Here is a 44,994-nt window from a genome sequence, read left to right on the forward strand (position 1 = left end):
AATGCCTGTAGCGCCTGTTCCCAGATTTTGGCAGGGGATGGCATGTGACACCGCCTTTTATTTAAGGAAGAAGAGCCCCATCATGGCACAATAGGGATTACGGCTGTAGTATTAGGAACTGGAATCAACGTGGCATCAATGAGTTGACCACCTCTAGGAATGAATCCCTGTGTCGAAAGCTGATGCTTCGCCTCTTCAAACAACGCTCTGGCACCTTCCTAGCCAATCCGTTTTTCGAAACACCAAATCGTGTTACGGTCTGGAATATTAATGACATCGGTCAAGCGACAAAAACGTTGCCAGCTCATTCGGTCAAGTAATTGATATTCCATCTTTTCATCGGAAAGATTATGGAAATGTTTCAGGATAATGATGCGAACCATCACCTCAGTCGGGAATGGCGGGCGTCCACCTTTGGGAGAAATAATACGTGGCGCGACACGGTCTATGGTGTCAGCCAGTGCCGAGAAATCAACATACTTATCAAGAACAAGTAGCGGATCACCTAATTCATCGATTTTTCGACGGTGATATTCGGATGCCAGCTTGTCTTTTTTTAAAGCAGAACGAGGCGGTATCATGACAGCGCTACCTTGCAGAGATGTACTGTGTCTGCATTTTACTCAATTTTGTGGCTGTGAAAAGTTTTTAGAGGTTCCCTTATATTTGTATATAAGTATGAGAACGATGTTTCAAGTTAAGCCGTGTGGATGGATATATCCCACGGTTTTTCTGTTCGTATTTCGGTTCGATTTTATGAAAGGTGATTATATCTGATTTAATTATTTTGGATAGTGAAAATATAGGAGAGATGAAATAAATTCATCAGATATTTTTATGTTATCATCTGATAACTATTTTTCATTATACATTTAATTGGGAAATGTGTTTAATATTTAAAAATCAATAGGTGATATAAATATTATTTATTCAGGAAATGTTTTGAGCTGTCAGTGATATATTATTAATAATCATATGGATAACAAAAGTTACATTATAATTCTGTGAGGTATACTATGTCAGTAGAAAGGCAAACTTTAGGAGGTGGTGGGACTCCCTCCACCATTAATCCGACATTATCAGTACCTAACAATACTAACTTGGTCTATGGCCAAGAATTTTATTTTGATGTGATTTTAACGGAAACAGTAGGCAAATTGCCACCAGGAAAAAACCTTACTGTTACTCCAAAAGGAACTGGTCTAACAATAGATATAATTTATGCTGATCTTACAACAACTGGTGCTGAAAAAGTGATTAGAGGACAATATTATTTAAAGATTAGCAACGATGAGAGTAAAATAACAGGAGGTAAAGTATCTCTTAATATAAGTTTAGGCACTGATTTCAATATGGATATTATTTACAATATAAAAAAAATACAGTTTTATACTTTACAGTTAATTCCTGATAAACAGGTCATTGTTATCCCTAAAACATTCTCTGAACCAAAACCAAGCGATATTGGTGATCATTATATTCGTTACACTACGCAGTTATTAGAAGATACTGGAAATCCTTTAGAAAAAAAAACACTGAAAAATGCTCTGGTTTATCTTTCTTCTACACCTAAAGATAGTATTAATACAAATATTATTGTTACGACTGATCCAAATCCGACGGCTCAACATGCAACGATAAAAACTTATACGCCTACAAATATCGTTGCCGATGATAGAACATTTATTAGTCTTATAAGTGATGATCACGGAAAGGTGAGTTTCCGTGTATATTCAAATAATAAGATAGCTGGAGGTACGACTACTGAGAAACCTATAATTCTTGTTTTAGAAAATATGATTTTGGGCCAAGAAAGTCATGCTTATACATCAGAAAATGTATATATTATCACTCCTAGACCGCAGGATTCCAGACATGTGCTAGAGTCAGTAATGATCCCCTCTGCTGACGGAGGTTTATTAAACGGTGGGCCAGACGAACCAACGTTTGAAGTTATGATTGAACCTTATGATAGCCCTAATCCTAGTGATCATATATTATTTTTTACAAAAGAAAGTGATGATGGGGTTCCTGATATTAGTAAATTAGTATTACCAATCTATGATATGCAAAGTACCCATAATGCTAATTATTCTTTTCCTATTCCTTATAATGTGCTTCCACATAATCAGTGGACAGAGTTTTTTTATGTGGTTGCTAGAAATGGGAACGCTCGTTATTCAGTTGGAATGCAACTTAAATATTTAGGAGGTGGTTCAGATCTTGTTCCATCAGATGGAGTTACACGAATTTATAATAAAGTTGAAGTTTACTCTAGTTTTGCAGATTATAAAAGTGATAGCACACTTAGCAAGCCAGAAGAAAAAAATGCTCTACTTTGGGAACAAGCTTATACAAGCAGGGCGGAACTTTCAAATTATATCAATAATGGTGGTTACGATGTATTTTTAAAAATAACCGCAACCAATGATACAACTGATATAACAAAAAAATATCCCCAAGTTGGAGATGATGTATATATAAATATGTATGTTAGATCGGGAAATAAAAACCTTTTCAGACAATTACCAAAAACAAAACTTTTATCAATTCTAGACTCTGTTCCAGCTGGTAATACAACTTTATGTTCTACCGTGGTCCCGATCATTCATCCAAAATATTCTGGAATCAGTTCTTATAGTGAAGGCTCTCCTGCATGGGTTTATTTTGAATATTATACGATGGATAAAACAAATACACTAACTTATAGTCATTACTGGCGAGGAATGACTGACACATCACTTCCTGGGGTAGATGATGATAGTTAATTTTTTATATTTTATCCCGTTATTTATTATTAGACTTAATTTAATATATACCTAATAGATTTAAAATTGAATTGAGGCGATAAGTAAATGAATCCCTAATCATATAGATAACTATGTGGCTGAGGTGAATGAATGTAGACAACAAATAGGCAACGTGAAAGATGACTAATATAGAAATATGATGCTCTAGAATATATTTTTTTCCTATAAAAAAATAGTGTTTTAGATTATGTTTTTAATTTTTTAAAAATTTATAAATTACATTATATTCAATAAATATCAAGACGTATCGCAGCAGCAAGGGAACGAATTTCAGGAATATAAATAACTATGTGTCTGAAACTAATTAATGCGAATATAAAACATATAACTTGGAAGCTAAATAATATTAAAAATTAAATGAGATTTATTATGATTAATAAAGAAGATACATTATATAATTCAGATCTATCATCGGTAACTCTATCTGTGCCTAAAGATTCTGATGTGGTAATTGGGCAAAGTTTTTATCTTTATATTACCATTATACTTAATGGAAAATTACCTTCAGAATTAGATGTTAATTTAGATGTTAAAACAGGTTTGGCAGTTGATAGTATTACTAAAGCTGTTCCACTCCCGTCAAAACAAAATGCTATGCAAGCAATAGCTTATTTAACTATTGATGATAAAGATTCTCTAAAACCAGGGGATCAAGTATCATATAAATTAAGTATACCTAATATTTATTCAAAGGAAATTAATTATACAGCAAATTTGATTGATTTAGATTCATTGCAGTTATCAGTAGATAAGTATTACTGTATATTACCACAAGGAAATACTAATATTGGTGTTGGAAATAATAATTTCATCCGTTATTCTGCGAATTTGAATAATAATAATGGTAAAGGGATGAAAAACACACCTATTCAGATTTCCGCATCAATTAAAGATGACCTAAATGAAGATGTTATAATAACCACTGATCCGGATGATGGGCTTCATTCTCCTGTACAGATTATTCCTATTGATGAATATGATCAAGTTGTGGTTCCTATTGTTAGTAATAACAGTGGAAAAATAAGTTTTCGAGTTTATCCTATGAAGGATAAACCAGTTGTACTTCAGTTAGGAAGTGAAATACCAGGGGGTGACGAATATTTCTTAGCTCCTACTGTATATATGCTTAGCCCTAGACCTAAAGATCCTCGCGAGTATCTTCCGGTTCCAACTATAAGTAATTTTAGTGATGGTCAACTAAAAGCGTATGGATCAGATTATACGTTTGATGTGAAAATTGAACCTTATCATAATGCATATGAGAGCGATAGTTTGATATTTTTTATCGATGACAAGATAGTATTACCAATTAGTACGATAGGCCACGCAAATCCTCCTAATTATAGTTTTAAATTATATTATGATATATTCACTGAAAATAAAGAATCTAAACTTTATTATGTGATAGCACCAAGGTCAGGTAATAATGAATATTCAAAGGTATTACCTATCACATACATTGGCGGTGGAGATAATATACCATCGGATAAAATTTCACGTGTTTATGAGAAGCCTGTAGTATATTCAAGTTGGGCTAATCCTAAGAGCCATCCTCCGTTAAATAATGATGATGATATTATTGATGAAACATATTACATTAATAGCTTTGATATAAAAAATGGTCGTAAGGAGTATTCCAATAATCATAATAATGGCGGCTATGGTTTATTTGTAAAAATAACAGGAACAAAAGATACACAAGATAAATATAAACCAAAATTTGGCGATACGGTTCACTTCACTATGTATCTTAATGGTGGTTTTTACAAAAACGAACGTGTGCATGAAAAAGATGTTAAACATAGGAAAGATATTTCTTGTGTTATTAATGATGTTCCTGATCATAGTGGCGGTAGTACCTCTACTACTGTTGTTTATATAGAATATGAGCAGCTTGTTGGATTTTCACATGATTCTAATAACGGTCAAGCAATGATTTATTTCGAATATTATTTTTATAATGAAGGCAATAGAATATACAGTGATTTCTGGAGTAGTAAGATTGAAACTTCAGGGAACTAACGTGAAAATATAATTATTTAATAGCAAATATGTTAAAAATCAAGACAAAGAATATAACAAATTACACTCGGACTATCAGTTCGCATTGTTTTAAGATACCCCGCTGCTTGCGGCGGGGTTCTTCATGGAGATAATATGAGTAAACATATCACTACTTCTGTCATATCAGGATCTGATATAGTAATAGGGCAAACTTTATATCTTGATATTATTCTAACTTCTGATGATCCTATTTCAAATGACGCTAGTATTAATTTAACAAGATTTAATAATGCTGAACCTGAGGACGATATTCCCCAAATTAAACTATATGATAATGGTAAAAAAGGAATTTTCACTGTTGAATTAAGTGTTTTTGATGATCTTCCTGATAGAGATTCAGTTTCTTTTTATATTGAACCAAACGCAAATGCAGCGGGTTTTCCTGAGACTAAAATTGAGTATACTGCACGAACCGTCAATATGTCTTCACTTCAATTGAAGATTGGAGCTGATCATTTAAAAGTTCCTCAGCATCCTAATATTCCTCCTAGTGGCAGATTTTTTGTGTCAGTTCATGCTACCGTTACTGCTCAGGATGGAAAAGATAAACTATCTGGTACTCCTATTAATATACTCGATATTGATGGAGTATTTGATAGAGTGGATTTCTATACTGCCGATAAAAACAGCAAATTAGAAGTTAGGGATATCGGAGATTACAGGGGATTGACCATAAATACAGACTCTAATGGTAATTTAGCATTTTATATTTTTGCGAAACAAGATAAGACTGTGGTACTTAATCTATTCTCTGCAATAATGGGTGTTGAAGGCACGGTTGAAGCTGAAAGAATTTTATATATTATTGATGTGGGGCCAGTGAACCCTGGACATACTTTGAATCCTCCCGTCATTAATGGTGAAGTTGGTGGTGTTTTACATAAAAGTATAGGCTCAAAACACTTCTCTGTTAATATTCCGATGTACAATGATATTTCAGTTGGTGATTCGATATTTTTCCTTGTTAATAAATTAATGGTTGACCCACCTGTTAATTTGACAGATCCATCCACGCAATTAAATAATATATTAGTGTCTTATGCTGTTTTATCAGATAATAATGAAGTCGAGTTTTCTTATGTGGTTATTAAAGAGTCAGCAGAAAGATACATGTCAATGCCAACGGTTTTCACATATGTAAAAGATGAACTTCCTGCAGATAATGTTTATGAAAAATGTAAGGTTTATGCTAGCTTTGGAACAGGTGAAAATGATCTTATTACTGAAGGTAAAGTTGTAAATTGTAAGGTTATATCTGGTTATAATAAAAACCCAGACCAAGATGGATTATTTGTAAAAATTACTGGAACCAATGATCCTCATGATCAGACTAAAGTACCTTTAGGGAATAATGTTAATGTTACGTTGTGGTTGCATATTAGAGCTAAACAGAAAAAGTTAGATAAATCTATCGGCTCTATACCTATGCCTGATATAGCCGGTAGTGATGGGGTAACAAACAGTGTAATAATAGGTATACCTCAAACGTATCTTGCGGGTAGTGATACATTTGATGAATATCATCCTGCACAGATTTATTTTTATTATATAGTTAATATAGATGGTCAACATATAAAAAGTCAGACTTGGAAAGGGAAAATTGATACTGTTCCATCTTGGGGAACGCCCCATTGCTAGTGATATTAATGTTATCTTTGTAGAATGATTTTATTGACCTTTTGCATTTTATTTGCAAAAGGTCAATTTTTAGATCGTGTATTCGAGGTATTGAATGTTTTTGGGCATAGAACTCACGGTTTTATAAAAGTACGATTTGTTTACTCACCATATCCATCCCACCCAAAAACAAACTTTCAAGGTGATACACCTCACATTTATTTCACTCTCTAGCTATAACGTGTAAAATAGCAGCATATTTGTATTAGATGAATGCAGCGGCGTTCTGCTTCGCGGCATCCATATAATATTTTCTCAAATAGCTAAAACGGTAAAAATACTTGTCAATTAATAACTTAAGAAACATCGCCATCATCGCTCACGTCGACCACGGCAAAACCACACTGGTTGATAAACTCCTGCAACAGTCCGGAACTTTTGGTGAGCGTGCTGCAACTGCTGAGCGCGTGATGGATTCCAACGATCTGGAAAAAGAACGTGGTATCACCATTCTTGCGAAAAACACTGCCATTAAGTGGAATGATTACCGCATCAATATCGTAGATACCCCAGGTCACGCTGACTTTGGTGGTGAAGTTGAACGTGTCATGTCAATGGTAGACAGTGTTTTGCTGCTGGTTGATGCGATGGATGGCCCAATGCCACAGACTCGCTTTGTAACTCAGAAAGCCTTTGCCCACGGTCTGAAGCCTATCGTTGTTATCAACAAAGTTGACCGTCCTGGCGCGCGCCCTGACTGGGTTGTGGATCAGGTATTCGACCTGTTCGTAAACCTGGGCGCAACAGATGAACAGCTCGATTTCCCAATCATTTATGCTTCTGCATTGATGGGTATTGCGGGTAACGAGCATACTGAGATGGCTGAAGATATGACTCCGTTGTATCAGGCTATCGTTGAGCATGTTGAGCCACCTAAGGTTGACCTTGATGGCCCATTCCAGATGCAGATTTCACAGCTGGACTATAACAACTATGTTGGGGTTATCGGGATTGGTCGTATCAAGCGCGGTACGGTAAAACCAAACCAGAACATCACTCTGATTGATAGCGAAGGCAAGTCTCGCAATGGCAAAGTCGGTAAAGTCTTCAGCCATCTGGGACTGGATCGTATCGAGTCTGATAAGGCGGAAGCAGGCGATATCATCGCAATTACCGGTCTGGGCGATCTGAACATCTCCGATACCCTATGTGACGTCAGTGCAGTTGAAGCGCTGCCGGCGCTGGCGGTTGATGAGCCTACCGTAAGCATGTATTTCTGTGTAAATACTTCTCCATTCTGTGGGCGTGAAGGTAAATATGTTACTTCTCGCCAGATCCTCGACCGTCTGAGAAAAGAATTGGTTCATAACGTTGCACTGCGTGTTGAAGAAACGGAAGATCCAGATGCATTCCGCGTATCTGGTCGTGGTGAACTGCACCTGTCTGTTCTGATTGAGAACATGCGTCGCGAAGGCTTCGAGCTGGGGGTTTCCCGTCCAAAAGTTATTTTCCGTGAAATTGATGGCCGTAAACAGGAGCCATTCGAGCAGGTAACTCTGGATATCGAAGAGCAGCATCAGGGTGATGTGATGCAGGCACTGGGCGAGCGTAAAGGTGAAATGCGTGACATGCTGCCAGATGGCAAAGGCCGTGTTCGTCTTGATTACATTATTCCAAGCCGTGGTCTGATTGGTTTCCGTACTGAGTTTATGACCATGACTTCCGGTACTGGTCTGCTGTATGCAACATTCAGCCACTATGATGACGTCCGTCCGGGTGAGATTGGTCGTCGTCAGAATGGTGTACTGATTTCCAACGGACAAGGCAAAGCAGTTGCTTATGCGCTGTACAGTTTGCAGGAGCGTGGTAAATTGTTCCTCGGTCACGGTACTGAAGTGTATGAAGGCCAGATTATCGGTATTCACTCACGCTCTAATGACCTGACAGTTAACTGTCTGACCGGTAAAAAACTGACTAACGTACGTGCATCAGGTACGGATGAAGCGACAACATTGTCTCCGCACATCAAGAAAACCCTGGAGCAGGCTCTGGAGTTTATTGATGATGACGAATTGGTAGAAGTAACTCCACAGTCAATTCGTCTGCGTAAACGCCATCTGACTGAAAATGATCGTCGTCGCGCAAATCGTAGCAAGGAAGCTTAATTTCTGAGTTATGCATTGCGTGTGACAGATTAAATATGAATAGCTTAGGGCATTTCGGTGCCCTGAGTTTTTAATGATATCCCTTCCAGTAATTTTTGTTATCCATTTCTGATTATTGACCTGATTATTGATTAATACAGCGAATTAGAACTTCAACGACGCTTCATAAAAAGAGAAATTTGCTTATTTTTTATCTTCTTCTTATTTTTTCTTAATAAAATTATGATAAAAGTACTAAACAATGAGCATCAGTCAGGAGGAATTATGCTGTATATTTTCGATATGGGTAACGTGATTATTGATATTGATTTTAAAAGAGTACAGGCTGTTTGGAGTAATCTGAGTGGGACACCACTGGCAACATTGACTTCGAAATTTTCGTTGGGAGAGGTTTTTGAAAAGCATGAGTGTGGGCAAATCAGTGATATTGAATTTGCAGAAAGAATGTGTGATGAAATGGAAGTCGCACTCAGTTTTGAACAATTTAAGGAAGGCTGGCATGCAATATTTATTGATGTCAGGCAGGAAGTCATTGAGTTAATGAATAAATTGCGTGCTCAAGGGCATCGTGTGGTTGTTCTGTCAAATACAAACCGCCTGCATCTTGCTTATTGGCCGGTGCATTATCCTGAGATTAAAGCATCAACGGATCACTTTTATTTATCTCAAGATTTGGGGATACGTAAGCCGAATCTTGATATTTTTAAACATGTGCTTGCAGCAGAAGGTGTGACAGTGGATCAAGTTATATTCTTTGATGATCTTTTAGAACACGTTGAGGCAGCGAACAAATTAGGCATCAATGCAATTCATGTGGCTGACCGGAGTGTAATCCCTGATTATTTTAAGGCTCATGATTTTTCGCTTCCCTCAAAAAATTAACATCATTAGCTTATTGCAGATGATGTTTCCCGCTATTTTTCTTACCTGTATTCCATATCGGGCAATAGGGAGCAGTTCTGTTATTACCGCATAATTTGTTGCTATCTATACCCAATAGACTTTCAGTGGCAACTAACAAAAACAGCATCATATTTATGATTTCCTACCTATGATTTTCTATCCAATACGGATAACTAAATCTAATACATATAACTAAACGGATAACAGGCAAGAGAGATGATCGCATTAATTCAGCGTGTGACACAGGCAACGGTTGTTGTTGAGGGTGAAACTATTGGAGAAATTGGACAGGGGTTGCTGGTGTTGCTGGGGGTTGAAAAAGACGATACCCCACAAAAAGCGCAACGTTTATGCGACAAGGTAATGGGGTATCGGGTATTCAGCGATGAACAGGGAAAAATGAACCTGAATGTTCAACAGGCTCAGGGGAGCTTATTGGTTGTATCCCAATTTACATTGGCTGCGGACACGCAGAAAGGCTTAAGACCTAGCTTTTCTGGTGGTGCTGAACCACAAAAAGCAGATGAGCTTTATCGCTATTTTGTTGAACAGAGTCGTGTAACTGGTGTAAAAACAGAAATGGGGAAATTTGCTGCAGATATGACAGTCAGTTTGACAAATGACGGGCCAGTAACTTTCTGGTTGCAAGTATGAGGTGGGTGAAATATCGCAACGACGAATAAGGTTGCTGTTTAAAACAAGTTGCAGTTTAAAAAATAAAACAAACCACAGTATGCAGCATACATTCATTTCCCTGACGACACATGACCACACACAAGAGAAGGGGCTGTTTTTATGTACCATTTGAGAGTACCTCAAACAGAACAAGAGTTGGAAACCTATTACCAATTTCGTTGGGAAATGTTGCGTAAACCGCTTCACCAGCCTATCGGATCAGAGAAGGATGGTTACGATTCAATGGCTCATCATCAAATGGTGGTGGATGAACATGGTAAACCGCTTGCTGTTGGGCGTTTATATATCAATGCAGACAGTGAAGGTGCTATTCGTTTTCTGGCTGTTCACCCCAATGTTCAGCGGAAAGGATTGGGTACACTGATTGCGATGGCATTGGAATCTGTAGCTAGGCAGGAAGGTGTGAAACGAGTTGTTTGCAGTGCACGGGAAGATGCTGTTGATTTCTTCGACAAATTGGGTTTTCAAAATCGTGGGTTGATCAATGGGGCGAAAACGTTACCTATTAATCATTTTCTAATGATTAAACCTATCATGAGTCTTGATGATATTTTGCACCGCCCTGATTGGTGTGCAGAATTACAGCAGGCATGGCATAAGCACATTCCTTTAAGTGAAAAGATGGGGTTGCGGATCACTCAATATACCGGGCAACGTTTTATCACGACGATGCCCGAAGCCGGAAACCAGAATCCACACCATACTATTTTCGCGGGCAGCTTATTTTCTCAGGCCACATTAACGGCATGGGGATTGATTTGGTTGTTGCTACAGGAACGCCAATTGGGAGGTGACATCATTTTGGTGGATGCCAATATCCGTTATCGGCAACCTATAACGGGGCGTCCCTGTGCAACTGCGGATTTCAATAACATGAGCGGAGACCTTGCCCGTCTTGCCCGTGGCAACAAAGCACGTGTAAAAGTGGAAGTGCAGGTTAGCGGCGAACATGGCGTAGGTAGCGTGTTCACCGGTACTTATATCGTCCTGCCTCCCGAACGTTTTGCTACAGCTTGATTTTTGCGCAGGTTTGATTCTCCGTAATATGATTGCCCGTTGCTGAGTGAGCGGCTTCAGGGTTAGCTATAGAAGCAGAATTATCTACGGAAGAGTGCGCTGTTGGGGTACAGCGACTCGTTGAGATCAAACCTTGCTCAATAGATTGTGACTCTTTTTCTGATGATTTATCTTCAGCCACCAATGTCCCGTTTATTGTTCCCTTCATATCATGAGCGGAGAGATCACCCGTGATAGCAAGAAAGAAATTCCCTTCTCCCTGAATTTTGAGTGGTATCCAACCCCATTGTGGCAAGATTTTTAAATCCGCATTCATGCCTTTGAAGCTGAGATTAAAAGGTGTTTGGGCAGCGTGTTGTTCAACTGTGCCAGTAACTTGCAACAGCCCTTCACCTGTAAAGCCATTCAGCTTATCAATGGTGATTTTGTCATCTGTGGCATGTAGTTGCAGATAAGGGCGGCTTATTTCGATTGCATTGAATGTCCCTGCGGCAGCTTGCAGCGATGCCTGACCATTCCATAATCCCCACTTACCATTTTTCAGGATATCCATGCTGTCAATATGAGCCGCAAAGGTGGTGAGCTGGAACGGGAAGCCAGGATTGGTATCAATCAGCAGAGTATTATTGATGGCAATATCATGGAGTTTCAGGCCTGAAATCCATTCCGGCGCAGGCTGTTTGAAATAGTTGAGCCATGTGGGAGGCAGAACATAAAGCAGCCCTGTGACAGAACTATCTTTGAGAGTAAGGAGGCGGTTTTTGCGATCCCATTCTGATTGGATATTGAACAACCCTTTTTGATAATGAGTTGTCAGGCTTGCGATAGTAAAAGTATCATCAGAAAAACGGAATTTTCCAAGCGTGTCGTTGAACTGCGCATTATTCAGCGTCATGTTCATCACATTAAAATCAATCAACCCATCTTTAGTATCCCAACTGCCATTGACCAATCCCAAATTTTTAATAGTGCTATCCAGATAATCGACAGACCAGTTTTGCCCTTGCAGTTTGGCATTGGTGATATTGAGATCTTTGACATACATCGCTGGAAGGTGGCTGATTTTTTCCTTCAACTGATCCAGCGTCAGCGGTGTTTGCCAGCGAATGTTATTGATTAGGATATTGTTCCACCGCCAACTGCCGTCAGGCAATTGCTGACCATCGCCAGAAATGGAACCTTGCAGGAATGTTGCTCCAAAAGAGTCGATAGCCAAAGCCTGATTCTGGTAACTGCCTCGCATAACGACATTTTCAACAGGCAGGTCATTTAAACGGAGCGTACCAGCGCTGAATTGATATTTTCCATTACCAACCGGGTTGTCCACGACAGGAGCCCAAGGAGCAATTCCACCTGTGATATTTTTCCCCTGAATATGGATGTTGGGACTGTCTAGCTGAACATCCATCTGGTTCAGTTGCAGGATATCCGCTTGTAGAGAAAGGGGAAATTGGTTTCCAGACAGTATCAATGCCCCTTCTTGCAATGTCAGACGACGCAGGTTTTTGGGTGACAGTAAATGCCGCCACTTAAAATCGAGATTGATGGTATTGGCGGTGAGTGAGAAAGGACTTTGTTTGTCGCGAATATCAACATGATTAAATATTAAGGTAGTGGGCTGTAGCCAGCTATGGCTGATACTTTCAATGCTGACTTGATAATGTCCCTGCTTGTTGAGCCATCGGCTTAACTGTTTGGAGCCCCAATGCGTTTGGACAGCAACATAGATAACTATGATTGCCAAAACCAGCAATAATAGAAGAGCACCAAAAGATTTCCCTAACCACCTCATTACTTCACCTCAACATGACCTGCGAATAGAAACTCTTTTATGCCGCAAAATGGATAGGCACTCAATAGATGATTCAGATAAAAACATTATTTAGTGAATTTTTGGGAGAGTTAATATAGATATTGCGAATAGCTTTGCAAAATATGCAAAAAAGAATACTCCCGCTGGTAAGGCGGGAGAGAAAAATAATGTAAATCTACAGATTATTTTTCTTGAGGGAAAATCAGGTTAAGTAGAATGGCGGTTAACCCACCTGCGGCAATACCTGAAGAGAGTAAGTTTTTCATCCAATCAGGTGCAAACTGTAAAATCAGCGGTTGTTGAGATACGCCTAACCCTACAGCCAGAGACAGCGCGATAATCATGATGGCTCGACGGTTCAGGGGTTCACGGGAAACTATTCTGACACCAGATGCGGCGATAGTGCCAAACATCACAATCGTCGCCCCTCCCAGAACTGGTTCAGGAATGTGCTGTACAAAACCAGCCACGGCAGGAAACAGCCCCAATAGAATCAGCATCGAAGCAATAATGTAACCGACATAGCGACTGGCAACGCCAGTGAGTTGTATCACGCCATTGTTCTGACCAAAACAGGAGTTCGGAAACGTATTGAACACGGCTGAAACCATCGAATTGAGACCATTTGCCAGTACACCGCCCTTGATGCGCTTCATGTATAGTGGGCCGCTGACAGGCTGCTCGGAGACATCTGAGGTTGCTGTGATATCACCAATTGTTTCCAGAGACGTCACCATAAAAATCAGAATAAGTGGGATCAACAGGTGCCAATCAAAAGACAGTCCATAATAGAGAGGGGAAGGAACAGTGATAATTGGCGCATCTTCTTTTGATACTGAAATGGGTAACATATCCATGTACCAAGCCACCAGATAACCCACTGCCATGGCAATGACCAGCGAAGCAACGCGCAAATAAGGATTAGTTTGGCGATTCAGCAATACGATAACAGCAAGAACAACTCCCGCTAGCAGCAAGTTTTCAGGGGCACCAAATGTGCCGTTTTGCAATGCAGAATAACCGCCACCAATGGAAGTTAACCCGACTTGAATTAACGACAAGCCAATAATCATCACCACGATACCGGATACCAGAGGTGTAATGACCCGTCTTGCTAAATGCAGTACTCGTGAGAGCAACACTTCCGTCATTGAGGCGAGCATCAGCGTACCGAACAGAGCTGCCATCATAGTTGGAATATCTGCGCCTCCGTTTTTCAACGCCAGCCCTCCCATAATAAGTGGAGCAACAAAATTAAAACTGGTGCCCTGAATCGAAAGCAAACCAGAGCCGATGGGTCCCCAAGAGCGAATTTGAATAAGTGATGCTAAGCCTGAGGCAAACAGGGACATACTGATAATTCGTTGCGTATCTTGTTCCGGAAGCCCCAAAGCCTGACAAATCAACATCGCCGGAGTAATAACAGCCACAAACATTGCTAATAAATGTTGGCATGCAGCAAATAGGGCATGTGGGAGAGGAGGTTTATCTTCCAGGCGATAGATAAGTTCATTGTCTGATTTATTGGGTACTTCCGATGAATTGAGCACTTCCGATGAATTGGATTCACGGGATAACTTGACCATATTGCGAAATTCCAGATGGACAAAAAGATGCATTTTAATGATCTGCACCATTAAAGCAATCGTTTGCGCAGGGTTTTCATAACAAAATGCGACTTAATTTCGTCACATTTTTAAATGTTTTAGCTTGTATTTATTAAGAAATTTATTTCTAATCCACCCCTTACCTGCTCTTGGCGTTTTTATAGGATGATTATAACGTCACATTAATTTTACATAATATTAACAAATGGATGGGGTACATAAATGTATCATCTGGATATTTATGGCACGCTCGTTGCTGCCACACTTGTTTTGCTACTAGGAAGAAAACTCGTACAATCAGTCACATTTCTTGAGAAATATACGATCCCTGAGCCGGTCGCCGGTGGGTTATTGGTCGCTTTAGTTTTACTGGCGGTTAAACAATCCACGGGTTGGGAAGTAAGTTTTGATTTATCCCTCCAAGAGCCCCTGATGTTGACGTTCTTTGCCACAATTGGTTTGAACGCTAACCTTACCAGCCTGAAAGCAGGCGGAAAATTTCTGGTCATTTTTGTCTTCGTGGTTGTTGGCCTGTTATTGGTACAAAACACCGTGGGCATTGTATTGGCGAAAATGCTTGGTCTTGATCCATTAATGGGATTGTTGGCTGGCTCCATTACACTTTCTGGTGGACATGGAACAGGAGCCGCTTGGGGTAAAGTATTTACAGAGCGTTATGGCTTTGAAAATGCTACAGAAGTAGCAATGGCATGTGCAACATTCGGTTTGGTTTTGGGTGGTTTGATTGGTGGTCCGGTTGCTCGTTTTTTGGTGAGAAATACCAAAACGCCTGGATTGGGGGCGGACGATACTGAGATCCCGACGGCATTTGAGAAACCTTATACCGGACGGCTTATCACGCCATTAGTGATGGTGGAAACCATTGCCATGATTTCCATTTGCTTGTTGGCAGGAAGTTTTATTGAGAAGCAGCTGGAAGGTACGGCCTTTGAATTACCGACATTCGTATGTGTACTGTTTGTTGGTGTCATTCTCAGTAACGGCTTATCTTTACTTGGTTTTTATCGGGTATTTGACCGAGCGGTTTCGATCTTGGGTAACGTTAGTTTGTCGCTGTTCCTGGCAATGGCATTGATGAGCCTGAAACTGTGGCAGTTGGCTTCCCTTGCGTTGCCAATGCTGATCATTCTTGCCGTGCAGACAGTAGTTATGGCTTTGTATGCTATTTTCGTCACTTACCGAATAATGGGCAAGAATTTCGATGCCGCAGTATTGTCAGCAGGTCACTGTGGTTTTGGCTTAGGTGCAACCCCAACGGCTATCGCAAATATGCAGGCAATTACTGACCGTTTTGGGCCATCTCATGTGGCATTCTTACTCGTGCCAATGGTGGGAGCGTTCTTTATTGATATTGTTAACGCCGCTGTCATCAAATTATATCTGTTGTTACCCGTGTTCCCATCTGTAGCAGGTTAGATTAATTCACTTTTGACTTGCCTGATATCTTGGCGAAATATGCCGCTGAAATGTTCAGCGGCATTTTTTTGTTTTTTGCTGCTTATTTGTTTTCTGTTGGAACTTAAGCATGGCTATATTGAGAACGATCCGGCAACCAGCGCTCAATCAGCGCCTTGGCATGTTCAGGATAGTGCTGGTGGATATAGCGGGCGATACGCTGAACTTCAGGCAACATATTTTGATCCCGCAATAAATCCGCGATCCTGAATTCTGCATTACCCGTTTGACGTGTACCAAGTAATTCACCCGGCCCACGGATTTCCAAGTCTTTCTGGGCAATCACAAAACCATCATTACTATCCCGTAAAACTTGCAGGCGAATTCTGGCTGTATTGGTCAGTGGTGTTTTATAGAGCAGGACACAGTGTGAAGCAATGGCTCCACGCCCGACACGCCCACGAAGCTGGTGCAACTGGGCCAACCCCAGTCGTTCTGGGTTGTCGATAATCATCAGGCTGGCATTGGGCACATCAACCCCCACTTCGATTACCGTAGTAGCAACCAGCAATTGTAGTTCACCCTGCTTGAAAGCCTCCATGACGGCCTGTTTTTCTGCCGATTTCATCCGGCCATGCACTAAGCCGATTTTCAATTCAGGCAATGCCAGTGCCAGTTCTTCACTGGTTGCTTGTGCTGCTTGCGCTTCCAGTACCTCAGAATCTTCGATCAGAGTACATACCCAGTAAGCCTGACGGCCTTCATCCAGACAGGCGCTTTTGATACGTTGGATAATATCGTGCCGGCGGGTATCTGGGATAGCAACGGTTGTGACTGGCGTTCGGCCAGGTGGTAATTCGTCAATGATGGAAGTATCCAGATCGGCATAGGCGGTCATTGCCAATGTGCGTGGAATGGGGGTCGCTGTCATAATCAATTGATGGGGATGGAAGCCTTGTTCGCGCCCCTTTTCCCATAACGCCAGACGTTGATGTACACCGAATCGATGTTGTTCATCAATGATAACCAGTGCCAACCCCGCAAATTTTACCTGCTCCTGAAACATGGCATGAGTACCGACAACCATACTCACTTGACCGCTCGCTATCGCCTCTTGCTGTGCCTGACGTGCTTTACCTTTCTGTTTGCCTGCCAACCAACCGACTTGGATACCGAGTGGTTCAAGCCATTGACGGAAGGTATTGGCATGTTGTTCCGCCAGCAGTTCAGTTGGAGCCATCAATGCCACCTGCTTGCCGTGAACAATAGCGCGAACGGCAGCCAGTGCAGCCACCAGTGTTTTGCCCGAACCCACATCTCCTTGTATCAGGCGCATCATTGGGACATTTTTTTCTAAATCATGTTCTATTTCTGCAACGACACGGGCTTGTGCGCCTGTTGGTGAGAATGGCAATTGGCTCAGAAGTTGCTGTTTCAGTGAATTATCTGCCGTGAGGGGCTGTGCATGAAAGCGTTGGGTTCCGGCTCTGACTGCCAACATGCTTAAATGATGTGCCAGCATTTCTTCCAGAATTAACCTTCGCTGGGCTGGATGTCTGCCATTCTCCAAATCGATCAGGGAAATATCCGGCGGTGGATGATGCAATGTATGCAGCGCATTAGGCAGGCTGATGATCTTTCGGCTGAACTCTTCCGGCAGCAATTCATTAACGGCACAGGTATCCAATATTTCCAATGCTTGCTCGATTAACTTTCGCAGCGTTGTTTGGCGCACTCCCTCGGTTGTGGGATAGATGGGAGTTAGCGTCTCTTGTAGTTGAACAGCGTTGGCGTGTTGCTGGACTTTATATTCAGGATGAATGATCTCTGGCCCTTGATTGCCGCGCCGGATTTCCCCATAGGCAACAACGTGCTTTCCTTCGGCCAGATTATTTTTCATGGCGGCAGTAAAATTGAAGAAACATAGGGTCAATATGCCAGTGCCATCGCTGATTTGGCAGGTCATGATGCGCCGACGCCCAAAAATCACATTGGTGCGCAATACCTTACCTGTTACTGTGGCGTAAACGCCGGGCAGTAATTCATTGATGGTATACAGGCGGGTTTGATCTTCATAGCGAAGAGGCAAATGCAAAAGCAAATCCTGTAGATTGACCAACCCTAACTTGGCGAGTTTAGTGACCTGATTAGCTCCAACACCACGAAGAGTGGTTAAGGGGATGGCATCAAGTAGCTGGCCTTTCATACGATTTCTCCGTCAGTGTAATTTATTTCCTTGTTGATGGTGCAGTTGTTGCTTGCATAGCTGACCACCATGACTTATTTGCGATGATTTGCCCTTGTTTATCTATCAGAGGTCGTTCCAAGCCTTTACGACGAGAAACGGCAGCCAACACGGGATATCCCCCTTCGAAAAGCAGCTTTTGCTGCTCCTCTTCCGGCAGAGTGCTTTTCTCCCGCTGATACATGCCTGCCAATTGGCGCTGTCGTTGTGCTTCATACAGGATCAAGGCTGACGCGACAGAGACATTCAGTGATTGCACCATACCTGCCATCGGGATAATGATGTCATGATCTGCTAAAGCGATGGCGTGTTTTGAGATACCTTTTTTTTCCTGCCCCATAATAATACAGGTAGGTTTAGTGTAATCAATTTGACGGAAGTCGACGGCCTTATCTGAAAGATGAGTTGCCAGTATTTGCATACCATCAGATTTAAGTTGCTGAATAGCCTGTTCAATCGTGAAGTGTGTTTCCACCTGAACCCAGCTATTACTGCCCGCTGCAGAAGAGAGCTGAGTTCTTAGTTGCTCGGTAGGCCAGATAGCATGGATTTGGTGGATACCAACAGCATCCGCAGTACGAATAACAGCGGATACGTTATGCGGTTTGTGGACTTCTTCTAAACAAATCGTCAAATCAGGTTGACGCATTGCCATCATCTGGCAAATACGTGCGTAACGTTTAGGATTCATAACCTCTAGTTTCGGTTACGGCTGACTCGCATCACGTCAGGCATTACACGTATCTTACGCATGATATTTGCCAGTTGGATACGGTCTTTGGTCGTCAGCCTGATGAAAGCACAATAAACGCGGCCATCTTTTTCTTCTGTATTCATGCTTTGAATGTTGGAGTTCGCGTCGTTAATGGCAGCAGTCAGATTTGCCAGTGCACCCTGATGGTTAAACATATCGACTTTGATTTCAGCAATAAAATCGCTGTTGATATCTTTATCCCACTCAACAGGCATGAATTTTTCCGGTTCTTTCTGATATCCACGGATATTACGACAGGACTCGTGGTGGATTACCAGGCCTTTTCCCGGACTGATATGGGCAATAATCGGATCGCCTGGAATTGGGCGACAGCACTTGGCAAAGGTAATCAAAATGCCATCAGCGCCCTTGATGGGCAGTTTACGGGCCGTATTGCCGTTGTTGTTTGGCGTTTTATCTGCGGAACCCAGTAATAAATTGCGGGCAACAACCACGCTCATCGCATTCCCCAATCCGATTTCCGCCAGCAAATCATCCAAAGTGGCGAGCTTCATTCTTGCCAGCTCTTTGCTGATATTTTCTTGCGGTATATCGATGACTTTCGTGCCGTTACCAAGCGCATGATTAAGCAGACGACGTCCCAAACCAACCGAATCATCCCGTTTTAGATTTTTCAGTAACTGGCGAATTTTGGCCCGTGCTTTAGAACTAACGACAAAGTTCAGCCATGCAGCGTTAGGGCGAGCGCCTGGTGCAGTGATAATTTCGACAGTTTGCCCACTGCTGAGAGTTTGTGAGAGAGGATAGGGCAGACGATCAACGCGTGAGCCGACACAGGCGTGGCCGATATCCGTATGGACAGCATAGGCAAAATCGACAGGGGTTGCGCCAGCCGGTAACTCAACAATTCGTCCTTCAGGGGTAAAAACGTAAATCTCATCCGGAAACAAATCAGATTTAACACTCTCAATAAATTCAAAAGAGCTGCCGGCGCTTTGCTGGAGTTCCAGCAAGCTCTGCATCCAGCGCTGGGCACGAACCTGTGCAGTTGTACCGGATTCCCCCTGTTCTTTATAGGCCCAGTGTGCGGCAACCCCCATTTCCGCCATTTGATCCATGTCTTCAGTACGGATCTGGACTTCGACGGGTACTCCATGTGGGCCTATAAGGGAAGTATGCAGGGATTGGTAGCCGTTGGCTTTTGGGATGGCAATATAATCTTTCACTCTACCGGGGCGTGGCTTGTACAAACTGTGCATTTGCCCCAGTACGCGGTAGCAGGTGTCAAGATTATTGACGATGACACGAAAGGCGTAAATATCCATGATGGAATGGAAACGCTGTTCTTTCAGGTGCATCTTACGATAGATCGAGTAGAGATGTTTTTCGCGGCCGCTGACAGTACATTCAATGCCAGCATCCGTTAATCTGCCTTCAATCTCTGACAGAATTTTCTGGATCATCTCTTTGCGATTACCACGAGCGGCTTTCACAACCTCTTTAATCACGCGGTAACGGTTTGGATACAGGGCTTCAAACCCAAGTTCCTCCAGCTCCGTTTTTAGGTGATGAATACCCAGACGGTGGGCCAGTGGACTATAAATTTCCAGCGTTTCCCTGGCAATGCGCCGCCGTTTATCGGGGCGCAGGGAGCCAAGGGTTCGCATATTATGTGTACGGTCTGCCAGTTTAATCAAAATGACGCGAATATCTTGTACCATCGCCATGATCATTTTGCGGAAGTTTTCAGCTTGTGCTTCTTTCTTGTCGCGGAAGTTCAGCTTATCCAGCTTGGATACCCCTTCCACCAATCCGGCCACAGTCGTGCCAAATAATTTTTCTATATCCTGAAATGTCGCAGGAGTGTCTTCAATGACATCGTGAAGAAGTGCTGCCATGAGTGTTTCATGGTCAAGGCGCATTTCAGCCAGAATACAAGAAACGGCGACGGGGTGAGTAATGTATGGCTCACCGCTGGAACGGGTTTGCCCTTCGTGGGCATCCCGCGCAACCACATAGGCCTGTTTAAGTAGATCGATTTGATCTTCAGGCAAATATTTCAGAACTAGCTGATTCAGGCTTTCAAACAGGTACAAGGCAGACCTACCGTAAAATTAACGACGACCTTCAGCAATGGCAGAAACGGCTTTGATTTCTGCTGCGTCTTGCTCTTGCTGTTCCTGGCGCTCACGAACATCAAGAATTTTATTGTTGATGAGGCCTTGCTCGATTTCACGCAGAGCGATAACAGTTGTTTTATCGTTTTCTTCCGGAACGAGGGGATCTTTGCTGCCTACTTGCAATTGGCGCGCTCGGCGAGCAGCGACCAACACTAGGTCAAAACGGTTACCAATTTTTTCTACTGCGTCTTGAACAGTTACGCGTGCCATATGTGTGCTACTCCACAGATAAATAAATGACTGGGCATAATACTGAAACTTGGTTCAGTCTGCCAATAATTTGCTGATTAAGGCATCATGCCGCTGAGTCTGACGATCTAATCGTAGACGCTCTGAACGAATAATAGATTGTAAATCGGCCAGTGCCGTATTGAAATCATCATTGATGATGACGTAATCATATTCGTTGTAATGCTCCATCTCCGCGACAGCCTGAGCCATTCGTTTGGCAATGATCTCTTCGCTGTCCTGACCACGCCCACGCAGGCGGCGGAGCAACTCTTCCTTGGAGGGAGGGAGGATGAAAATACTGCGGGCTGCCGGCATTTTCTGACGGACTTGTTGTGCACCTTGCCAATCGATATCAAGAAAAACATCAACGCCACTGGCGAGTGTATCTTCAATGACTTTTCGGGATGTGCCGTAATAGTTACCAAAAACACAGGCATATTCCAAAAATTCATCATGGCTGATCATATTTTGAAATTCATCCACAGTGACGAAAAAATAATGTTCACTATGATTTTCGCCTGGACGAGCCTGACGCGTTGTATGTGAAACAGAAACCTGAGTGTCATACAAAGGCTGAGTTTTTAATAAAGCCTGAATAAGGCTTGATTTGCCTGCTCCACTCGGTGCAGAAACAATATATAACGTTCCTTGGTTCATGATGATTTCTTGACTGATTGGGTATAAATAGATGCAAACGCGGGAATATAAAATCCCACGAATATAAAATCCCATATAGTATACACGGATACGTTAATCCATGCAGCGTTACAATACATGCCAACAGACATTTCAACAAAATTTTTTCTTAACAAACTGACATTAATGGAACATTCTGCGAAACAATTTCAGAAAAAATAGTCGGTTGCAGAAATTGCACATTTATTTTTCGAAACGCTCCGCAAACTTATCTTTTCCATCTTGGCAAAAATTCTTCTGCTTTTTATTCTTTGTCCGTGTTTTAGGAACCTACGGAGCAGGGATGCTTAATTTTCACATCAGTTTTTTGATAACAGTATGGATGCTGCTATTTGGCATGCCAATGGCATTTGCAAACACAATCAATTGTCCTGAATGCAATTGCCCTGAATGGTCACAAGAAAAATTTCAGCATGAAATCAGCTATCTGATACAGCAGGTAGCTAAGTGGGATCGTCTTTATCATCAGCAGGGTATTAGTGAAATAGATGATGAAATCTATGATCAATTATTGGAAACCTTGAGACTTTGGAAAAGTTGTTTAAATCACGAGTCAGACAGCACTTTTATCTCTGTTAGCGCTATTGCTGATATGCCTGCGATTGCGGTGTTACAGGAAGAGTTACAGGAAGAGAAACAACGTCATCCTGTCCAGCACACGGGGTTGAATAAATTGAAGTCGGTGCAGGAAGTTCACCAGTGGTTGCAGGGGCGAACCGGGGTTTGGCTGCAACCTAAAATTGATGGTGTGGCGGTTACTTTAGTCTATGAAAAAGGTCAATTAGTGCGGTTAATCAGCCGTGGTGATGGTATTGAAGGCATAAACTGGATGGATAAAAGCGCATTTATTCCCAGCATTCCTAAGCGGATTGAAAATGCCCCTGAACGTTTGGTATTGCAGGGTGAGCTTTTCTGGCAGCAGGTGCGTCATCGACAGTCCGTTTCGGGAGGCCAGGGAGTGCGCAGTAAAGTTGCAGGCTTAATGACTCGTAAAACCCCGGCACCGGAACTTAAACAAGTTGGCATTTTTATCTGGGGCTGGCCGGATGGGCCAAATGAAATGGCTGTAAAACTGGAGAGATTGGCTGTAATGGGCTTTCCCATCACACAACAATATAGCCACCTCATTGCCACTACAGAAGATGCTGAAAAAAGATGGAGAGATTATTTTGCTCAACCTCTCCCTTTTGCTACGGATGGCGTTGTCTTACGACAGGAGATTGAACCGACAGGCCGACAATGGCGAACCGGATCAAACAGTTGGGCGATTGCATGGAAATATCCACTACGGCAGCAAATTACAACCGTAAGAGACGTTAATTTCACGATAGGCCGGACAGGGAAAATATCCGTTGTATTAGAGTTGGAGAAAGTAAAGGTAGATGATCGACAGGTGAGTCGAGTCAACATCGGTTCCATCAAACGCTGGAAACAGTGGGATGTTTACCCCGGAGATAAAATCACGGTGGCATTGGCAGGACATGGTATACCCAAACTCGACAAAGTGGTATGGCGTATGCTGGAACGCTCTGAGATTCAACCACCCAATGAGCAGGATTATCATTTTCTTAGTTGCTTGACACTCGACCATGAAAATGAGGGCAATAATTATCGTTGCCAACAGCAGTTTATTGCTCGCCTGACATGGTTAGGGGAAAAATTGAAAATGAGAGGAGTTGGACAAGGAACCTGGTCAGCTTTGGTAAGACACGGGTTGGTAGCAAATTTAACGGATTGGTTGGATTTGGATAAGGGACCGCTTGAGGCAGTGGCTAATATTGGAACTAAACGCGCAGAGTTAATTTTCTCCCAATTTCAGCAGGCAAAATTACGGCCACTTTCACTATGGCGTGAAGCCATTGGTTTGCCCCATGCCAAGCACCTTACAGATAAAACAGGATGGCAGTGGGAAACAAGATTATCAGATACGAAGGCGAAACACTCATTAACAGTGAAACAAAGCGAAAAAATCTTGGCCTTTTTACAGCATCCTGAGATTAAGGCGGTAATTCAGATTTTGTCTTTGCGGGGTATTAAAGGAGAGCAAGGGATTGAAGAGAAAAGTATGGCAGGGAAAGATATAGTGAAGGAAGATATGGTCTCAATAGATATGGGTAAAGCTCAGTGAATAATGCGATCAGTAAAGTGAATAATGCAATCAGTAAAGTGAATGGTGCTATCGGTAAATAGGGGCAAAAAATCTGCCCCAAATGTTCATGATAGTCTTAGTGGTCTGTGCCATCGTAGTGGAAGATGGGTAACCCAAGACGATAACGAATAGCTATCAATCGTGCGGTCAGACCTGCAATGAGTGTAATCAAGATCACGATGTTTGAGGGTAATGGTGTATGTAGTAAGGAGATATAGAGCCAAGCTGATGCAAAAGAGACACCGGCATAAATCTCTTTTTGGAATACCAAGGGAATAGTATTGCAAAACATATCACGCAGTACACCGCCAAAGACGCCGGTGATTACGGCTGCAATGACTGCGATAATCGGGCTGTAATGCATCTCCATAGCGATTTGTACGCCAAGGATGGAAAAGACAATCAATCCAATTGCATCAAGAATGAGAAATAAGCGGCGCAGATGTTTCATCATGGGGGCAATCCAGATAGTCAGTACGGCGGCACAGGCAACGGTCACGATATATTCTGGATTTTTTACCCAGCCGAGGGGATAGTGCCCCAAAATAATGTCACGGACAGTGCCACCACCGATGGCTGTCACGGAAGCAATAATGATAACACCGAATACATCCATTTTTCGGCGACCTGCAGCTAAAGCGCCGGTCATGGCTTCAGCTGTAATACCAATGATATAGAGGACACTGAGTAACATAAATTTAATCAAATGGAATATAACGTAGAAGTAAGAGTACTGTTGAAATAATAACGTCTCGACTGAAATTTTTTAGTTAAATTTGAATAAAATTAGTTTTTATTATCCGAAACCTCGCAATATAAGGTAATAAAATGGCTTTTAAAGAACGTCAGATTACATTCGATAGCCGTAGCCATCAGATAACTAATATAAATATTTGGACACCTGACAGCCAATGGTTGGTATATGATGTTCGTCCCCATGGTGCATCTTTTACAGGTTTAACGATAGAAAAAATTCATGTTGGTCATGGACAAACTAAAGTTATCTATCAGGCAAAAGAAGGTGCCCATGTCGGTGTTGTGACTGTGAGTCAGCAGGAGCCGACTTGTTATGCCTTTATTCATGGTCCAGAAAACCCAGATGTACAGTGGCAGTATGATTTTCACCATCGCCGTGGTGTTATCGTTATTGATAATCAGCCCAACGTGGCAATTAACATTGATGCAATGGATATTACTCCACCTTATACCGCTGGTGCTTTGCGGGGAGGAACACATGTCCATGTTTTCAGCCCTGATGGCAGCCGTCTAAGTTTTACTTACAATGACCATGTGATGCATCAGTTAGATCCTGCGCTAGATTTACGTAATGTTGCGGTGGCTGTCCCGCTGCGAGCTGTGATGTCAGTAAAGAAACATCCGAGGGAATATGACGGTAGCTATTTTTCGGTTGTTGTCAGCCAGACGACTGCGCATCCTCGTCCCGGAAGTGATGATATTAATCGGGCCTATGAAGAAGGATGGATTGGGCAGCGGGGATATCGCAAAGTTAATGGTCAATGGCAGCGTTGGGCGCTGGCTTTTATTGGCGATACATGTGCTGGCGATGGCGAAAAAATACCGGAAATTTATCTCGTTGACCTACCTGAAAACGATGATGATTACGCCATTGCGGGTAATCAGTCTTTGGCTGGTACAGAAACAACACTACCAGCGCCGCCTGCGGGAGTGAAACAGAAACGTTTGACTTTTACGCATGATAGACGCTGGCCGGGCGTGGTCAATGTTCCACGTCATTGGCTAAGAGCATCACCAGATGGCAGTAAAATCTGTTTTCTGATGAAAGATGAAGAGGGGATTGTCCAGCTATGGCATATCTCACCAAATGGTGGTGAACCAATGCAGGTAACTGATAGCAGGTACAGCATACAATCTGCATTCAGCTGGGATAGCCGTGGGCAGTTTATTGCCTGTGTCTGTGACAATAGCGTTGTGCTCTGTGATAGTCAGACTGGAAAAATGCAGCGTTTAACTGAGCGTAGTGATGATGCCCCTTCTGCTGATGCAATAGTGGTATCCCCTGATGATCGTTATGTTGCTTTTATGCGTGATATTGATGGTTACCGACAAATTTTCGTAGTTGAAACAGGGCTTGCTTGAACAGGAATTAACTGAAAGAGAATGGCAGAAATGGGCATCGAGGTTTGATGACGATGCCCGATAAGGATGATTAGAGCTTACGGTGAAGATGAATGAAACAGTGCATCATAGTCTATATTTTCTGTTGTAGGTTGTATGACGATTGGATTTTTATCTAGCTGCTTTATGCGATATTTGGGAGATTGCTCTGAGCTGTCTTGATCGGAACGGGAATAATCGTAAGGAAGCAGAAGTGTGTCCAGGAAAGTAGAAAGAGGGAGGTCGACTGCAAGTAAAGGCTTCATAAACCACCCCGTTTTGTCATCTTTCAGCATACCAATATTGGCTTTTGCTCCAGAATAATAACCTTGATAGGGGCCACTGTGTGTCATGATGCTAGAGCAGCCTGTAACAAGTAACGAGCCTAATGTGGTACATAGTAATAGAAACACTTTACAATTTTTCATCGTTTCCATGTTCTCAATGAGTTAATTTGCCAATGTCCAGATACTTTATTCGCTATTTAACGCCACTTTTCCAAAGCATGACGAGTATAACGCTTTAATACTGTTTACCCTTAAATACTGTTTATCCTTAATACTGTTTACTATAGTCAGGTAATATTCAGTTTGCTATAGCACTTATCGTTAAATTTAATCATTCTTTGTGATGTGGAGTTAAAATTTCTTTTTAGTTTACTTTTTTGAGCTTTCTTTTTGCGGTGGGAGAACATGTAGAGGAGAAAGAATATAAAGAACATACAGCAGGAGAAAAATAGATAGTTCAGTTGTCTTACTACATTCATTAATAATAAAAATAAATTATTAAGGATAATATTGATTGGTTTTACAGATGGTTTTTTGTTGGATATTAATCTGGCGCTTCCGATCAAGAAATAAAAACCTATCCTGAATAAAATTCGTTATATAAAAATGTATAAAGCATGTGTGTAACGGCGTTGTCATATGCAACCGTTTATCCATTGGCGATGTTTTTGAGGATTATGCCTCCAAAATTTTGGCTGTTATTTTCTGGACTTTATGATTGAGATCAATGCTAACTACTTAAGTATCTTCGTCTGATTCATTAAATGTGTTTTAGATCACAGAATCCGGAGTAATTGCCTTGGTTTGGTCTTAATTTGAGATAGTAGAGGTAATTTAAAGTAAAAAAATCCTGCTTATTCAAACCATTACAATGTAATTTTTCTGGTTAAATAGACGCAGTTCAGGGAAGGTGTAAAAACAAGGATTGTTTTCCTTTCCTATTGTGTGTGAAGAATTCTTTTTGGATTCTAATAACTACTGTCCTGTTCTCAGGTAAAAGTCCTCGTTATCATCTTGCTCCCTCCCCCCTAAATGAGGGAGCTTTTTTTTATTTTATTGGTGACAATTTTATTGAAAATCGTCTTAACGGAGAACGGTCTTAATTCAAAACTGTTTGCGCTGTAGATCAGCGTCCTGCTTCTCTATGTGCTATCTCAATCTCTTCAGATAAAATACAAATACCTTCTTCGATCTTTTCAATATCAGGGACATAGTTCATTCGCATACATTGATGGGCATGCGGCCAATCATGCTCCAGCCCCGGGAAGAAGAAATGCCCTGGCACCATCAGCACTTTCCGTTTTTTCAACCGCTGATAAAGCACTTCCGTCGTGATTGGTAAGTTCTTGAACCAGAGCCAGAGGAATATAGCGCCTTCTGGTTTGTGGATAAGACAGCGATCTTCCGATATATGGCGACGAATGATTTCAATCACGTTGTCGACCCGCTGTTTATAAAACGGTTGAATGACGTTTTGTGACAGACGAAACAGGTCGTTGCGCCTAATCATTTCCAGAGCAATAGCTGGCCCAACGCCACCAGGGGATAAGCTGATAATGCCATTCATATTACTGACAGCATTAATGATTTTTTCATTGGCGATGATGATTCCACAGCGGGAACCCGGCAGACCCAGTTTGGACAGACTCATACACAGAATAATATTGGGATTCCACAGCGGGGTCGCTTCGCTAAAAACAATGCCGGGGAATGGCACACCGTAGGCATTGTCTATCAATAAGGGGATTTGATGCTGTTGAGCCAGACCATCCAAGCGTAGTAATTCTTCATCGGTAATAACGTTGCCTGTTGGATTGGTAGGGCGAGAGACGCAAATCAGGTTGATATCTTCGGTAATATTCAGGTGATCGAAATCGACGTGATATTTGAATTGACCGTTGGGCAGTAATTCAATATTTGGTTTATTGGCAACAAATAATCCTTCATCCAAACCTGAATCAGAATAGCCAATATATTCTGGAGCCAGAGGAAACAAAACACGTTTCATGGAACCGTCTTCAGCGCGACCAGCCAGTAAGTTAAACAGATAGAAAAAGGCACTTTGGCTGCCATTGGTCAGGGCGATGTTTTGTGGGTGGATTTCCCAGCCGAGCTTTTCCTGTAACTCTTGAGCCAATGCCGTTATCAAGGTGTTTTTCCCTTGTGGCCCGTCATAGTTGCATAGGGTTTCGCTTAATTGACCATCTAACGCCATATCAGTCAATATCTGCTGAAAGTATTCATCCATTTCCGGGATATGTGCAGGATTGCCACCACCTAACATAATCGCGCCAGGTGTTCTCAGACCTTGGTTGAGATCAGTCATCAGACGGGTAATTCCCGAATCTTGTGTAAATTTGTTTCCGAATTGCGAAAATTTCATAGCGGCGTTTGCGTCTGTTTTTGTATGAGAAGAAGACACCATACCCCGCTCATTAATAGGGTGCAATGGGGTAAAATGGGTATTCTGCGTTTTCCCGATACAGGCAATTTATTTTCGGCATAAACAATTTACGAGGTGATCGTTTACCAAACCTGCTGCTTGCATGAAAGCATAGCAAGTGGTGCTGCCAATAAATTTAAATCCCCGTTTTTTCAGGGCCTTTGAAAGTGCATCAGAATTTGCTGTTTTGACAGGAAATTCTGACAAGTTTTGCCAGTGGTTAATCTGCGGGGAATCATCAACGAAATGCCAGATAAAAGAGCTGAAATCTTCACCTTGCTCAGCCATTTTAAGGTAAGCGTGGGCGTTGTGAATAATCGCATTGATTTTGGCTCGATGACGTACGATGGCAGGGTCTTTCATCAAGCGTTCAATATCCGTTTCATCCATTTTGGCTATTTTGGACGGATCAAATTGATGAAAGCATTTTCTATAGCCTTCCCGTTTTCTCAGAATAGTTAACCATGATAAACCCGCTTGTTGTCCTTCCAGACAAATCAGTTCGAAAAGTTGTTGGCTATCTCTCAGTGGGGTTCCCCATTCGTTGTCGTGATAAGCCAGATAATCAGGGTCAGATGTCACCCAACCACAGCGAGTTATTTCTTTGATCATAAACCGAACTTCACCTCAGGTAATGGCTAATAAACACACCAATAATAGCTGTATAAATATACAAGTAAAGGGCGTCGAATAAGATTTTTTTATACTGTGGCGAAATTGAGGGGTGATCAGTGCTGTATATCTTACGTTCAAAGGGTATACTGGCTCCTTTCGTTTAAATTCACCCTTTCTTTTAAATTCATATGTATCGCGTGCGGATTCAACATGCAAAAGTTTGATACCAAAACCTTTCAGGGAATCATCCTGACACTACAGGATTATTGGGCGCGCCAAGGCTGCACCATTGTCCAACCACTGGATATGGAAGTCGGCGCAGGAACCTCTCATCCTATAACCTGTCTGCGTGCCTTGGGGCCAGAGCCTATTGCAGCAGCTTATGTGCAACCTTCCCGTCGTCCGACTGACGGCCGTTACGGCGAAAACCCGAACCGCCTCCAGCACTACTATCAATTTCAGGTGATCATTAAGCCATCTCCAGATAACATTCAGGAGCTCTATCTTGGTTCCTTGAAAGCGTTAGGGCTTGATCCGACTGTTCACGATATCCGCTTTGTTGAAGATAACTGGGAAAACCCAACTTTGGGGGCCTGGGGACTGGGCTGGGAAGTTTGGCTGAATGGTATGGAAGTGACCCAATTTACTTACTTCCAGCAAGTCGGTGGCCTTGAATGTAAGCCAGTGACTGGTGAGATTACTTACGGTCTGGAACGTCTGGCTATGTATATTCAAGGTGTGGACAGCATTTATGATCTGGTGTGGAGCGATGGCCCGTTAGGTAAAACTACCTATGGCGACATTTACCATCAGAATGAAGTTGAGCAGTCTACTTACAACTTCGAGCACGCCGATGTCGATTTCCTGTTTACCTGCTTTGAGCAATACGAAAAAGAAGCACAGGAATTACTGGCGCTGGAAACCCCGCTGCCATTGCCAGCCTATGAGCGCATTTTGAAAGCAGGCCACACTTTCAACTTGCTGGATGCCCGCAAAGCGATTTCCGTGACTGAACGCCAGCGTTATATCCTGCGCATTCGCACCCTGACCAAAGCGGTTGCTGAAGCTTATTATGCCTCTCGTGAGGCGCTTGGCTTTCCTATGTGTAACAAGACAATGTCTAACAAGACCGTGTGTAATAAGGACTGAGAGGCCGTCATGACTCAACAGACTTTCCTTGTGGAAATCGGCACCGAAGAGCTGCCACCAAAGGCGTTGCGTTCACTGGCTGAATCCTTTGCAGCCAATTTTGAGGCAGAACTGAATAACGCCAATCTGGGTCATGGTGAGGTTAGCTGGTTTGCTGCTCCTCGTCGCTTGGCGCTGAAAGTAGTAAATCTGGCGGCTGCACAGGCTGATCGTGAAGTTGAAAAACGTGGCCCTGCGATTGCTCAGGCGTTCGACGCAGAAGGTAAACCAACCAAAGCGGCCGAAGGTTGGGCGCGTGGTTGTGGTATCACCGTTGATCAGGCGGAACGCATGGTAACGGATAAAGGAGAATGGCTGCTCTACCGTGCTCAGGTCAAAGGCCGTGAAGCCAAAGAACTGCTGGCGGATATAGTGGGCAGTTCTCTGGGTAAATTACCAATTCCCAAACTGATGCGTTGGGGGGATAAAGAAACTCAGTTCGTCCGTCCGGTACATACGGTCACTATGCTGCTGGGCAGTGAAGTGATTGACGGCGAAATTCTGGGGATTAAATCAGATCGCATTATTCGTGGTCACCGCTTTATGGGTGAGGCGGAATTTACCATTGAGAACGCAGAACAGTATCCGGCTATTTTGCACGAGCGTGGTCGCGTTATCGCAGATTACGAAGCACGTAAAGCGATGATCAAGCGTGATGCAGAACAGGCTGCAATGCAGCTTGGTGGTGTAGCTGATTTGAGTGACAGCTTGCTGGAAGAAGTGACTTCTCTGGTGGAATGGCCGGTTGTCCTGACTGCGAAATTCGAAGAAAAATTCTTGGAAGTTCCTGCTGAAGCACTGGTTTACACCATGAAAGGCGACCAGAAATATTTTCCGGTTTACGACAAAGCCGGCAAATTGATGGCAAACTTTATTTTTGTCACCAATATTGAATCTTCTGATCCTCAGCAAATCATTTCCGGTAATGAAAAAGTTGTGCGCCCACGTCTGGCGGATGCAGAATTCTTCTTCAAAACTGACCGTAAACAACGTCTGGAAGACAACCTGCCTCGTTTGGAAACCGTACTGTTCCAGAAACAGCTGGGAACACTGCGTGACAAAACGGATCGCATTCAGGCTTTGGCTGGCTGGATTGCGGAAAAAATCGGTGCAGATGTCAATCATGCGACTCGTGCCGGTTTATTGTCCAAATGTGACCTGATGACCAACATGGTATTTGAGTTCACCGATACGCAGGGCGTGATGGGGATGCACTATGCCCGTCACGATGGCGAAGCTGAGGATGTGGCACTGGCACTGAACGAGCAATATCAGCCACGTTTCTCTGGTGATGAACTGCCATCAACGAGAGTTTCCTGTGCCGTAGCCATTGCCGATAAAATGGATACTTTGGCGGGGATCTTCGGTATCGGCCAGCATCCGAAAGGGGATAAAGACCCGTTTGCGTTGCGTCGTGCGGCACTGGGTGTTCTGCGCATTATCGTGGAGAAAAAACTGCCTCTCGACCTCCAGACTTTGGCAGAAGAAGCTGTGCGTCTGTATGGTGACAAGCTGACTAACGAAAAAGTTGTGGATGATGTGGTTGAGTTTATGCTCGGTCGTTTCCGCACTTGGTATCAGGAACTGGGTTACAGTGTTGATACCATTCAGGCGGTACTGGCGCGTCGTCCGACCCAACCCGCAGACTTTGATGCCCGTATGAAAGCCGTGACGCATTTCCGCACTCTGGATGAAGCGGTTTCTCTGGCGGCGGCCAATAAGCGAGTTTCCAACATTCTGGCGAAATCAGAAGAACAGTTAAATGACACTGTTCTTGCTTCAGTATTGAAAGCGGCAGAAGAGATCCAACTGGCGACCCACCTTGTCGTGCTGAAAGAAAAACTGGCTCCTCTGTTTGCCGAAGGCAACTATCAGGATGCGCTGGTTGAGCTGGCTTCTCTGCGTGAAGTGGTGGATGCGTTCTTCGACAATGTGATGGTCATGGATGAAGACAGCCAAGTCAGAGTCAATCGCTTGACGTTGTTAAGCGAACTGCGTGACCTGTTCTTGCGTGTTGCGGATATTTCACTGCTCCAGTAATTTCTGTTTTATTGGTTTAGTGTAAGCTAGCTTAATTTTGCAAAGCCTTACCTTTTTAGGTGAGGCTTTTTATTGTCAGTAATATTTTCATAGCCAGTAATATTTTCGTGGCCTGCAATATATATATGCAACGACACCATTTTGGATGGTTTATCGTCAAATAAACACTTATCTTTAAAAAGGTATTGACGGTTTGTGACTCTGGCAGTAAGATGCGCTTCGTTTTCGGCGAGTAGCGCAGCTTGGTAGCGCAACTGGTTTGGGACCAGTGGGTCGGAGGTTCGAATCCTCTCTCGCCGACCAGCATTCTGAAACCCCGCTCATAAGAGCGGGGTTTTTTCTTATGTCTTATAAATAAGATCCTTCAAATTTTTCCTGTATATCACGCCTTCCTGCATATCGCGGTCAGCTTCGTAACACTATAAATTTTGTGTCAATAAATTAAATTAATAGTAAAAACCGTTAATTTAACAAATAATGTGATGAATTTTGCTTTATACGTTTATATTTTGATCATTTCTCTTGAGTAAACCATCTTTGTATCTTATATGTTCCCGTCTTTTCCATAAGCTCTATTACTCATTATTTAAGTAATTGGTCACAAATTCAAAATTATAATCACCAGAGATTAATTCTTTCTATTGGTTTAGCTTCCAGTGAATTTGTCTGTTTTATGTGCATCTCGTCATGTTTTTTAACCATCTTTGTTAATAATTTTTTTCTTTTATGTTTTTCTTATGTTTCGGTTGTTATGTGTGATTATGTTGACGTCAGGCATAACAATTGTTTAATTGATAAGCGAAAAATAATAAAACACGCTGGGACAGTGGCATTTAGGAAGAAACCCCTGGGCTGGCTAAGATACAAATAAACATCACAAACGGGGTTAACGTAATGACAATCTCCAAGAAAAAACCGTCCAGTTTGTTAACGCTGGGTGTCGGTCTTGTTGCATTGGCTGTCACAGCCAGTATTCAGGCAAAAACGTTGGTTTACTGCTCTGAAGGTTCTCCTGAAGGCTTTAACCCACAACTATTCACTTCTGGCACAACTTATGATGCTAGCTCAGTTCCCATCTATAATCGCTTAGTGGATTTTAAGTTAGGTACAACAGAGCTTATTCCTAGCCTTGCTGAACGTTGGGACGTAAGTGAAGATGGCAAAACTTATACTTTCCACTTGCGCAAGGGTGTGAAATGGCACAGCAATAAGGAATTCAAGCCAACACGTAATTTCAATGCTGATGACGTGATTTTTACCTTCATGCGTCAGAAGGATAAAAATCATCCGTACCATAAAGTTTCAGGGGGCAGTTACGAATACTTTACTGGTATGGATCTGGGTAACATCATCAGTAAAGTAGAAAAAGTGGATGATTATACCGTTCGCTTTGTGTTATCCCGCCCTGAAGCTCCTTTTTTGGCTGATATCGGGATGGACTTTGCCTCAATTCTGTCCAAAGAATATGCTGATGTCATGATGAAGGCTGGAACACCGGAGAAAGTTGATCTTAACCCGATTGGTACAGGCCCATTTCAGTTAATGCAATACCAAAAAGACTCCCGGATTCTCTATAAGGCATTTAAAGATTATTGGGAAGGGCCAGCGAAAATTGACCGCTTAGTATTCTCTATTACCCCTGATGCTTCTGTACGTTATGCGAAATTGCAGAAAAATGAATGTCAGGTGATGCCATATCCAAACCCTGCTGATATCGCTCGCATGAAACAGGATAAAAACATTGTCCTGAAAGAACAGGCAGGGCTGAATATCGGTTATCTCTCCTTTAATGTCACCAAGCCACCGATGGATAATCAAAAAGTTCGTCAAGCTCTGGCTATGGCGGTTAATAAAGATGCCATCATCGATGCGGTTTATCAGGGAGCAGGACAGAAAGCGAAAAACCTGATCCCACCGACCATATGGGGTTATAACAACGACATTAAAGACTATTCCTATGATCCGGCCAAAGCCAAGGAATTGCTGAAAGAGGCTGGTTTCCCGAATGGTTTTGAAACTGATTTGTGGGCAATGCCAGTACAGCGCCCGTATAACCCGAATGCCCGTCGCATGGCGGAAATCATTCAGGCCGACTGGGCGAAAATTGGTGTTAAAGCCAAGATTGTCAGTTATGAATGGGGTGAATACCTGAAACGAGCCAAAGATGGTGAACCGAAAACGGTCATGATGGGATGGACAGGGGACAATGGTGATCCTGATAACTTCTTTGGTACTTTGTTTAGTTGTGCTGCCAAAGAAAAAGGCTCTAACTATTCAAAATGGTGTTACAAGCCATTTGAGGACGTTATCCAGCCAGCACGTGAAACGGCTGACATCAACAAGCGTACAGAGCTTTACAAACAGGCGCAGGTTGTAATGCATGAACAAGTACCCGCATTGATCATTGCCCACTCTACGGTTTACGAACCTATCCGTAAAGAAGTGAAGGGTTATGTGGTCGATCCTTTTAGTAAGCATCACTTTTATAACGTAGATCTCAAATAATTCTTGCTGCTTGGCTGTTGTGATTAACCATCCCCCAGATTTTTCTGCGGGGATGGTTTCGCTTCTCTGATGGGCAAGTCGACCTTTGTATTACACCAAATGGCCTGAAGAGCCGTATCTGGTATTTAAAAAGAGAATTCAGGATATGCTGCAATTTATCCTCCGACGTCTGGGATTAGTGATCCCGACGTTTATTGGTATTACGCTACTGACTTTCGCTTTTGTACACATGATCCCCGGCGATCCCGTTCTGATTATGGCGGGAGAGCGTGGTATTTCTGCTGAGCGTCATGCCCAATTACTGACTGAAATGGGGTTGGATAAACCTCTCTGGGAGCAATATTTTCATTACATCAATGGCGTATTGCATGGTGATTTGGGGATCTCGTTGAAAAGCCGCATTCCTGTGTGGGATGAGTTTGTTCCGCGTTTTCAAGCGACTCTTGAATTGGGCATCTGTGCCATGTTATTTGCCATATCCGTCGGCATTCCGGTAGGAGTCTTAGCGGCAGTCAAACGCGGTTCTATCTTTGATCACACATCGATTGGCTTGTCATTGACAGGCTACTCCATGCCCATTTTCTGGTGGGGAATCATGCTGATCATGCTGGTTTCCGTCCATTGGAACTTAACGCCTGTTTCTGGCCGAATCAGTGATAGCGTGTTTCTGGATGACAGCAATCCCCTGACGGGATTTATGCTGATTGATACGTTGATTTGGGGGGAGAAGGGCGATTTCACTGATGCAGTGATGCATATGATTTTGCCTGCAATTGTGTTGGGAACGATCCCGTTGGCGGTGATTGTGCGCATGACACGTTCTGCCATGCTGGAAGTGCTGGGCGAAGATTATATCCGTACTGCCCGCGCAAAAGGGTTGAGCCGCATTCGTGTTATTATCGTCCATGCATTGCGTAACGCTTTGTTGCCTGTTGTCACGGTGATTGGTCTACAAGTGGGCGTCATGTTGGCGGGCGCTATTCTGACAGAAACTATTTTCTCATGGCCGGGATTGGGGCGTTGGCTGATCGATGCCCTGCAACGTCGAGACTATCCGGTAGTACAGGGCGGTGTATTGCTGGTTGCGACCATGATTATTCTGGTCAATCTGGTGGTTGATTTACTGTACGGCATCGTCAATCCGCGCATTCGCCATAAGAAATAAGGAGCACATGATGACTCAAACAACTGAGGCAGTAGTATCGGGTGCGCCGAAATTAATGACGCCGATACAGGAATTTTGGCACTACTTTAAACGTAACAAAGGCGCAGTGATTGGCCTTGTCTATATTGTCCTGATGCTGCTGGTGGCGTTATTTGCGGGGGTGTTGGCTCCGCATGGTCCGGCAGAACAATTCCGCGATGCCTTGTTGACGCCTCCGATATGGCAAGATGGCGGAAGCTGGCAATTTATCCTCGGTACGGATGATGTCGGGCGCGATATCTTGTCCCGCCTGATGTATGGGGCACGCCTTTCATTGTTGGTTGGCTGTCTGGTCGTGGTGATGTCACTCATAATGGGCGTCGTTCTGGGAGTACTGGCGGGTTATTTTGGTGGCGTGGTGGATGCCATCATCATGCGTGTCGTCGACATTATGTTGGCTTTGCCAAGCCTGTTACTGGCATTGGTGTTGGTGGCGATCTTCGGTCCATCGATTGTCAATGCATCATTGGCATTGACTTTCGTCGCCTTGCCTCACTACATCCGCCTGACAAGGGCGGCGGTATTGGTTGAAGTTAATCGCGATTATGTGATGGCTTCCCAAGTGGCTGGTGCGGGAGCCACGCGCCAGATGTTCATCAATATCCTGCCAAACTGCCTTGCACCGTTGATTGTGCAGGCGTCATTGGGGTTTTCGAATGCCATTCTCGATATGGCGGCCTTAGGCTTTCTGGGAATGGGGGCACAGCCACCGACACCAGAATGGGGAACCATGCTGGCAGATGTTTTGCAATTTGCCCAGAGTGCGTGGTGGGTCGTGACCTTTCCGGGGCTGGCTATCTTGTTGACAGTACTGGCGTTTAACCTGATGGGTGATGGGTTGCGTGATGCACTTGATCCTAAGCTCAAGCAGTAGGGGTATTGTGAAATGGCATTATTGAATGTAGACCAATTATCGGTGCACTTTGGGGATGAAGATGCACCATTCCGCGCCGTTGACCGTATCAGCTACCATGTTGAGCAGGGAGAGGTTGTCGGCATTGTTGGGGAATCCGGTTCAGGTAAATCAGTCAGCTCATTGGCGATTATGGGGTTGATTGATTATCCGGGCAAAGTCATGGCTGAAAAGATGGAATTCAATGGTCGTGACCTGACCAAAATTTCAGAAAAAGAGCGCCGCCAGTTGGTTGGTTCGGAAGTAGCGATGATTTTCCAAGATCCCATGACCAGTTTGAATCCGTGTTACACCGTCGGTTATCAGATCATGGAAGCCTTGAAAGTCCATCAGGGTGGAAATCGAAAAACGCGGCGTCAGCGGGCAATCGACTTACTGACACTAGTGGGTATTCCTGATCCGGCCTCTCGTCTGGACGTTTACCCGCATCAGTTATCGGGTGGGATGAGTCAGCGCGTGATGATCGCAATGGCTATCGCATGTCGTCCTAAACTCCTGATTGCCGACGAACCGACAACGGCTCTGGATGTCACCATTCAGGCGCAAATCATCGAACTGCTGCTGGAATTGCAGCAGCGGGAAAACATGGCATTACTTTTGATCACCCATGATTTGGCGCTGGTGGCTGAAGCTGCCCACCATATTATTGTGATGTATGCCGGACAAGTGGTAGAAATTGGCAAAGCAACGGAAATTTTCCGCGCACCACGTCATCCTTATACACAGGCATTATTGCGGGCATTGCCGGAATTTGCGGTGGATAAATCCCGTTTGGCATCGTTACCCGGTGTCGTTCCCGGAAAATATGACCGCCCAATAGGGTGTCTGCTCAATCCTCGTTGCCCTTATGCCAATGAGCGTTGCCATCAGGAGGAACCTCCATTGAAATCAGTGGGAGGACGTCAGGTTAAATGTCACATGCCGCTGGATGATGAGGGGAGGCCAACAGTATGAGCACTCAACAAAATCAAGAACAGGAAAAAGCCGCTGTTTCTTTAAAAACCACGGTTCCTTTACTAAAAGCCACTGAACTGAAGAAATATTATCCGGTGAAAACAGGCTTATTCTCGCCTGAGCGTATGGTAAAAGCGTTGGATGGTGTTTCATTTGAGCTGGAAAAAGGCAAAACACTGGCCGTTGTCGGCGAATCGGGTTGCGGAAAATCCACATTGGGTCGTCTACTGACCATGATTGAAAAACCGACTGATGGAGAGCTTTATTATCTGGGGCAGGATCTCTTAGTACCAAATAAAGAAGCAGAAAAACTGCGTCGCCAGAAAATTCAGATCGTATTTCAAAATCCCTACGCTTCCTTAAATCCCCGTAAAAAAGTGGGACAGATTTTAGAAGAGCCTTTGTTGATTAATACCCCACTGACTGCGACCGAACGCAAGGAAAAAGTCTTGCAGATGATGGAGAAAGTGGGATTAAAGCCGGAACATTATTCGCGTTATCCGCATATGTTTTCTGGCGGTCAGCGTCAGCGTATCGCTATTGCTCGCGGGTTGATGTTAAACCCGGACGTAGTGATTGCAGATGAGCCAGTTTCGGCGTTGGATGTTTCGGTGCGAGCGCAGGTTCTGAACCTGATGATGGACTTGCAGCAGGAACTGGGATTGTCTTACGTCTTCATATCTCATGATCTTTCGGTTGTTGAGCATATTGCCGATGAAGTGATGGTGATGTATTTGGGACGCTGCGTTGAAAAAGGCAGTAGGGAAATTATTTTCAACAATCCGCGTCACCCTTATACACAAGCTTTATTGTCCGCGACTCCTCGCCTGAATCCAGCACTGCGTCGTGAACGCATTAAGCTGACGGGAGAGCTGCCAAGCCCGATGAATCCGCCTTCGGGGTGTGCTTTTGCTGCACGTTGTCGCCGTGCATTTGGCCCGTGTACTCAATTCCAGCCGAAATTAAAGCAATGTGGTGAACAACTGATTGCGTGCTTTGCGGTTGAGCAGGAGCAGGATTAAAACTCATTCACTTAATCATATTTGACCGGGGTATAACGTGTAAGCATCACAGTAAAAACGTTAGGCACTTACTGTATTGCGTTGCACCGTTATATCTCGGTTATTTTTCTCTTTTGAATTCATCAAAATAAGACGACCGCAAGTAAAATCAAGTATACTCCCTCACATTGTTGAGGGAGTGCTGGTCAGTATTTTTATTATTATTGGTTTGGATAAGATGAAATCGCGTGTTAAACGTTCGTTAACCATTAAACAGATGGCCGCAGTGACAGGAGTCACTCTGGTTACTGTTGCTATTTTCATCACCATCCAGTTATTCCACTTATTGCAGCAGTATAAAGATGACTACACTAATCAACTTAACAACGCTGCTACACAGATCAAAGCCCCTTTAGCAGAAGCATTGCTGAGTTCAGATCTCAATAAGGCAAAAACACTGTTGCTTGGCTTGAAAACCTCAGGCATTCTGGGTCGCGCAGATGTGCTATTGCCTGATAACGTTCCGGTGATGAGCTTGGATTTTGCCACCCATCGTCCTATACCTGAACTGGCAAAGAAGGTTTTTGGCATTCCCGTTGAGGTAAATATTCCCCTCTATATTTATAGTGCTTCACCAAAAGCAGCGAAGCCACAGGGACAGCTTATTTTGCAGGTTGATTCCAATCGAGTGTATCGTTTTGCTATGAATACACTTGCATTCATGTTGACCACCTATTTATTACTTGCACTTATTCTTACGGTGTCGATAAGCTGGTGTGTAAATCGCATTATCATCCGTCCATTGCGCAATATCGCGCGGGAGCTGAATGAAGAACAGCCGCCAGTGCCTATGTTTTGCCCTAAAATCCATCAGGATGATGAATTGGGTTTGCTGTTAAAAGGCTATAATCGTCAGGTTAATAAGCAGAACATGCCATCAAAATGAAACCTTATAAGATGAATAGCGGTCTAATCCTTGATGATAATATCTAGGTATAACTGATTGTCTTAAGTTTCGCAGGATAAAATTAAACAGGTAGGGGTAAGTAAGAATGCTGGGCAACAAAATCGGGTATCTTATTGGTGGTGCGATTCTGGCTACGACTTGTTTGGTACAGGCTGAAACCTTGCAGCCTGATCCTGCGTGGCAACAAGGCAAACTGGAAAATGGATTCAGTTGGCAAATTCTGCAAACACCACAGCGGCCCAATGACAGAATACAGCTGCGGTTATTGGTAAAGACAGGCTCTCTAGCCGAGAAAAACCTACAACGGGGCTACACTTACCTTATTCCGAAAGTTGTTTTATCCAGCAGTAAAGATTTATCATCGCAGAAATTGGAAAATTTGTGGCACAACGCGATCGATACTAAAAACCCTTTTCCACCTGCCATTGTTTCATATGATTTTACCCTTTACAGCTTGAGCCTGCCGAATAATCGCGCCGATCTATTACAAGATGCATTGATCTGGTTATCTGACATTGCTGGTAGTGCAGTGTTTACACCGGAAACACTGGCACAGGCCATGAAAGGGGATGAACATACTGTAACGACTTTTCCACCTGATATCCAAGATCCCGTGTGGCGTATGCGGCTGAAAGGCTCAACGCTTATCGACCATGATCCGGGGATGCTGGTATCAGTGCCTGTGGATATGAAAAAAGTCGAAAATTTTTATCGTCAATGGTATACGCCGGATGTGATGACACTGTATATCGCGGGCCATGTTGACAACCGATTACTGTCAGAGCGGATTAATCGGGCATTTTCGTCATTGGAAGGAAAACGGCAGACACCAGTTTCTGTTCCAACATTATTGCCGCTGAAAGCGGCAATAATTAGCGTAGAGAGTGATAAAGCCAAACAAGACCGCCTATCTTTAACTTGGAACCTGAATTGGCTGTCGATTAACGATTCGCAAACCCTGGTTCAGTACTGGTTAAATGACCTGGCGCGTGAAGCGCTTTACCGTTATCTGCAATCGGGGCTTAAAGAAACACAGGATGACATGAAGCTAGGCTTGGATTGCCGTGTGTTATACCAACGGGCGAATTGTTCATTAAATCTGGATGCTCCTACGGACAAGCTGATGGAATCCACGCTTTATCTGGCTTCTCAACTGTCATCACTGCGTGAAAATGGATTATCACAAGAACAATTTGATGAACTTTATGCTCAGAAGCGGAGCCAGCTCCAGCAGTTATTTGCCATGTATGCCCGCACGGATACCGATATTTTGATTAATCAACGTCTGTTGTCACAGCAAAATAACGTCATAGATATCGCTCCCGAACAATTCCAGCGGTTGAGACAGGCATTTTTATCCTCCCTGACACCACAACTTTTGAATAAAAAACTGAAAGAGATGTTGTCTCAAGAAATCTCTTTTATTCTGGTGCAACCAAAAGGTGAAGCCCCAGTTGATATTAATGAAATTAAAAACAGTTTTAACCAGATTATGAGACCGGGACCACTGCCGGAGAAGCCAAAAGAATCTGAAACGGTGAAAGATGGGGAGTAAAAGGGCTAACTCGTAAGACACTGGGTTATTCAAAGTCATTTGAAATACATGACTACGTCATCGGTATATTCATCGAAAGGGAATATTATGTTTAAGTCCAATCAACATTTTGAATGCACGACCTTGTGTTTTTGTTGCAGGGGCTTATCGTATTTTTGAATTATCCTGGTCTTCACGCCCACTTTAACCGACTTCTCATTTTTCAGTAGGTTAAGCGCTATTTTATTCATTAACGCCACATTTTCAGCCGCATGACCTATCAGCATGGTTTGTCTCTCGTCTGGCTACGCAATGCCTTACCAACGATTCAGATCAAGGGGGTGATAACGCGCCTGATGCTTGATTCTCTGGCCGGGTTCACAAGTATCCTACCACGTCTTGATACTGGCGAAGCACTTATGCTGGGTGATGCCGTGTTATTACCGTCACGAATTCGACTGGATAAGCCCGTAATCACTCCTGATAGCGCCACTCGGGATTTTTGGAAGGAATGGGGCACCAATCAGCTGATGCTGAAGCTATTAATCTGGCAGTGGAAGCATTAAGACAGGAAGTTGTTGCGCTGACTCAGGATTGTCTTGCTGACATCAGATGGACGCTGACTCATAACCAGGAGGGAAAATCCATACTTTCTCCCCTCCTTGGCAATACGTTCAAACGCGCCTAATGCCTGCTTTTGTACTGCATCTGCATACTGGCGGATACAGATGGGCTTCATCGCATAAAAGTGTAACTGGCGTCCGCTTCGTTGGCTCGGTCCAAAATTGTACGTCATGCGATTTAGTTACTTGGATGGAAATGCATTTACGCCAGTGAGATTAGCTGTGAAATTCCACAGTCTTAAGGCTTCCGACGGATCAATCGCATATTCACAAACACCGACAAAGGATCCTTCATAATCTGATGCAAGTCCGGTAATGTCACAATCTTCACAATAAAGGCCCCCCTGTCCATTCAGGGCTGGGTTTGTTGCAGCCCATACCCCAGTTGCAGCCCCTTGTGCCGGAGATTTAAAGGTGGGATCAATCGGATTACCTTCCCTATCCATCCATCCCTTGTTTGCCATCTCTTCATAAGACAGGTACCGTTGGAGTGGGGTAAATATTTTACCCGGATGCAAAGAAAATGCCCTGATGTTCTTGTTTTTTCCATACGTATCCAGTTGCAATGCAAAAAGCACATTAGCAGTTTTAGACTGTGCATATGCCACCCACTTGTCATAACCACGGGTAAACTGAATATCATCCCATCGAATTGGAGAATTATGATGCCCGGCAGATGAAACACATACTACGCGCCCTCCAGATCGGATATTGTTCCATATGAGATTCACCAGTACATAATGGCCAATATGATTGGTCGCAAACTGCGATTCCCATCCCAGACCAACCCGTTTTTCTGGAGAAGCCATGATGCCAGCATTACAAATCACATAATCAAAGACATATCTATTAGCATTGACATAAGCCGCCAATGTCCTGACAGAATTTACGTCCGAAAGATCAAGTGGAAGAAGGGTAATATTAGTCAGTTCACTTAAAGCATTAGAAGCACTCCCCATATCCCTTGCCCCCACCACCACATGAGCACCTGCTTCTGATAGCGCTTTAGTAGCCTCATACCCCAATCCAGAATGTCCACCTGTGATAAAAGCTGTCTTACCTTTAATATCAATACCTTTAAGTACATCCGAGGCTGTTGATGACGCGCTAAATCCTGAATTGATCGGTTTTTGGACTCGCATAAATCCCCCAATAACTATTTTAGGATAACTCGGCTCTCATATGCGGAGTATAGAACTCCTCCAGTGCAGCAATTTCATCATTACTAAGAGATACATTCATACAACAAGCATTGTCTATAAGCTGCTCTACTGATGTCACACCAACGATTGGTGAAACGATTGATGGTTTAGATAACAGCCAAGCTAAAGCTACATGTGTGGGCTTACATTTTTTACTAGCTGCGATCTCATTCAGAACGGAAATTATTTTCTCATCACTCTGCTTTGCAGATTCATATAGCCATGACAATACGTTGTCAGATTGTGTACGCATAGTATCAGTATTCTTTGCAAGTTTACCTCTGGTCAATGGACTCCATGGCGTAACTCCAATCCCTTCGGAAACACAATAAGGAAGCATTTCTCTTTCCTCTTCACGATTGATGAGATTGTAATGATTTTGCATACTAATGAACGGAGTCCATCCGTTCATTCTGGCGACGAATTGTGCTTTGATGAATTGCCAAGTTCTCATTGACGAAGCACCGATATACCGAACCTTGCCTGACTGAATCAAGTCATTCAGGGCAAGCATCGTCTCTTCGATCGGTGTGTTATCATCCCAACGATGAATTATATAAAGGTCAATATAATCAGTCTGAAGTCTTTTTAGACTGGCATTAACCTGCGTAAATATCTCTTTACGTGACAATCCTCCCGACAAAGGAGAAGCAGTCATTTTCTCATAAACTTTTGTGGCTATGACCACATCATCACGTTTAGCACAATAAAACTAAGTGTGTAATCTTTATTCATATGAAGATCAAGGCTTTCCTGAGACTCCCAACGCTCTATGAGGACATATTTATCTTCGTAGGTATAAAAATCAAAAATATCACATCCTTCTTCCAGTAAAGTTACTTCACGAAGAATGGATAATTTTTCTCCAAAGTACCTGAACACAGATATATTTGGTTTAATGAAAATAACTATATTAATGCTCACAATCTACCTCAAATTAAACTAACACTTGGATTCACATATTAAGCGCAACACCGTAATGAACGAAGTAAATGAGTGGGTACTCCTTTAAATAACTCATTCGGTGTTTTGTAATCTCGTGTTTTACGAGGGCGATT

At 43.1% G+C, this 44,994-nt stretch carries 36 protein-coding genes, 1 tRNA gene and 2 pseudogenes; 22 read left to right on the forward strand and 17 right to left on the reverse strand.

All coding sequences use genetic code 11. From position 1 onward, the window contains the following. Positions 1 to 113 precede the first annotated feature (113 nt). Positions 114 to 578, reverse strand: a pseudogene (locus PSI23_RS14845) (transposase); the annotation flags it as partial. A 438-nt stretch (positions 579 to 1,016) separates the two neighbouring features. Here PSI23_RS14845 and PSI23_RS14850 point away from each other — a divergent pair. The 5 genes from PSI23_RS14850 (at position 1,017) to yihX (ending at position 9,538) form a co-directional block, all read left to right on the forward strand. Further along, positions 1,017 to 2,768 (forward strand): hypothetical protein, encoded by a 1,752-nt coding sequence (locus PSI23_RS14850; protein ID WP_273555813.1) that lies wholly within the window; start codon positions 1,017 to 1,019, stop codon positions 2,766 to 2,768. Positions 2,769 to 3,179: 411 nt separating this feature from the next. Beyond that, on the forward strand, positions 3,180 to 4,832 hold the full coding sequence (locus tag PSI23_RS14855; protein ID WP_273555814.1) for a hypothetical protein: 1,653 nt from the start codon (positions 3,180 to 3,182) through the stop codon (positions 4,830 to 4,832). A gap of 135 nt (positions 4,833 to 4,967) precedes the next feature. Then, positions 4,968 to 6,512, forward strand: coding sequence for a hypothetical protein (locus PSI23_RS14860; RefSeq protein WP_273555815.1), 1,545 nt, complete (start codon positions 4,968 to 4,970; stop codon positions 6,510 to 6,512). A 320-nt stretch (positions 6,513 to 6,832) separates the two neighbouring features. Continuing rightward, positions 6,833 to 8,656: a ribosome-dependent GTPase TypA gene (typA, locus tag PSI23_RS14865; RefSeq protein ID WP_273555816.1), complete on the forward strand. Its 1,824-nt coding sequence runs from the start codon at positions 6,833 to 6,835 to the stop codon at positions 8,654 to 8,656. 264 nt (positions 8,657 to 8,920) lie between these two features. Then, a complete protein-coding gene (gene yihX, locus PSI23_RS14870) occupies positions 8,921 to 9,538 on the forward strand; it encodes a glucose-1-phosphatase (RefSeq protein ID WP_273555817.1) in 618 nt (205 codons plus the stop codon). 10 nt (positions 9,539 to 9,548) lie between these two features. Here the strand turns inward: yihX and PSI23_RS14875 are convergent, their stop codons facing one another. After that, the gene (locus tag PSI23_RS14875; RefSeq protein WP_273555818.1) at positions 9,549 to 9,689 is read right to left on the reverse strand and encodes a hypothetical protein; all 141 of its coding nucleotides are present in this window, start codon (positions 9,687 to 9,689) and stop codon (positions 9,549 to 9,551) included. Positions 9,690 to 9,775: 86 nt separating this feature from the next. Here PSI23_RS14875 and dtd point away from each other — a divergent pair, with 86 nt between their 5' ends. After that, the gene (gene dtd / locus PSI23_RS14880; protein ID WP_273555819.1) at positions 9,776 to 10,213 is read left to right on the forward strand and encodes a D-aminoacyl-tRNA deacylase; all 438 of its coding nucleotides are present in this window, start codon (positions 9,776 to 9,778) and stop codon (positions 10,211 to 10,213) included. Positions 10,214 to 10,354: 141 nt separating this feature from the next. Next, positions 10,355 to 11,272: a fatty acid biosynthesis protein FabY gene (gene fabY, locus PSI23_RS14885; protein ID WP_273555820.1), complete on the forward strand. Its 918-nt coding sequence runs from the start codon at positions 10,355 to 10,357 to the stop codon at positions 11,270 to 11,272. On the opposite strand, the gene PSI23_RS14890 is transcribed toward fabY, so the two are convergent. After that, positions 11,262 to 13,064, reverse strand: coding sequence for a translocation/assembly module TamB domain-containing protein (locus tag PSI23_RS14890; RefSeq protein ID WP_273555821.1), 1,803 nt, complete (start codon positions 13,062 to 13,064; stop codon positions 11,262 to 11,264). The genes fabY and PSI23_RS14890 overlap by 11 nt on opposite strands. Positions 13,065 to 13,267: 203 nt before the next feature. Then, complete coding sequence (locus tag PSI23_RS14895) at positions 13,268 to 14,671, reverse strand: nucleobase:cation symporter-2 family protein (RefSeq protein WP_273555822.1); 1,404 nt, start codon at positions 14,669 to 14,671, stop codon at positions 13,268 to 13,270. Between the two features lie 243 nt (positions 14,672 to 14,914). On the opposite strand from PSI23_RS14895, the gene gltS reads away from it, so the two are divergent. Continuing rightward, positions 14,915 to 16,129: a sodium/glutamate symporter gene (gltS, locus tag PSI23_RS14900; RefSeq protein WP_273555823.1), complete on the forward strand. Its 1,215-nt coding sequence runs from the start codon at positions 14,915 to 14,917 to the stop codon at positions 16,127 to 16,129. A 103-nt stretch (positions 16,130 to 16,232) separates the two neighbouring features. On the opposite strand, the gene recG is transcribed toward gltS, so the two are convergent. The 5 genes from recG to gmk are packed head-to-tail and all read right to left on the reverse strand — an operon-like array spanning position 16,233 to position 22,136. Next, positions 16,233 to 18,314 (reverse strand): ATP-dependent DNA helicase RecG, encoded by a 2,082-nt coding sequence (gene recG, locus PSI23_RS14905; protein WP_273555824.1) that lies wholly within the window; start codon positions 18,312 to 18,314, stop codon positions 16,233 to 16,235. A gap of 22 nt (positions 18,315 to 18,336) precedes the next feature. Continuing rightward, positions 18,337 to 19,044, reverse strand: coding sequence for a tRNA (guanosine(18)-2'-O)-methyltransferase TrmH (gene trmH / locus PSI23_RS14910; protein ID WP_273555825.1), 708 nt, complete (start codon positions 19,042 to 19,044; stop codon positions 18,337 to 18,339). A 5-nt stretch (positions 19,045 to 19,049) separates the two neighbouring features. Further along, positions 19,050 to 21,164, reverse strand: a complete 2,115-nt coding sequence (gene spoT / locus PSI23_RS14915; protein ID WP_273555826.1) for a bifunctional GTP diphosphokinase/guanosine-3',5'-bis pyrophosphate 3'-pyrophosphohydrolase — start codon at positions 21,162 to 21,164, stop codon at positions 19,050 to 19,052. 18 nt (positions 21,165 to 21,182) lie between these two features. Next, complete coding sequence (rpoZ, locus tag PSI23_RS14920) at positions 21,183 to 21,458, reverse strand: DNA-directed RNA polymerase subunit omega (RefSeq protein WP_092520213.1); 276 nt, start codon at positions 21,456 to 21,458, stop codon at positions 21,183 to 21,185. Positions 21,459 to 21,512: 54 nt separating this feature from the next. Beyond that, the gene (gmk, locus tag PSI23_RS14925; RefSeq protein WP_273555827.1) at positions 21,513 to 22,136 is read right to left on the reverse strand and encodes a guanylate kinase; all 624 of its coding nucleotides are present in this window, start codon (positions 22,134 to 22,136) and stop codon (positions 21,513 to 21,515) included. A gap of 322 nt (positions 22,137 to 22,458) precedes the next feature. Here gmk and ligB point away from each other — a divergent pair, with 322 nt between their 5' ends. After that, the gene (gene ligB / locus PSI23_RS14930; protein ID WP_273555828.1) at positions 22,459 to 24,303 is read left to right on the forward strand and encodes an NAD-dependent DNA ligase LigB; all 1,845 of its coding nucleotides are present in this window, start codon (positions 22,459 to 22,461) and stop codon (positions 24,301 to 24,303) included. A 97-nt stretch (positions 24,304 to 24,400) separates the two neighbouring features. Here the strand turns inward: ligB and PSI23_RS14935 are convergent, their stop codons facing one another. After that, on the reverse strand, positions 24,401 to 25,018 hold the full coding sequence (locus tag PSI23_RS14935) for a trimeric intracellular cation channel family protein (protein ID WP_273555829.1): 618 nt from the start codon (positions 25,016 to 25,018) through the stop codon (positions 24,401 to 24,403). Positions 25,019 to 25,152: 134 nt separating this feature from the next. Between PSI23_RS14935 and PSI23_RS14940 the strand changes: the two genes are divergently transcribed. Continuing rightward, entirely contained in the window at positions 25,153 to 26,442 is a 1,290-nt protein-coding gene (locus PSI23_RS14940) for a YidR family protein (protein ID WP_273555830.1), read from the forward strand. Positions 26,443 to 26,519: 77 nt separating this feature from the next. On the opposite strand, the gene PSI23_RS14945 is transcribed toward PSI23_RS14940, so the two are convergent. The 3 genes from PSI23_RS14945 to PSI23_RS14955 all read right to left on the reverse strand — a co-directional run bounded on the left by PSI23_RS14945 (position 26,520) and on the right by PSI23_RS14955 (position 29,802). Then, positions 26,520 to 26,888 carry a YceK/YidQ family lipoprotein gene (locus tag PSI23_RS14945; RefSeq protein WP_273555846.1) on the reverse strand — a complete coding sequence of 123 codons (369 nt, stop codon included), beginning with the start codon at positions 26,886 to 26,888 and terminating at the stop codon, positions 26,520 to 26,522. Positions 26,889 to 27,873: 985 nt separating this feature from the next. Beyond that, a complete protein-coding gene (locus PSI23_RS14950; RefSeq protein ID WP_273555831.1) occupies positions 27,874 to 29,130 on the reverse strand; it encodes a valine--pyruvate transaminase in 1,257 nt (418 codons plus the stop codon). A gap of 108 nt (positions 29,131 to 29,238) precedes the next feature. Next, positions 29,239 to 29,802: a DNA-3-methyladenine glycosylase I gene (locus tag PSI23_RS14955; protein ID WP_273555832.1), complete on the reverse strand. Its 564-nt coding sequence runs from the start codon at positions 29,800 to 29,802 to the stop codon at positions 29,239 to 29,241. Between the two features lie 213 nt (positions 29,803 to 30,015). Here PSI23_RS14955 and glyQ point away from each other — a divergent pair, with 213 nt between their 5' ends. The 12 genes and pseudogenes from glyQ to PSI23_RS15015 all read left to right on the forward strand — a co-directional run bounded on the left by glyQ (position 30,016) and on the right by PSI23_RS15015 (position 42,677). Beyond that, positions 30,016 to 30,954 (forward strand): glycine--tRNA ligase subunit alpha, encoded by a 939-nt coding sequence (gene glyQ / locus PSI23_RS14960; protein ID WP_273555833.1) that lies wholly within the window; start codon positions 30,016 to 30,018, stop codon positions 30,952 to 30,954. A gap of 9 nt (positions 30,955 to 30,963) precedes the next feature. Beyond that, a complete protein-coding gene (gene glyS, locus PSI23_RS14965) occupies positions 30,964 to 33,033 on the forward strand; it encodes a glycine--tRNA ligase subunit beta (RefSeq protein ID WP_273555834.1) in 2,070 nt (689 codons plus the stop codon). Between the two features lie 226 nt (positions 33,034 to 33,259). Next, positions 33,260 to 33,336, forward strand: a tRNA-Pro gene (locus tag PSI23_RS14970). Between the two features lie 591 nt (positions 33,337 to 33,927). After that, complete coding sequence (gene dppA / locus PSI23_RS14975; protein ID WP_273555835.1) at positions 33,928 to 35,538, forward strand: dipeptide ABC transporter periplasmic-binding protein DppA; 1,611 nt, start codon at positions 33,928 to 33,930, stop codon at positions 35,536 to 35,538. Between the two features lie 145 nt (positions 35,539 to 35,683). Further along, entirely contained in the window at positions 35,684 to 36,703 is a 1,020-nt protein-coding gene (gene dppB / locus PSI23_RS14980) for a dipeptide ABC transporter permease DppB (protein ID WP_273555836.1), read from the forward strand. Positions 36,704 to 36,713: 10 nt separating this feature from the next. Further along, positions 36,714 to 37,616, forward strand: a complete 903-nt coding sequence (dppC, locus tag PSI23_RS14985; protein ID WP_273555847.1) for a dipeptide ABC transporter permease DppC — start codon at positions 36,714 to 36,716, stop codon at positions 37,614 to 37,616. A 12-nt stretch (positions 37,617 to 37,628) separates the two neighbouring features. After that, entirely contained in the window at positions 37,629 to 38,609 is a 981-nt protein-coding gene (gene dppD / locus PSI23_RS14990; protein WP_273555837.1) for a dipeptide ABC transporter ATP-binding protein, read from the forward strand. Then, positions 38,606 to 39,631, forward strand: a complete 1,026-nt coding sequence (gene dppF / locus PSI23_RS14995) for a dipeptide ABC transporter ATP-binding subunit DppF (protein WP_273555838.1) — start codon at positions 38,606 to 38,608, stop codon at positions 39,629 to 39,631. Before dppD ends, dppF begins: the two co-directional genes overlap by 4 nt. Positions 39,632 to 39,848: 217 nt before the next feature. Next, positions 39,849 to 40,556, forward strand: a complete 708-nt coding sequence (locus PSI23_RS15000) for a HAMP domain-containing protein (RefSeq protein WP_273555839.1) — start codon at positions 39,849 to 39,851, stop codon at positions 40,554 to 40,556. Positions 40,557 to 40,662: 106 nt separating this feature from the next. After that, a complete protein-coding gene (locus PSI23_RS15005; RefSeq protein WP_273555840.1) occupies positions 40,663 to 42,132 on the forward strand; it encodes an insulinase family protein in 1,470 nt (489 codons plus the stop codon). Then, positions 42,129 to 42,227, forward strand: a pseudogene (locus tag PSI23_RS15010) (IS1 family transposase); the annotation flags it as partial. The gene PSI23_RS15005 and the pseudogene PSI23_RS15010, both read left to right, overlap by 4 nt. A gap of 174 nt (positions 42,228 to 42,401) precedes the next feature. Then, positions 42,402 to 42,677, forward strand: a complete 276-nt coding sequence (locus PSI23_RS15015) for a hypothetical protein (protein ID WP_273555841.1) — start codon at positions 42,402 to 42,404, stop codon at positions 42,675 to 42,677. Here the strand turns inward: PSI23_RS15015 and PSI23_RS15020 are convergent. The 4 genes from PSI23_RS15020 to PSI23_RS15035 all read right to left on the reverse strand — a co-directional run bounded on the left by PSI23_RS15020 (position 42,674) and on the right by PSI23_RS15035 (position 44,860). Beyond that, entirely contained in the window at positions 42,674 to 42,850 is a 177-nt protein-coding gene (locus tag PSI23_RS15020; RefSeq protein ID WP_273555842.1) for a hypothetical protein, read from the reverse strand. The two genes, PSI23_RS15015 and PSI23_RS15020, sit on opposite strands and share 4 nt — an antisense overlap. Positions 42,851 to 42,916: 66 nt before the next feature. Further along, entirely contained in the window at positions 42,917 to 43,876 is a 960-nt protein-coding gene (locus tag PSI23_RS15025; protein WP_273555843.1) for an oxidoreductase, read from the reverse strand. Between the two features lie 19 nt (positions 43,877 to 43,895). Further along, positions 43,896 to 44,594 (reverse strand): aldo/keto reductase, encoded by a 699-nt coding sequence (locus PSI23_RS15030; RefSeq protein ID WP_273555844.1) that lies wholly within the window; start codon positions 44,592 to 44,594, stop codon positions 43,896 to 43,898. 20 nt (positions 44,595 to 44,614) lie between these two features. Beyond that, positions 44,615 to 44,860: a putative quinol monooxygenase gene (locus PSI23_RS15035; protein WP_273555845.1), complete on the reverse strand. Its 246-nt coding sequence runs from the start codon at positions 44,858 to 44,860 to the stop codon at positions 44,615 to 44,617. Positions 44,861 to 44,994: the final 134 nt, after the last annotated feature.

Source organism: Xenorhabdus yunnanensis (assembly GCF_028598805.1).
In the GTDB taxonomy this organism is placed as follows: domain Bacteria; phylum Pseudomonadota; class Gammaproteobacteria; order Enterobacterales; family Enterobacteriaceae; genus Xenorhabdus; species Xenorhabdus yunnanensis.

Excerpts from the sequence above, each read along its gene's own strand:
- PSI23_RS14850 (WP_273555813.1), top strand. The coding sequence starts at position 1,017 with ATGTCAGTAGAAAGGCAAACTTTAGGAGGTGGTGGGACTCCCTCCACC.
- PSI23_RS14855 (WP_273555814.1), top strand. The coding sequence starts at position 3,180 with ATGATTAATAAAGAAGATACATTATATAATTCAGATCTATCATCGGTA.
- PSI23_RS14860 (WP_273555815.1), top strand. The coding sequence starts at position 4,968 with ATGAGTAAACATATCACTACTTCTGTCATATCAGGATCTGATATAGTA.
- yihX (WP_273555817.1), top strand. The coding sequence starts at position 8,921 with ATGCTGTATATTTTCGATATGGGTAACGTGATTATTGATATTGATTTT.
- PSI23_RS14875 (WP_273555818.1), bottom strand. The coding sequence starts at position 9,689 with ATGATGCTGTTTTTGTTAGTTGCCACTGAAAGTCTATTGGGTATAGAT.
- dtd (WP_273555819.1), top strand. The coding sequence starts at position 9,776 with ATGATCGCATTAATTCAGCGTGTGACACAGGCAACGGTTGTTGTTGAG.
- fabY (WP_273555820.1), top strand. The coding sequence starts at position 10,355 with ATGTACCATTTGAGAGTACCTCAAACAGAACAAGAGTTGGAAACCTAT.
- PSI23_RS14890 (WP_273555821.1), bottom strand. The coding sequence starts at position 13,064 with ATGAGGTGGTTAGGGAAATCTTTTGGTGCTCTTCTATTATTGCTGGTT.
- PSI23_RS14895 (WP_273555822.1), bottom strand. The coding sequence starts at position 14,671 with ATGGTCAAGTTATCCCGTGAATCCAATTCATCGGAAGTGCTCAATTCA.
- gltS (WP_273555823.1), top strand. The coding sequence starts at position 14,915 with ATGTATCATCTGGATATTTATGGCACGCTCGTTGCTGCCACACTTGTT.
- recG (WP_273555824.1), bottom strand. The coding sequence starts at position 18,314 with ATGAAAGGCCAGCTACTTGATGCCATCCCCTTAACCACTCTTCGTGGT.
- trmH (WP_273555825.1), bottom strand. The coding sequence starts at position 19,044 with ATGAATCCTAAACGTTACGCACGTATTTGCCAGATGATGGCAATGCGT.
- rpoZ (WP_092520213.1), bottom strand. The coding sequence starts at position 21,458 with ATGGCACGCGTAACTGTTCAAGACGCAGTAGAAAAAATTGGTAACCGT.
- gmk (WP_273555827.1), bottom strand. The coding sequence starts at position 22,136 with ATGAACCAAGGAACGTTATATATTGTTTCTGCACCGAGTGGAGCAGGC.
- ligB (WP_273555828.1), top strand. The coding sequence starts at position 22,459 with ATGCTTAATTTTCACATCAGTTTTTTGATAACAGTATGGATGCTGCTA.
- PSI23_RS14935 (WP_273555829.1), bottom strand. The coding sequence starts at position 25,018 with ATGTTACTCAGTGTCCTCTATATCATTGGTATTACAGCTGAAGCCATG.
- PSI23_RS14940 (WP_273555830.1), top strand. The coding sequence starts at position 25,153 with ATGGCTTTTAAAGAACGTCAGATTACATTCGATAGCCGTAGCCATCAG.
- PSI23_RS14945 (WP_273555846.1), bottom strand. The coding sequence starts at position 26,888 with ATGAAAAATTGTAAAGTGTTTCTATTACTATGTACCACATTAGGCTCG.
- PSI23_RS14950 (WP_273555831.1), bottom strand. The coding sequence starts at position 29,130 with ATGAAATTTTCGCAATTCGGAAACAAATTTACACAAGATTCGGGAATT.
- PSI23_RS14955 (WP_273555832.1), bottom strand. The coding sequence starts at position 29,802 with ATGATCAAAGAAATAACTCGCTGTGGTTGGGTGACATCTGACCCTGAT.
- glyQ (WP_273555833.1), top strand. The coding sequence starts at position 30,016 with ATGCAAAAGTTTGATACCAAAACCTTTCAGGGAATCATCCTGACACTA.
- glyS (WP_273555834.1), top strand. The coding sequence starts at position 30,964 with ATGACTCAACAGACTTTCCTTGTGGAAATCGGCACCGAAGAGCTGCCA.
- dppA (WP_273555835.1), top strand. The coding sequence starts at position 33,928 with ATGACAATCTCCAAGAAAAAACCGTCCAGTTTGTTAACGCTGGGTGTC.
- dppB (WP_273555836.1), top strand. The coding sequence starts at position 35,684 with ATGCTGCAATTTATCCTCCGACGTCTGGGATTAGTGATCCCGACGTTT.
- dppC (WP_273555847.1), top strand. The coding sequence starts at position 36,714 with ATGACTCAAACAACTGAGGCAGTAGTATCGGGTGCGCCGAAATTAATG.
- dppD (WP_273555837.1), top strand. The coding sequence starts at position 37,629 with ATGGCATTATTGAATGTAGACCAATTATCGGTGCACTTTGGGGATGAA.
- dppF (WP_273555838.1), top strand. The coding sequence starts at position 38,606 with ATGAGCACTCAACAAAATCAAGAACAGGAAAAAGCCGCTGTTTCTTTA.
- PSI23_RS15000 (WP_273555839.1), top strand. The coding sequence starts at position 39,849 with ATGAAATCGCGTGTTAAACGTTCGTTAACCATTAAACAGATGGCCGCA.
- PSI23_RS15005 (WP_273555840.1), top strand. The coding sequence starts at position 40,663 with ATGCTGGGCAACAAAATCGGGTATCTTATTGGTGGTGCGATTCTGGCT.
- PSI23_RS15020 (WP_273555842.1), bottom strand. The coding sequence starts at position 42,850 with ATGAAGCCCATCTGTATCCGCCAGTATGCAGATGCAGTACAAAAGCAG.
- PSI23_RS15025 (WP_273555843.1), bottom strand. The coding sequence starts at position 43,876 with ATGCGAGTCCAAAAACCGATCAATTCAGGATTTAGCGCGTCATCAACA.
- PSI23_RS15030 (WP_273555844.1), bottom strand. The coding sequence starts at position 44,594 with ATGACTGCTTCTCCTTTGTCGGGAGGATTGTCACGTAAAGAGATATTT.